This window comes from Methylobacterium sp. CM6241 (assembly GCF_054817845.1).
In genome coordinates this window covers 369,307-424,064 of the sequence record NZ_CM139246.1, presented here as the reverse complement: position 1 = coordinate 424,064, position 54,758 = coordinate 369,307, and the positions used below count along the sequence as shown (strand labels likewise).

General features: G+C 63.5%; 60 protein-coding genes and 1 tRNA gene (2 of these 61 only partly in view). 42 read left to right on the top strand and 19 right to left on the bottom strand.

Annotated elements, in window-relative coordinates; translation table 11 throughout:
- A protein-coding gene (locus ACYQR9_RS02015) for an SMP-30/gluconolactonase/LRE family protein (RefSeq protein ID WP_461228530.1) crosses the window boundary here: on the top strand, positions 1-147 show its end. 1,044 nt of this gene lie to the left of the window's left edge; the window shows 147 of its 1,191 coding nt (coding positions 1,045-1,191); its start codon lies off the left edge, out of view; it ends in the stop codon at positions 145-147.
- On the opposite strand, the gene ACYQR9_RS02010 is transcribed toward ACYQR9_RS02015, so the two are convergent.
- The 3 genes from ACYQR9_RS02010 to ACYQR9_RS02000 form a co-directional block, all read right to left on the bottom strand.
- Complete coding sequence (locus tag ACYQR9_RS02010; RefSeq protein ID WP_461228529.1) at positions 148-1,482, bottom strand: ATP-binding response regulator; 1,335 nt, start codon at positions 1,480-1,482, stop codon at positions 148-150.
- On the bottom strand, positions 1,479-2,630 hold the full coding sequence (locus tag ACYQR9_RS02005; protein ID WP_461228528.1) for an FIST N-terminal domain-containing protein: 1,152 nt from the start codon (positions 2,628-2,630) through the stop codon (positions 1,479-1,481). Before ACYQR9_RS02005 ends, ACYQR9_RS02010 begins: the two co-directional genes overlap by 4 nt.
- A 138-nt stretch (positions 2,631-2,768) precedes the next feature.
- Positions 2,769-3,071 (bottom strand): hypothetical protein, encoded by a 303-nt coding sequence (locus tag ACYQR9_RS02000; RefSeq protein WP_027171815.1) that lies wholly within the window; start codon positions 3,069-3,071, stop codon positions 2,769-2,771.
- A 239-nt stretch (positions 3,072-3,310) separates the two neighbouring features.
- Here ACYQR9_RS02000 and htpG point away from each other — a divergent pair, with 239 nt between their 5' ends.
- From htpG to ACYQR9_RS01985, 3 genes are all read left to right on the top strand, one after another.
- Positions 3,311-5,143 carry a molecular chaperone HtpG gene (htpG, locus tag ACYQR9_RS01995; protein ID WP_056454820.1) on the top strand — a complete coding sequence of 611 codons (1,833 nt, stop codon included), beginning with the start codon at positions 3,311-3,313 and terminating at the stop codon, positions 5,141-5,143.
- 144 nt (positions 5,144-5,287) lie between these two features.
- Positions 5,288-5,377: transfer RNA gene (locus ACYQR9_RS01990), tRNA-Ser, on the top strand.
- Between the two features lie 359 nt (positions 5,378-5,736).
- On the top strand, positions 5,737-6,630 hold the full coding sequence (locus tag ACYQR9_RS01985; protein ID WP_461228527.1) for a 3'-5' exonuclease: 894 nt from the start codon (positions 5,737-5,739) through the stop codon (positions 6,628-6,630).
- A gap of 50 nt (positions 6,631-6,680) precedes the next feature.
- Here the strand turns inward: ACYQR9_RS01985 and ACYQR9_RS01980 are convergent, their stop codons facing one another.
- On the bottom strand, positions 6,681-7,139 hold the full coding sequence (locus tag ACYQR9_RS01980) for a GNAT family N-acetyltransferase (protein WP_461228526.1): 459 nt from the start codon (positions 7,137-7,139) through the stop codon (positions 6,681-6,683).
- A 256-nt stretch (positions 7,140-7,395) separates the two neighbouring features.
- Between ACYQR9_RS01980 and ACYQR9_RS01975 the strand changes: the two genes are divergently transcribed.
- The 6 genes from ACYQR9_RS01975 (at position 7,396) to ACYQR9_RS01950 (ending at position 12,359) form a co-directional block, all read left to right on the top strand.
- The gene (locus ACYQR9_RS01975; protein ID WP_311274916.1) at positions 7,396-7,653 is read left to right on the top strand and encodes a DUF6489 family protein; all 258 of its coding nucleotides are present in this window, start codon (positions 7,396-7,398) and stop codon (positions 7,651-7,653) included.
- A gap of 313 nt (positions 7,654-7,966) precedes the next feature.
- Entirely contained in the window at positions 7,967-8,254 is a 288-nt protein-coding gene (gene groES / locus ACYQR9_RS01970) for a co-chaperone GroES (protein WP_461228525.1), read from the top strand.
- Between the two features lie 95 nt (positions 8,255-8,349).
- The gene (gene groL / locus ACYQR9_RS01965; RefSeq protein WP_461228524.1) at positions 8,350-9,987 is read left to right on the top strand and encodes a chaperonin GroEL; all 1,638 of its coding nucleotides are present in this window, start codon (positions 8,350-8,352) and stop codon (positions 9,985-9,987) included.
- Positions 9,988-10,176: 189 nt separating this feature from the next.
- The gene (locus ACYQR9_RS01960; protein WP_461228523.1) at positions 10,177-11,067 is read left to right on the top strand and encodes an ImmA/IrrE family metallo-endopeptidase; all 891 of its coding nucleotides are present in this window, start codon (positions 10,177-10,179) and stop codon (positions 11,065-11,067) included.
- Between the two features lie 735 nt (positions 11,068-11,802).
- The gene (locus tag ACYQR9_RS01955; RefSeq protein WP_461228522.1) at positions 11,803-12,045 is read left to right on the top strand and encodes a DUF6894 family protein; all 243 of its coding nucleotides are present in this window, start codon (positions 11,803-11,805) and stop codon (positions 12,043-12,045) included.
- A gap of 68 nt (positions 12,046-12,113) precedes the next feature.
- Positions 12,114-12,359: a hypothetical protein gene (locus ACYQR9_RS01950; RefSeq protein ID WP_461228521.1), complete on the top strand. Its 246-nt coding sequence runs from the start codon at positions 12,114-12,116 to the stop codon at positions 12,357-12,359.
- Here ACYQR9_RS01950 and ACYQR9_RS01945 read toward each other — a convergent pair.
- Positions 12,356-14,137, bottom strand: a complete 1,782-nt coding sequence (locus ACYQR9_RS01945) for an AAA family ATPase (protein ID WP_461229712.1) — start codon at positions 14,135-14,137, stop codon at positions 12,356-12,358. The genes ACYQR9_RS01950 and ACYQR9_RS01945 overlap by 4 nt on opposite strands.
- On the bottom strand, positions 14,052-14,300 hold the full coding sequence (locus ACYQR9_RS01940) for an AAA family ATPase (RefSeq protein ID WP_461228520.1): 249 nt from the start codon (positions 14,298-14,300) through the stop codon (positions 14,052-14,054). The genes ACYQR9_RS01945 and ACYQR9_RS01940 overlap by 86 nt, the downstream gene beginning before the upstream one ends.
- Before the next feature lie 776 nt (positions 14,301-15,076).
- Here ACYQR9_RS01940 and ACYQR9_RS01935 point away from each other — a divergent pair.
- Both ACYQR9_RS01935 and ACYQR9_RS01930 read left to right on the top strand, forming a co-directional pair.
- Positions 15,077-15,490 (top strand): PilZ domain-containing protein, encoded by a 414-nt coding sequence (locus ACYQR9_RS01935; RefSeq protein ID WP_461228519.1) that lies wholly within the window; start codon positions 15,077-15,079, stop codon positions 15,488-15,490.
- 69 nt (positions 15,491-15,559) lie between these two features.
- On the top strand, positions 15,560-15,748 hold the full coding sequence (locus ACYQR9_RS01930; RefSeq protein WP_461228518.1) for a hypothetical protein: 189 nt from the start codon (positions 15,560-15,562) through the stop codon (positions 15,746-15,748).
- Positions 15,749-15,755: 7 nt separating this feature from the next.
- On the opposite strand, the gene ACYQR9_RS01925 is transcribed toward ACYQR9_RS01930, so the two are convergent.
- Entirely contained in the window at positions 15,756-16,001 is a 246-nt protein-coding gene (locus ACYQR9_RS01925; protein WP_461228517.1) for a hypothetical protein, read from the bottom strand.
- Positions 16,002-16,300: 299 nt separating this feature from the next.
- On the bottom strand, positions 16,301-17,314 hold the full coding sequence (locus tag ACYQR9_RS01920; RefSeq protein WP_461228516.1) for a hypothetical protein: 1,014 nt from the start codon (positions 17,312-17,314) through the stop codon (positions 16,301-16,303).
- Between the two features lie 421 nt (positions 17,315-17,735).
- Between ACYQR9_RS01920 and ACYQR9_RS01915 the strand changes: the two genes are divergently transcribed.
- The 8 genes from ACYQR9_RS01915 to phnE (ACYQR9_RS01880) all read left to right on the top strand — a co-directional run bounded on the left by ACYQR9_RS01915 (position 17,736) and on the right by phnE (ACYQR9_RS01880) (position 24,326).
- Positions 17,736-18,281 (top strand): recombinase family protein, encoded by a 546-nt coding sequence (locus ACYQR9_RS01915; RefSeq protein WP_461228515.1) that lies wholly within the window; start codon positions 17,736-17,738, stop codon positions 18,279-18,281.
- 149 nt (positions 18,282-18,430) lie between these two features.
- Complete coding sequence (locus ACYQR9_RS01910) at positions 18,431-18,805, top strand: VOC family protein (RefSeq protein ID WP_461228514.1); 375 nt, start codon at positions 18,431-18,433, stop codon at positions 18,803-18,805.
- Positions 18,806-19,394: 589 nt separating this feature from the next.
- Complete coding sequence (locus ACYQR9_RS01905) at positions 19,395-20,060, top strand: DUF1045 domain-containing protein (protein ID WP_461228513.1); 666 nt, start codon at positions 19,395-19,397, stop codon at positions 20,058-20,060.
- A gap of 12 nt (positions 20,061-20,072) precedes the next feature.
- A complete protein-coding gene (locus tag ACYQR9_RS01900) occupies positions 20,073-20,705 on the top strand; it encodes a DapH/DapD/GlmU-related protein (protein ID WP_461228512.1) in 633 nt (210 codons plus the stop codon).
- A gap of 89 nt (positions 20,706-20,794) precedes the next feature.
- Positions 20,795-21,598: a phosphonate ABC transporter ATP-binding protein gene (phnC, locus tag ACYQR9_RS01895; protein ID WP_461228511.1), complete on the top strand. Its 804-nt coding sequence runs from the start codon at positions 20,795-20,797 to the stop codon at positions 21,596-21,598.
- 42 nt (positions 21,599-21,640) lie between these two features.
- Positions 21,641-22,567, top strand: a complete 927-nt coding sequence (phnD, locus tag ACYQR9_RS01890; RefSeq protein ID WP_461228510.1) for a phosphonate ABC transporter substrate-binding protein — start codon at positions 21,641-21,643, stop codon at positions 22,565-22,567.
- Between the two features lie 32 nt (positions 22,568-22,599).
- A complete protein-coding gene (gene phnE / locus ACYQR9_RS01885) occupies positions 22,600-23,478 on the top strand; it encodes a phosphonate ABC transporter, permease protein PhnE (protein ID WP_461228509.1) in 879 nt (292 codons plus the stop codon).
- Complete coding sequence (gene phnE, locus ACYQR9_RS01880) at positions 23,475-24,326, top strand: phosphonate ABC transporter, permease protein PhnE (RefSeq protein WP_461228508.1); 852 nt, start codon at positions 23,475-23,477, stop codon at positions 24,324-24,326. Before phnE (ACYQR9_RS01885) ends, phnE (ACYQR9_RS01880) begins: the two co-directional genes overlap by 4 nt.
- 2 nt (positions 24,327-24,328) lie before the next feature.
- On the opposite strand, the gene phnF is transcribed toward phnE (ACYQR9_RS01880), so the two are convergent.
- Positions 24,329-25,075: a phosphonate metabolism transcriptional regulator PhnF gene (gene phnF / locus ACYQR9_RS01875; protein ID WP_461228507.1), complete on the bottom strand. Its 747-nt coding sequence runs from the start codon at positions 25,073-25,075 to the stop codon at positions 24,329-24,331.
- Positions 25,076-25,238: 163 nt separating this feature from the next.
- Here phnF and phnG point away from each other — a divergent pair, with 163 nt between their 5' ends.
- The 9 genes from phnG (at position 25,239) to ACYQR9_RS01830 (ending at position 32,332) form a co-directional block, all read left to right on the top strand.
- Positions 25,239-25,652, top strand: coding sequence for a phosphonate C-P lyase system protein PhnG (gene phnG / locus ACYQR9_RS01870; RefSeq protein ID WP_461229711.1), 414 nt, complete (start codon positions 25,239-25,241; stop codon positions 25,650-25,652).
- A complete protein-coding gene (gene phnH, locus ACYQR9_RS01865) occupies positions 25,652-26,266 on the top strand; it encodes a phosphonate C-P lyase system protein PhnH (protein WP_461228506.1) in 615 nt (204 codons plus the stop codon). Before phnG ends, phnH begins: the two co-directional genes overlap by 1 nt.
- On the top strand, positions 26,257-27,378 hold the full coding sequence (locus ACYQR9_RS01860) for a carbon-phosphorus lyase complex subunit (protein WP_461228505.1): 1,122 nt from the start codon (positions 26,257-26,259) through the stop codon (positions 27,376-27,378). The genes phnH and ACYQR9_RS01860 overlap by 10 nt, the downstream gene beginning before the upstream one ends.
- Complete coding sequence (locus ACYQR9_RS01855) at positions 27,375-28,256, top strand: alpha-D-ribose 1-methylphosphonate 5-phosphate C-P-lyase PhnJ (protein WP_461228504.1); 882 nt, start codon at positions 27,375-27,377, stop codon at positions 28,254-28,256. Before ACYQR9_RS01860 ends, ACYQR9_RS01855 begins: the two co-directional genes overlap by 4 nt.
- Before the next feature lie 23 nt (positions 28,257-28,279).
- Positions 28,280-29,056, top strand: coding sequence for a phosphonate C-P lyase system protein PhnK (gene phnK / locus ACYQR9_RS01850; RefSeq protein ID WP_461229710.1), 777 nt, complete (start codon positions 28,280-28,282; stop codon positions 29,054-29,056).
- On the top strand, positions 29,053-29,772 hold the full coding sequence (gene phnL / locus ACYQR9_RS01845) for a phosphonate C-P lyase system protein PhnL (protein ID WP_461228503.1): 720 nt from the start codon (positions 29,053-29,055) through the stop codon (positions 29,770-29,772). Before phnK ends, phnL begins: the two co-directional genes overlap by 4 nt.
- Before the next feature lie 32 nt (positions 29,773-29,804).
- On the top strand, positions 29,805-30,947 hold the full coding sequence (locus tag ACYQR9_RS01840; protein ID WP_461229709.1) for an alpha-D-ribose 1-methylphosphonate 5-triphosphate diphosphatase: 1,143 nt from the start codon (positions 29,805-29,807) through the stop codon (positions 30,945-30,947).
- Positions 30,947-31,483, top strand: coding sequence for a phosphonate metabolism protein/1,5-bisphosphokinase (PRPP-forming) PhnN (gene phnN / locus ACYQR9_RS01835; RefSeq protein ID WP_461228502.1), 537 nt, complete (start codon positions 30,947-30,949; stop codon positions 31,481-31,483). The genes ACYQR9_RS01840 and phnN overlap by 1 nt, the downstream gene beginning before the upstream one ends.
- A gap of 228 nt (positions 31,484-31,711) precedes the next feature.
- Positions 31,712-32,332, top strand: a complete 621-nt coding sequence (locus tag ACYQR9_RS01830; protein WP_461228501.1) for a pyridoxamine 5'-phosphate oxidase family protein — start codon at positions 31,712-31,714, stop codon at positions 32,330-32,332.
- Positions 32,333-32,445: 113 nt separating this feature from the next.
- Here the strand turns inward: ACYQR9_RS01830 and arsH are convergent, their stop codons facing one another.
- Entirely contained in the window at positions 32,446-33,192 is a 747-nt protein-coding gene (gene arsH / locus ACYQR9_RS01825) for an arsenical resistance protein ArsH (protein WP_461228500.1), read from the bottom strand.
- 47 nt (positions 33,193-33,239) lie between these two features.
- On the opposite strand from arsH, the gene ACYQR9_RS01820 reads away from it, so the two are divergent.
- The 5 genes from ACYQR9_RS01820 (at position 33,240) to ACYQR9_RS01800 (ending at position 37,686) form a co-directional block, all read left to right on the top strand.
- Complete coding sequence (locus ACYQR9_RS01820) at positions 33,240-33,587, top strand: ArsR/SmtB family transcription factor (protein WP_461228499.1); 348 nt, start codon at positions 33,240-33,242, stop codon at positions 33,585-33,587.
- Positions 33,587-34,012 (top strand): arsenate reductase (glutaredoxin), encoded by a 426-nt coding sequence (gene arsC / locus ACYQR9_RS01815; protein ID WP_461228498.1) that lies wholly within the window; start codon positions 33,587-33,589, stop codon positions 34,010-34,012. The genes ACYQR9_RS01820 and arsC overlap by 1 nt, the downstream gene beginning before the upstream one ends.
- A gap of 36 nt (positions 34,013-34,048) precedes the next feature.
- Positions 34,049-35,344, top strand: a complete 1,296-nt coding sequence (locus tag ACYQR9_RS01810) for an arsenic transporter (protein ID WP_461228497.1) — start codon at positions 34,049-34,051, stop codon at positions 35,342-35,344.
- Positions 35,345-35,351: 7 nt separating this feature from the next.
- Complete coding sequence (locus tag ACYQR9_RS01805) at positions 35,352-36,524, top strand: MFS transporter (RefSeq protein ID WP_461228496.1); 1,173 nt, start codon at positions 35,352-35,354, stop codon at positions 36,522-36,524.
- Between the two features lie 535 nt (positions 36,525-37,059).
- Positions 37,060-37,686 carry a class I SAM-dependent methyltransferase gene (locus ACYQR9_RS01800; RefSeq protein WP_461228495.1) on the top strand — a complete coding sequence of 209 codons (627 nt, stop codon included), beginning with the start codon at positions 37,060-37,062 and terminating at the stop codon, positions 37,684-37,686.
- Positions 37,687-38,228: 542 nt separating this feature from the next.
- Here ACYQR9_RS01800 and ACYQR9_RS01795 read toward each other — a convergent pair.
- Positions 38,229-38,795 carry a fasciclin domain-containing protein gene (locus tag ACYQR9_RS01795; protein WP_056431732.1) on the bottom strand — a complete coding sequence of 189 codons (567 nt, stop codon included), beginning with the start codon at positions 38,793-38,795 and terminating at the stop codon, positions 38,229-38,231.
- Here ACYQR9_RS01795 and ACYQR9_RS01790 point away from each other — a divergent pair.
- Positions 38,794-39,243, top strand: a complete 450-nt coding sequence (locus ACYQR9_RS01790) for a response regulator (RefSeq protein WP_461228494.1) — start codon at positions 38,794-38,796, stop codon at positions 39,241-39,243. The genes ACYQR9_RS01795 and ACYQR9_RS01790 overlap by 2 nt on opposite strands.
- Before the next feature lie 2 nt (positions 39,244-39,245).
- On the opposite strand, the gene ACYQR9_RS01785 is transcribed toward ACYQR9_RS01790, so the two are convergent.
- The 4 genes from ACYQR9_RS01785 to ACYQR9_RS01770 form a co-directional block, all read right to left on the bottom strand.
- Entirely contained in the window at positions 39,246-39,512 is a 267-nt protein-coding gene (locus ACYQR9_RS01785) for a hypothetical protein (protein ID WP_461228493.1), read from the bottom strand.
- Positions 39,509-40,132 (bottom strand): hypothetical protein, encoded by a 624-nt coding sequence (locus tag ACYQR9_RS01780; RefSeq protein ID WP_461228492.1) that lies wholly within the window; start codon positions 40,130-40,132, stop codon positions 39,509-39,511. The genes ACYQR9_RS01785 and ACYQR9_RS01780 overlap by 4 nt, the downstream gene beginning before the upstream one ends.
- Before the next feature lie 310 nt (positions 40,133-40,442).
- The gene (locus ACYQR9_RS01775; protein ID WP_056455035.1) at positions 40,443-41,102 is read right to left on the bottom strand and encodes a response regulator; all 660 of its coding nucleotides are present in this window, start codon (positions 41,100-41,102) and stop codon (positions 40,443-40,445) included.
- Positions 41,099-42,523, bottom strand: a complete 1,425-nt coding sequence (locus ACYQR9_RS01770; protein WP_461228491.1) for a HAMP domain-containing sensor histidine kinase — start codon at positions 42,521-42,523, stop codon at positions 41,099-41,101. Before ACYQR9_RS01770 ends, ACYQR9_RS01775 begins: the two co-directional genes overlap by 4 nt.
- A gap of 203 nt (positions 42,524-42,726) precedes the next feature.
- Here ACYQR9_RS01770 and ACYQR9_RS01765 point away from each other — a divergent pair, with 203 nt between their 5' ends.
- Positions 42,727-44,529 (top strand): methanol/ethanol family PQQ-dependent dehydrogenase, encoded by a 1,803-nt coding sequence (locus ACYQR9_RS01765; protein WP_056455041.1) that lies wholly within the window; start codon positions 42,727-42,729, stop codon positions 44,527-44,529.
- 325 nt (positions 44,530-44,854) lie between these two features.
- Positions 44,855-45,037 (top strand): DUF4113 domain-containing protein, encoded by a 183-nt coding sequence (locus tag ACYQR9_RS01760; RefSeq protein ID WP_461228490.1) that lies wholly within the window; start codon positions 44,855-44,857, stop codon positions 45,035-45,037.
- A 142-nt stretch (positions 45,038-45,179) separates the two neighbouring features.
- On the opposite strand, the gene ACYQR9_RS01755 is transcribed toward ACYQR9_RS01760, so the two are convergent.
- The 3 genes from ACYQR9_RS01755 to ACYQR9_RS01745 all read right to left on the bottom strand — a co-directional run bounded on the left by ACYQR9_RS01755 (position 45,180) and on the right by ACYQR9_RS01745 (position 47,804).
- A complete protein-coding gene (locus ACYQR9_RS01755; protein WP_461228489.1) occupies positions 45,180-46,208 on the bottom strand; it encodes a formamidase in 1,029 nt (342 codons plus the stop codon).
- A 412-nt stretch (positions 46,209-46,620) separates the two neighbouring features.
- Positions 46,621-47,556, bottom strand: coding sequence for an SMP-30/gluconolactonase/LRE family protein (locus ACYQR9_RS01750; protein WP_461228488.1), 936 nt, complete (start codon positions 47,554-47,556; stop codon positions 46,621-46,623).
- A gap of 41 nt (positions 47,557-47,597) precedes the next feature.
- Positions 47,598-47,804 (bottom strand): hypothetical protein, encoded by a 207-nt coding sequence (locus ACYQR9_RS01745; RefSeq protein ID WP_461228487.1) that lies wholly within the window; start codon positions 47,802-47,804, stop codon positions 47,598-47,600.
- A gap of 425 nt (positions 47,805-48,229) precedes the next feature.
- Between ACYQR9_RS01745 and ACYQR9_RS01740 the strand changes: the two genes are divergently transcribed.
- The 5 genes from ACYQR9_RS01740 (at position 48,230) to ACYQR9_RS01720 (ending at position 53,392) form a co-directional block, all read left to right on the top strand.
- On the top strand, positions 48,230-49,222 hold the full coding sequence (locus ACYQR9_RS01740) for a DUF2778 domain-containing protein (RefSeq protein WP_461228486.1): 993 nt from the start codon (positions 48,230-48,232) through the stop codon (positions 49,220-49,222).
- 242 nt (positions 49,223-49,464) lie between these two features.
- Positions 49,465-50,442 carry a TIGR03885 family FMN-dependent LLM class oxidoreductase gene (locus ACYQR9_RS01735; protein ID WP_461228485.1) on the top strand — a complete coding sequence of 326 codons (978 nt, stop codon included), beginning with the start codon at positions 49,465-49,467 and terminating at the stop codon, positions 50,440-50,442.
- A 258-nt stretch (positions 50,443-50,700) separates the two neighbouring features.
- Positions 50,701-51,656, top strand: a protein-coding gene (locus tag ACYQR9_RS01730) for an IS630 family transposase (protein ID WP_461227386.1) whose coding sequence is annotated in 2 segments (ribosomal slippage) — positions 50,701-51,040 and positions 51,040-51,656 — 957 coding nt in all. Because the reading frame shifts where the segments join, the coding sequence is not laid out codon by codon here.
- A gap of 210 nt (positions 51,657-51,866) precedes the next feature.
- A complete protein-coding gene (locus ACYQR9_RS01725; RefSeq protein WP_461226959.1) occupies positions 51,867-52,817 on the top strand; it encodes an IS481 family transposase in 951 nt (316 codons plus the stop codon).
- A 23-nt stretch (positions 52,818-52,840) separates the two neighbouring features.
- A complete protein-coding gene (locus ACYQR9_RS01720; RefSeq protein WP_461228484.1) occupies positions 52,841-53,392 on the top strand; it encodes an inorganic diphosphatase in 552 nt (183 codons plus the stop codon).
- 176 nt (positions 53,393-53,568) lie between these two features.
- Here ACYQR9_RS01720 and ACYQR9_RS01715 read toward each other — a convergent pair whose 3' ends face one another.
- On the bottom strand, positions 53,569-54,758 hold the 3' portion of the coding sequence (locus tag ACYQR9_RS01715; protein WP_461229708.1) for a sensor domain-containing diguanylate cyclase. The gene runs 331 nt beyond the window's last position; the window shows 1,190 of its 1,521 coding nt (coding positions 332-1,521); its start codon lies off the right edge, out of view — the gene reads right to left on this strand; it ends in the stop codon at positions 53,569-53,571.

Below are 54,758 nucleotides of genomic sequence, written 5' to 3'. Positions count from 1 at the left end.
GCCGACACGTTCTGGATCACCCCCGACCGCTGGCTCTACATCACGGCCGCGCAGGTCAATCGCAGCCCCGACTACAATAACGGGCGCGACCTCAGGCAGCCGCCCTATGCGATTTTGAGGATGCGCATCGACGCCGACCCGGCCTGATCAGCCGAGCAGATGTGTGAGCAGGGCGCGTAGTTGCGCCGGCTTGATCGGCTTGTGCATCAGCTCCGCCCCGAGCCTCGCCACGTCGGCTTCGATCGCGGCGGAATGGTCGGCGGTGGTGACGATCGCTGGCAGGTCCGCGCGGGTCACGCCCCGCAGGTAGGTGGCTACGTCGAGGCCGCAGGCGCCGTTGTCGAGGTGGTAATCCAGGATCAGCACGTCCGGTGGTGGACGTCCGGCGGAGACGTACTCTCCGACGCTGGCGAGATCGCGATGAGCACTCACATCGGCATCCCAGTTCCGCAGCAGGCGCGTCAGTGCATCTGCGGTGGCCGGATCGTTCTCCACGATGAGCACGCGCGCGCCCGTCAGCCGCGTCGCGATCGGCGTGGGGCCGGCCACCGGCTCGACCGGAGAGGTGCCGATGGGGACGGTCAGGCTCATCCGCGTTCCGTGGCCGGGCCGGGAATGCAGGGTGAGCGCGTGATCGAGGGCTGTTGCCATGCGCTGGACGATGGAGAGCCCGAGACCGAGACCGGGCTCACCCTCGTCACCCTCCTCCCTGCCGCCCCGGTAGAATTCCTCGAAGACGAGATGCCGCTCGCTCTCCTCGATGCCGCAACCGGTATCGATGATCTCGATGCGGCACGCCTGGTCCCGCCGCCGCGCGGCGATCAGCACACCTCCGCGGCTGGTGTAGCGGACGGCATTGGAGACGAGGTTCTGCAGGATGCGACGAAGCAGGATCGGGTCGCTGTCGACCCGGAGCTCCGGGCAGCGGACCGCGAGGCGCAGGCCCTTGCGCTCGGCCATCGGCATGAAGCTCGCAGCGATGCCCCCGAGCAGATCGGCGAGGGCGATCGGCCGGATACCAGGGCGGACGATTCCGGCATCGAGCTTGGAAATGTCGAGCAAAGTCTTGATCAGATCTTCGATGGTCTGCAGGCCGCGCTCCACCTGCCCGGACATCGCCAGGGCTTCCGGGCTGAGCGGCATGTCGGAGAGGGCCGAGGCCGAGAGGCGCGCGGCATTCAGCGGCTGAAGCAGATCATGGCCGGCGGCGGCGAGGAAGCGGGTCTTCGAACGGTTGGCGGTCTCGGCTTCCTCCTTCGCCGCGACGAGGGCGGCGTTGGAGCGCTCCAGGCTGTGCATCAGCCCGGTCAGCTCCTCGGTGCGCGAGCGGACCCGACCTTCGAGGATGATCGCGGTCTGGAACAGCGAATAGGCCCCGCCCTGCTGGTCCATGTTGCGTTCCACATGCGCCATGAGGGCGGCGTTGATGCGCTCGAGCTTGGCGATGCGGCGGGCGGCATCGTCAGGATGATCGGCCTTCATCGGGCGCGCGGCCGGCCGATGGCGATGCCGGTGAAGGTCTGGTTGAGATGCATCGCCTTGTATTGCTCGCCGTAGGTCTCGAACCCGACCACGTCGTAGCGGCGGTAGAGATCGCAGATACCCTGGCGGACCTGTCGGCTTTCCGCGTCGAGGCGGCGCAAGACGCAATCAAAGCCGATGATCAGGTCGATCCCACCCAACGCCGCATCGAGGCGGGCGAGGTCGTTGCGGGTGGTCTCCACGATGTCGCGTGGCTGGGCCAGGGTCAGCACGACGCCTTCGTCGATGGCGCAGAAGAAGGTCAGCGAGCCGTCGGCGTTCATGCGTCGGATCGAGCGGCAGAAATACTCGCCGCCGACCTTCACGGCGAGCGGATAGGCGGCAAAGCTCATCGGTGTCAGCGCTTCCGGATCGAGCCCCACCGCCATGGCGTATTCGCGGGCGGCGGGCTCGGCGTTCAACTCATGGACGATGCGCTGCTCGTCGTCGGAGGCCGTCACCACGAACTTCGTCGATGTCGGCTCGAAATGATCGCTCTTGAAGGTCTGGAACGGGTGATCCGTCTCCACCAGCACCACCACGGCCGCCCTGCGATGGATCGTGCCGCCGTGGAGCAGGACCGTTTCGCGGAAATGCAGATCGTCGCCGGCCGATCCCCCGACCAGCGGAATGCCGTCGAGGGCCCAGGCGATGGTCGACACCACCGTCTCCTCCGCATTGGCGAGCCCGTCGATGAAGGACAGGGCGAAGAGCCGGTTCGTCGCGTGGTCGGTGGGGTCCGTCGCCAGCGCCCGGCGCAGCGTGCGGACCGACGAGGCCGTGCGGGCCACGTCGAGATGGTCGATGGCATCGAGGATCGCCGAGACGACGCGAAATCCCTTGGCCGGAAACGCCACGACGACGAGGCCGCCCTCCAGGCCCCCCGCAGGACAGATCCCGCCCGACATCGTACACCCGGTGATGGGGGTGCCGGGGAAGGCCTCCCCCAGGGCGGCGTTCAGGGCGCCGACATCGTAATCGGGGGAGAAGAAGGCCAGCATGTGCGAGAGGCCGGCCGGGCCGATATGGGCGGCGATGTCCGCCACGGCGTCGGCCTCCGCCGTCGCCATCGTCCAGGAGGTCTTGATCCCGCACAGATGCCCACGCATCCGCGTGTCCTCCTCCACCGTCGCGCTCCCTCCGGCGTCGTGGACTGGCTTTGCGCCTTTGTCGTCACGCCGCCGACGAGTATGTCGGCGCGCCGAGCGGGGTGCAATGGCGGCGCTCTCCCGCGCCGCCCTTACCTGTCAGTCCACCGTCTTGAGGTCCTTGACCGAGACGTCGCCCTGCCGCGACGAGAAGGTCGGCGCGGAACCGTTGCTCTGCGAGACGCCGCTGATCTGGTGATCGCCGGTATCGTAGGTGGTGCGCTTGCCGTCGGTATCGATCACGAGGCGGCGGGCATCGGGGAAGAACGCATACCGCATTCCGTTCTGGCCGCCGCTGGTGGAGGGCTGGCCCAGCTCCTGCGGCCACCAGGCCTCGCCGCCGGACATCGGTTTCATCGGCTCCATAGGCTTCATCGGTTCCATGGGCTTCATCGGTTCCATCGTCATCCTCCATACAGGGTCGCGCGTCTGGCACGGCTACGCCTGAAAGCCGACATGGTTGCATCCCGGGGGAGCCGCCGACCCATCGATTGCACCACCTGCCGGTTTTTCGCTCCGTTCCGAGTCGGCACACCGGTTCGCTTCTCGCAGCATCCGTTTGCCCGCACTCGGTTGCACGCATTGAATTTCCCCATTGTAGGGATCATATCGCGCACCGTTCGATCCCCGGAGGCAAACCCTTGAGCGATACCCTGGAACGGCACGAATTCGGTGCCGAGGTCGGCCGGCTGTTGGACCTCGTGGTCCATGCCCTTTACTCCGACCGTGAAATCTTCCTACGGGAACTGGTGGCCAACGCCGCCGATGCCCTGGACCGGCGCCGTTTCGAGGCGCTGACGCAATCGGTCTCGGCGCCGCCTGCCGACGCAAAGGTCACGATCACCCCCGAGAAGACCGCGCGCACGCTGACGATCTCCGATCCCGGCATCGGCATGACCAAGGCGGAGCTGGCGCAGAATCTCGGCACCATCGCCCGTTCCGGCACCCGCGCCTTCAGCCAGTCGCTCGGAGACGCGAAGGCCGAGGACAAACCCAGCCTGATCGGCCAGTTCGGCGTCGGCTTCTACTCCGCCTTCATGGTGGCCGACCGCGTGACCGTGACCTCTCGGCGCGCCGGCTCCGACGAAGCCTGGACCTGGGCCTCGGAGGGCCAGGGCAGCTATACCCTGGAACAGGCGACACGCGACGAGCCCGGCACCGACATCGTCCTTCATCTTAAGGAGGATGCCGACGAGTATCTGGAGAGCTACCGGCTCGACCACGTCGTGCGCAAATGGGCCGACCACATCACCGTGCCGGTCGCCATCGTCGCCGAGGGCAAGACCGAGACCGCGAACCAGGGCACGGCCCTGTGGCGCAAGTCGAAATCTGAGGTCACCCCGGAGCAGTACACCGAGTTCTACCGCCATGTCGGCATGAACTTCGACGAGCCCTGGGCGACCCTGCATTGGCGGGCGGAAGGGGCCCTCGAATTCTCGGCGCTGCTGTTCATCCCCGGCATGAAGCCGTTCCAGGCGGTGGAGGGCGAGCGCGCGAGCAAGGTCCGGCTTCACGTCCGGCGCATGTTCATCACCGATGAGGCCGAGTTGCTGCCGACCTGGCTGCGCTTCGTACAGGGCGTGGTCGACACCGAGGACCTGCCCCTCAACGTCTCCCGCGAGATGCTGCAGGCGACACCGGTCCTCACCAAAATCCGTCGCGCCGTCACCGGTCGCGTCCTTTCCGAACTCGGCACCCGAGCCAAGGATGCGGAGGGCTACCAGTCCTTCTGGGAGAATTTCGGGCCCGTCCTGAAGGAGGGCATCTACGAGGATTACGAGCGCCGAGGCGAGATCGCTCCGCTCCTGCGCTTCCGCTCCTCGGCGGTGGAGGGCTGGACCTCGCTGCCCGATTACGTCTCGCGCATGAAGGACGGCCAGGAGGCGATCTATTACCTCGTGGCCGACGATGCCGACGCCCTGGCCTCCTCGCCGCAGCTCGAGGGGTTCCGTGCCCGGGGCGTCGAGGTTCTGCTGCTCTCCGACCATGTGGACGCGTTCTGGCCGGAGCAGCTCGGCCGGTTCGAGGAGAAGCCCCTGCGTTCGGTGACCCAGGGCGGCCTCGACCTCTCGAAGATCGCCGCCACCGAGGAAGCCGGCGAGGCGCCCGCCTCCGTCGATGCCCTCGTCGCCGCCCTCAAGACGGCGCTCGCAAAGGACGTCGCCGACGTGCGAACCACCGACCGGCTGGTGGAGAGCGCCGTGGTGCTCTCGGCCTCAGGTAGCGGACCCGACCTGCAGATGCAGCGTCTTCTGCGCCGGGCCGGGCGTGGAGCCGGCGGATTACCGATCCTCGAGATCAACCCGCGCCACCCGCTGATCGCCTCCCTCGGCGCCAAGGCGGAAGCCGGGGAGGATGTGGCGGAGGCCGCCGGCACCCTCGTCGATCTCGCCCGCATTCAGGACGGCGACACCCCGCGCGACCCCGTGGCCTTCGCCCGCAAGGTCGCCGCTGCCCTGGCCCCCGGCGCCTGAACGCACGACCGGAGGCGCCTGCCGGGAGCAGGCGCCTCCGTTGGCCAGCCATGAGTACCGATGCGGTTCTCGACTCGCGCTTCTCGTCTTGCGATCTCCGCCGCACTCGTGCTAACGAGCCTTCGTCTCATCGAGGCGCCCCGCGGAGAGGTGGCAGAGCGGTTGATTGTACCGCACTCGAAATGCGGCATGGGTGCAAGCCCATCGGGGGTTCGAATCCCCCCCTCTCCGCCATTTACCATTGCTAAGTCATTGTTTTTGCTCGGAAACCCAGCTTAGCTTTGGGTAGTCGCCCTCAATTTACCCCACATTTTGTATCGGCTTGTGTCGGCTAAATCTGGATCTTGCTGTACTTCGCCTCGCGCACGCGAGGCCGAGCGCTTGAGGCGCGTGGCAGCGTTATTGCGGGTAAGCCGTAGGGCCGCATGACCGCTCTGCCTTTGGGGGCATAAACCCTAACACATGCTGATTCCCTCGGCACCGAGGCTCAGCACGTCGAGTTGAGCCAACGCAACCGTGTCTTTCCACGAGCGGGACGCAGCCCCTAGATGCCATGCGACGGTGAGTCTGAAGGCAAGGACACGGTAGCGGTGATGCACCCCCTCGACAGCATTGCTTCTGTGCTGGAGAGCACAGGCGAATACCGCGTGCTTAGGAGGGTCGGACCGTTCGTCGATTGCACCGATCAGCCGACCGAGCCTACGTTCATTGGCCTGATCCTCGATACCGAAACAACCGGGGTCGATCACACGCACGACGAGGTGATCGAGCTTGGCATGATCAAGTTCGAGTACGGCGCGAGCGGCCGCATCTACCGGGTGCTCCAGGTCTTCAACCAACTGCAAGAGCCGCAGAAGCCGATTCCGCCAGAGATCACGCGACTGACCGGCATCACGGACGCTGACGTGGCCGGTCAACGGATTAATGACGCGGCGGTACAGGCGATGGCTGGCGATGCCGTCGTGGTGATCGCCCATAACGCAAGCTTCGACCGCCAGTTTTGTGAGAGCCGCTGGCCGATCTTCGTTGAGAAGAACTGGGCTTGCTCTTGCCATCAAGTGCCATGGCGTGACGAAGGCCACGAGGGCATGAAGCTCGGCTACCTGCTGACCGATTACGGTTTCTTCCATAAGGGCCACCGTGCCATCGACGATTGCCATGCCCTTCTTGCACTGCTGGCAGTCCCCCTGAAGACGTCCGGTCGGCTTGCGCTGGCGTACCTGCTCGAAACCGCGCGCAAGCCCAGTCTTCGCATTTGGGCCGCTGGCTCACCCATCGCAACAAAGGACGTCCTGAAAGCTCGTAGCTATCGCTGGAGCAGTCGGAGGCGGTGCTGGTATATCGACATCGAAGAAGAGCGGTCCGACATTGAGCGCTGCTTCCTAAGCCAGGAAATATTTCAGGGGGAAGTGATCGACCTCCCCACCGAACGCATCACGGCGCGTGATCGGTTCTCCATAAGGGTAAACCCCGAAGCATCGGACTAACTGCCTGAGCTAAGCCAACGCAAACTAGAGCTTCATCGCGTGGCTCGCAGTCAACGATACGTGGCGAAACCGTTGGCGTTTTCCATTTCGAAGCGTCGGTGCCGGCGACCTGAGCTATCGATTTGCCTATCCTCATCCACTACGGCGAAGCCCCGAGCTTTGTAGAACTGAACGGCAGAAACATTCTGCGCGAAGACGTGAAGCCAAAGGATCTGGTGACGATCTTGTGCCGCCTGCAGGAGGGCCGATGCCACACCCCGGCTGACATGTGGGAGGTCTACGTACAATGCTGAAATGTAATCTCCGTCATCCACGGTAATGAAGGCAATCACGGAACTATCCACCTCTGCAATCAGGGTTTCCGGGCGGCTCAGCAGAAGTGCGAGATGCTGGCGAGCCTTTATTTGCTCGCTGCTATCTAAGAATGAATGGGAAGTGTGGAAGGTCCGTTCGAAGACCGCGATTACAGTAGCCTGGTCATCTCCGCACCTGTAGGGTCGTATGTGCATTTATTTCGTGCCCCCTATTAATTGTACAATCCTATAGACTGAACCGATGAGAAATCTTCAGCTGTACTAGAAACGTTTCTGGTGCTGGCAACTTGAGCCTGTGGCCCGCTTCAAATTCGGTGCCGCCGGGAAGGTCTGCCGCCCGGACCCATCGTTCCCATGGCTGGCCTCGCAAGCACCTTGAGCCTTACACAGGCACATGCTTCACCAATGGAACGCATTTCAACGGCGTTGAGGTTTTGGGGGGATTCACGAGATGAAAGTCACGGTTGAGGTGGATTGTACTCCGGAAGAGGCGAGGCAGTTTATGGGGCTTCCAGACGTCAAGCCGATGCAGGCGGCCGTTATGGCTGAGATGGAAAAACGGGTTCTAGACGAAATGAACCGCTTTTCACCTGAGGCGCTCCTGAAAAGCTGGATGACGCTGATTCCTCAAAGCTCGGAGCAAATGCAGGCTGCCTTCACGAAGTTGTTTCCGCAAGGCTCAGCAGGCAGCAAGCCACGTGCAAAGTAGGAGCATCAACGCAGGGCTTTTCACAGTTCGCGTTTCCGCGGGACGCGAGAAGCTGCAAAGGGCTCGCTATCGACGATGGGTTCAAGGGGCGCTTGTGTCGTATTATGGCCTGCCTGATTTCTCACCCATCGCAGATTCCGTTCAATGTGATTGGGTGCGGGCAAACATACTTGAACGGGGCTCGTTAGCACTCTCGCTCATTAAGTGCTAAGCCTCGGCCGCGGGGCAAGCTGTGGAATCTCGGACAGCTGCCTCCCCTGCGATACCGCGCCCTACCGGCGACGGTTGATCGCTAGGAAACCGGATCCAAAACATGAAGTTTCGCCCCCTACACGACCGTGTCGTCGTCCGCCGCATCGAAGGCGAAGAGAAGACCAAGGGTGGCATCATCATCCCGGATACCGTCAAGGAGAAGCCGCAAGAGGGCGAGGTCATCGCGGTCGGCCCTGGCGCTCGGGACGAAGCCGGCCGGATCAACCCGCCTGATGTGAAGGCTGGTGACCGGGTGTTGTTCGGTAAGTGGTCTGGCACCGAGGTCAAGATCGACGGTCAGGACCTTCTGATCATGAAGGAATCCGACATCATGGGCGTCGTCGCCTAGGTCGGTTGCGTCGCTCGCAAACCCGATGACCTGCTCTTTCGAGGCGCCCGCTGTGGCGTGCCTCAGGGCCTTACATCACTGAAGAGATCACCCCCATGGCTGCCAAAGACGTTCGTTTCTCCGTCGATGCCCGCGAGAAAATGTTGCGCGGTGTCGAGCTTCTTGCCAGCGCCGTGAAGGTCACGCTGGGGCCCAAGGGTCGCAACGTCGTCATCGAGAAGAGCTACGGCGCGCCCCGCATCACCAAGGACGGCGTCACCGTCGCCAAGGAGATCGAACTCGCCGATAAGTTCGAGAATATGGGCGCCCAGATGGTGCGCGAAGTGGCCTCGAAGTCGAGCGACATCGCCGGTGACGGCACTACAACAGCAACCGTGCTAGCTGCCTCCATCGTCCGCGAGGGGGTGAAGTACGTGGCCGCCGGCATGAACCCAATGGACCTGAAGCGTGGCATCGACCTCGCTGTTGCGGCGGTCGTGAAGGACATCGGCGAGCGTGCCCGCAAGGTGGCCTCCTCCGAGGAGATCGCCCAGGTAGGCACGATCTCTGCCAATGGCGACAAGGAAATCGGCGAGATGATTGCCCACGCCATGGAGAAGGTTGGCAAGGAAGGCGTCATCACTGTCGAAGAGGCCAAGACTGCCGAAACCGAGCTCGACGTCGTCGAGGGCATGCAGTTCGACCGTGGGTATCTCTCGCCGTACTTCGTCACGAACCCCGAGAAGATGATGGCGGATCTCGAGGATCCCTACATCCTCATTCACGAGAAGAAGCTCGGTTCGCTTCAGGCCTTACTGCCCATCCTCGAAGCCGTGGTGCAGACGGGTAAGCCGCTGCTCATCATCGCCGAGGACATCGAGGGCGAGGCGCTTGCCACCCTCGTGGTGAACAAGCTGCGCGGCGGCCTCAAGGTCGCCGCTGTGAAGGCTCCGGGCTTTGGTGACCGTCGCAAGGCCATGCTCGAAGACATTGCCCTGCTGACCAAGGGCCAGATGATCGCCGAGGATCTCGGAATCAAACTCGAGAACGTCACCCTTCAGATGCTGGGCCACGCCAAGCGGGTGCGCATCGACAAAGAGACCACCACGATCATCGACGGTGCCGGCGACAAGGCCGACATCGAAGCACGTGTGGCGCAGATCAAGGCGCAGATCGAGGACACCACCTCGGACTACGACCGTGAGAAGCTCCAGGAGCGGCAGGCCAAGCTCGCCGGCGGCGTCGCCGTCATTCGCGTCGGCGGCTCGACCGAGGTCGAGGTCAAGGAGAAGAAGGACCGCGTTGATGATGCGCTTCATGCGACCCGTGCGGCGGTCGAGGAAGGCATCGTGCCCGGCGGCGGCGTAGCGCTCCTTCGCGCCAAGGCCGCGGCTCAGGGTCTTACCAACGACAACCCTGACGTTCAGGCCGGCATCAAGATCGTGCTGAAGGCGCTCGAAGCCCCGATCCGTCAGATCGCCCAGAACTCGGGCGTCGAAGGCTCGATTGTGGTTGGGAAGATCCTTGCCAACTCCTCAGCGACTTATGGCTTCAACGCCCAGACCGAGGAGTACGTTGACATGCTCCAGGCCGGTATCGTTGATCCCGCAAAAGTCGTGCGTGCAGCACTACAAGGTGCTGCGTCAGTCGCAGGCCTGCTTGTCACTACTGAAGCCATGATTTCCGACGCTCCGAGGAATGAAGCGCCGGCGATGCCCGGTGGCGGCGGCGGTATGGGCGGCATGGATTTCTGATCCGCGTAAAAAGCCCAAGCTTCCGGTTTGATAGGGCCGCCTTTTGGGGCGGCCCGTTTAAATTTGACATGCCACTCAATCGGCTACGAAGCCTATTTCGGCTTATTGCCTGTACGAACTCCCCGCAGTCCGGTTTTGGGATCGCGGATGCGTGATGAATCGGCTCAGGGAGGGGAAGGGGCTGCGCGGATGGCGATTAGCAAGATAGACCTCGGGGGTGCGGGCTCGCCGGAGGTGCTCGTCAAACGCATTCTACAGGCCGAACCGAACCTGCCGGTGCCCGTGCCGATCCAGGAGATGTGTGCACGCCTCGGGATCCTCAGGATCGAGGACCTGGACAGCGACGAGTTCGAGGGCGGCCTCGTCACCAACGCGAAGCGGTCCGAAGGAACCATCCTCGTCAAGCGCGGGGGCGAACCGCGTCGCCGCTTCACCATCGCGCACGAACTCGGCCACTTCCTGATGGCGCACCACGTCCCGGACCAGCCTGGCCGGTTCCTGTGCACGAGCTCTGATCTACTGCGCGTGCAAGCGAAGGAGGGCGAGCAGCGGCAGCGCAGGGAGGTCGAGGCCAACCGCTTCGCCGCTCTCCTGCTCATGCCCCCGCACCTGCTGCGAGGGGCCATGGCGGCCTTTCCCGAACCCAATCTGCAGCACGTTCTCACGGTCGCGCGTGACTTCGCGGTCGGCAAGGAGACGGCGGCTCGGGCCTACGTGCAGTACCACCCCGAGCGGATCGCCATCGTCGTGGCCGGCAACGGTCGGGTGCAGCGTTCCTACCGCAGCCTCTCCTTCCCGGATATCACCTGCGCGGTCGGAAGCCCGATCCCAGTGCACTCGCTCTATCACAGCGGTCCGCATCGGCCGAACATCGCGAGCGACATCGCCGCGTGCAGTCCCGATTTCTGGATCGACGTGAAGCGCGACCTTCGCGCGCCGGCCCTCTTCGAGCAGGTGTACCGCCAGCAGAACGGCTTCACGATGATCCTGCTGAGGCTAGAACTACCCCCGGAGGAGAGCGCGGATGAGCGCAGGCTGGAGGAGGGCTGGCGCTACCGCTTCCACTCGGGGCGACGGTAGGCATCACCGATGCCGAATTGGATAGGGCAGTGAACTAATTTCTACCCATCCCGCGTAGCATCTGCGGCCTACGGTGCCGTTGCGCCTGCTCGACCCCGCAAATGACTTGGAATCCCGAAATCGCTCACAGCGGGCTTCCTCAACGGTGCTAGATATGAGGAACTATTTGCGAGTGTGGTTCGCCATTTCGATCTCGTTCGTGAGTCGTTGTATATTTCGCGCCGGATAGACGGCCCCCGAACCGTTATTCTTCACCCTCTTCCAGCCGGCTCCGCGTCCTGCCGCGTGGCCTCGTAGGAGCACCAGTTGCAGTAGCCCTTCGCCTCGATTTTCGGAGCGTTCCGTTGGGAGCACCTTGGGCAAATCAGTAAAGCAAGCTTTAAGCCCAACATGCGGCCCAGCCCACGTCCCTTGAAGGTGACGTCCATCGGGGCCTGAGGTGGCAGGATGGGGGCATCTGGCATCAGCACTCCTGGCATGCGGGTAAGAATGACCGCTGGGTCAACGGGCGTGGGCAACGCAGGTTCACCACCGCGTGATGGGACTATGTCACCAAGCACCGACGACCCTCACCGCCGTGTCATACCCAGCGGCCCCGCTTTAACCCGATCAAGCGTAGCGGCACGATAGCATCACCGAACGGTATCCCGCCTCCTGCGGCTACAGGGATCGTGCGAAGGCAGCCACCTAGGGAGTACAAACCGCTCCGGGGAGCCCATTCAAAGGCCACGGGCAATGCCACGGTACTTCATCGACATCCACGACGGAGCCACGCACGTCAGAGATACGGTTGGCTTCGATCTCCCAGACCCCGACGCCGCACGGGCAAGGCTTGTGCAGATCATGCGGAGAGTGGCCGAAGGGTTCGACCCGGCCAACGACCGCCACGACTACCTTGCGGTGGTGCGAGACGATGCTAGGAGGGTGGTCTTCCGTGCCCACCTCTCGCTCGACATCGAGGCCGTTGGCGCACCTTGACTGAACCCCCCTGGCCGTGGCGTGTTCACTTTCTGTTCTCATAGTGAGTCGGAAGGGGAAGGCACAGAGTGGCACCGAGAGACAGCACACGGCCACCACCACCATCAGCCCAAGGCTGCCCCGTAGAGGCCATCGCACAGGCGTACCTCAGAACCACCGAGGGCGATGCATCCCAGGCTCTTCGCTTCGCCATCATCGATGCAATGGCCGACCTCATGGCCGCCGACATGCGGACCCGGGGCCTCAGCCGTCTTATCTCCCGAGGGTATGTGCGGGGTGGTCTGGACGAGCACGATGGCTCCGAGACGGCCTAATGAGCTGTGCAGAACGCCAAGATCGAGTCGCACATCCGTTCCAAGCAGGCCGGCTGGCACCGGTCTTTAAGAAGCGCGTCGAGCCGTGCCGCTACGTGCAAAGAATTCTTCTTCAGACCACCAGCGTTGCCGTACATGCGGCTCGCGGCCTCTGCGGATTGAGACCACCGCTGCGCACCCACCTCTGTCTCTGTGACCTTCGCAAGGTCCGTGGGCCACATCACGAACCGGTCGTGCCAATGGGTATTGGATGGGAAAGGGTCCCAGCCTGCCGCGCCTAGCAGGTTTAGAAGCGCCTGATTATCTCGCTCATGCGCGGTTCGCCTAGACCGGGCCGTGTCTGCATTGGCGTGGGTGAGCTTATCTCCGTCACCATCGAAGACGACGAAAGCCGCAATGCCCAGTGCATCGGCCACAATAAGGGGCTGAATGATCTCGCTCTTTCCGTTCACGGGCACCAAGTGGCAGCTGTGCTTTCTCATGGTCTCCCAGCGGCCTGTCAGCACCATCCAGGCATTGATGTAGGCAACGTCCTCTAAGCCCTCGACAAGAACGATGCGTGGCGCAAAGAACATCTCATTGAGCATCGGCTGCATGACCTGGTGCAGCTTTGCGAGAACACCATCCCTCGCCAGCAATGGCTCTCCGGTAACTTCCGCCAAGCGTCGGCTTACATCCTCAAGTCTAGCGCTGCTCACCCGCGACATCCGTTGAGCCCTATCCTTGCGAACAAGGCGCACGCTATCGAACCCCCGGCCCTCGATAAAGAATGGGCTGTGCGTGGTGATGATGACCTGTGAGTTAGTATCGCTGAGCTTTTGCAGAACCGAAGCCAGGTGCCTAGCTTGCGGCGGGTGCTGGTACAGTTCCGGCTCCTCGCACCCGAGGATCAGCTTCGGACCCTGTTCATCGTCGTTAGACGCCAAGCCTTGCAGCAGCGCCATAATGTAGGAGCGCTGCAAGCCGTGCCCGAAGCGCGATATCTGGCCTTCGAATTCGCCATCTCCGGCAAGCAGTCTCGCAGAAGGTTCCTCAAGCCGGACGGAGGTCTTAGCGTCTTGATGCCAAAGCAGTTTCGCCGTTGCCTCCGGGTGAGACCACTCGGCCAAACGCCCTTGTAGGGATGCCGATATCTCATCAAGGGCGCCTTGTTCGGCGGCGACCATCTCGCGGTACTGCGCTTCGGCAGCGTCCCGAAGGCCCTTCATCTTGTCCGAAAAGTTGACGCGAGCCCGCACCGTTCGGCTTAGAAGCCGACTGAATGCTGTGTTCTTCGCTTCGGCTTGCTCATCAGCCGCATCTTTGACGGCCGGGATATAGACCCACTGCACATAGGCTCTGAGCCGGCCTACCGCTTGGCTCACCCCGTAGAATTGATCCTCACTCGGTAGAAGGGCGCATAGCTCAGGATGGCTGGTCTCGAACTCGCGTAGAGCGGCGGCCATATCCACCATCGAACTTGCGGTCTTCACGCCATCGTGGTCGCTTCGAAGGCGCAGGAAAATCTCTTTCAGTTCCGACGCCTTGGCGCCGTCTGAGGCCCGCTCGAAGTACGGCGCAAAGGCCTCCATACCCAGCCGGTTGCCGTACTGGACCACGACCGCATGGCCCGCCGCCGTGTCGTAGCTGGCGCGAGCCGTGATAACCAACTGCCCTTGCCTGTAGTAATCCCTGAAGTCAGCCTGAGCAGCTTCATTGAGGTCTTCGAAGGTTACCGTGATCTCTATAGGCCGAGAGGTATCCTTCTGATAAAAGTCCTCTGCGTCGAGATGGCTCAGACTTGTTGCACTGTTCTCTGTCTCTGAAGAATATATTCAGGGCACATAGGATGGTTGATTTGCCCGCACCATTGGCTCCGACCAAGCAGGTGTATTCGCTCATCTCAATAATTTGGTCTCTGAGCGACCGCAAATTTTGGATACGAACGGACTTTATTTTCATGGGCCTGCGGCACATCTTGAGAAGCGCCGGGAGCATATCCGAAGTCGCTCAGCCGAATAGAGCATATCTCTGGCCGCCTAGGTCTTTTGAACGGCCGATGCACAAACGCCACAGTTGCGTCGCGAGGCCTGAGACACCTTGTCGGGTAATTCGGCCAAGTCCGTTTCAGCAGATTAGCTTTGAAAGGAGCGAGAGGTCTACCGGCCCCTTATCAACTACTTAGCCCCATTTGACCTCGGTTGGCTTCGCGCCGGCCGGGGGCTTGTCGTTTGGCGTGGTGGCGGCGCGGAGCTGCCTGCCCCGGGCCGTCAAGTGACCCTGGATCAAGCAACAAACGGCCATGCGGTATGCCCTTCCTTGCGCGCAGCACCTATCGCGCCGTCCCACGGCCCCTGGAGCCCATCTTGGAGGAAATGCACCAAGCTCCAAGCGGTCTCGGCGTGGGTGGCGAAGGTGCCGGCCCCGTCCTCGCAGACCTCAATCCCCCTCGCCCGCGCCTCGAGACCTGCACACGACAATCCTCTCAGTCGCGCCGCATTAGGGGTGGGTGGCATCGCAGAGAGGGTGAGCGTTTTGAGGTGCCGGTCCTCAGTTCGTGAGGCGGAAGCCAGCCTAAGGGTCCGGGCGGGAGGGGCTTTAGGTTAGGCGATGAGGCGGCCGGGGGTGGGCATGAGGTGCTTGCTCCCCGCTGCCGCAAGGCCTGGCCCTCGGTATGTGACTTATTAAACACTTGAAAGTATGAAAGCATACAGAGTTGCGGCGAGCGGGAGCGGCAAATGTCGGAGGAAGGCTCCAGTCCAGTCCTAGGCCAAATGGTGCGCAGCGAGGAGCGCAGTCCTACAAGTTGGATCGCTACCCTTCGCCTTTCTGACGGCTCGGAAATCGCTTGTACTGTGAAGGATGTCTCGAAGTCCGGTGCGCGGTTGGGCATCCCGTCCCAGCAAGTTTTGCCCGACACCTTCCTGCTGCGCATCGTCGGTCGAGACTTCATCTGCATGGTTAGGCTTGCTTGGAGGCGGGGCGACTATGCAGGCGTCAAGATCGAACGCGTCGGCAAGGCAGCCAAAGTACCCAAACAGGAAGCTGCACCAGTGGCCCCGCAAGAGATGGCATCCGAGAAGCAAGCGGCTTCCGTCGAGGGTGGAGGCGTTGGAGTACGCTCTCGCAGAGCGGGACGCTCATCCTTCTGAATACGCCTATGGATCGTTTTGTGCAGTGCCGACGTTTCACATGGTGCGTGACAGCATGAGGATACCGCGATGCCGTCGTTGCTCGAAGCCGCCGAAGACGAGTTGGCCGCCATGGCTCAGGCCGCGCGTGAGGCCATCGACCTCCGCTTGCAGATGTCTTCAGGCGAAGACGGGGTCAGCTTCTGGGCGGCCGTCGCCAAGCTCTATGCTCGGGGTCTTGCAGAGCCCGTAGCGGTGCCTGAGGAATGCGCCGCGTAACCTCGGGCTAAGATAGCCCGTATTGAGCGAGAAATGCCGCCCTTTTGGCCCTCATCTGCATGGCTTTGATAGCGTGCTGACGGCTTGCTTGGAGCAGGGCCTCCTCCCCTTCGCTGTGACCATCGCCCATTGCGCGTGCTAGGCGGCCTAGCCCAGCCGCCGCATCTTGCTCAGCCTCAATCCCGCTGTCGAGCGTATCGAGAACGCCTTGAACCATCGGGATGAGCTGGGCGTAACCAACGTTCGTACTCAAGTGCTCCTCCTCTTCGGCCCACGGATCACAGGTAGAGAGGGCCGATCAGATGGCGTTCTGTCAGTCAGGTGATGATGCACCAGAAAGGAAGCGACAGGTAGGCCGACTGTCGAGGGGTTCAAGGCCACTGTACGGCCGGATACAGCGGGGCGGAGGAGCAAGGGGTTCGGCCGGGCGGGAGAAGCCGAGGTAGGCCAATAGGCAGCCGAGCGTGGGCATAGGGGCCGCTCCCAGCTTTTATTGCATACCGTTCTGCCAAAGCAACAGCTTTATCTCACTTGGGCTGATGATAGATATATCTATTTATTCGGAATTGGAGCGCTCAATCTACTGGATATTTCAAGCAGGGATTTCTGCCTTTCGATTAGGTGTAAGCAGGCATTGATGGTTGCAAGATAATGATAGAACATCCAGCTAAGCCATACGGCTCGGTCATAATCGACCCTTTGATCTTGCCTAAGATGTCTAATTCCAAAATTATTGGCAAGTTTAAATAATTCTTGCTCGTCGTTCTTAAGCAGTGTTGCCTTAATCTGAGGCCTCAACCATTCCAGCACATCGGCAAGATCGCGTACAGCATTTTGCCGCTCATCCATGCTGCTCCCATAGCGCCGAAAGCGCTCGACCGCCCGGCGCACCTTGTCGGTGACCGTACTATCTTTCGTTGGAAGCTGAGCATTCAAAAGGCTTGATACGCCATGAGGTGCAAGCGTCATGATCTCGCCGCGCTCATTTAGCTCGTAGGTATCACCATATCGCTGCAATAATTTGTTGATCCGTTCTCGATAATCAGCCTTCCCAAGCGCGGCGTCGAAGTCGCTATAATGATAGCCGCAATTGTCCCATGAGTGCCAGTCCTTTTGACGAGGGCGGCTGACGTGGTCGTGCAAAAATTCTACTACATCAAACAAGTCGCTCTCGTTGTAGGCTGATATGTGTTCTTTTATTGGCCAGATATCCTTCTTCATAAGGGTAAAAAGAACGTACGCATCTACTGCGCTCCCGATGGTGCCCTCCGTGAACCCAGCATCGACACAGTGTGAGCCAAAAGCTTCATCGAAGTAGCCATTAGAGGCTAAATGCTCGTATGAGCTGAGGAATAGCGTTTTGAGGGTATCTAGGTCGATACGAGGAACCTCCCGGTCGCTCGAAGCGCGGGCACTGTAATACAGCCGGGGCGGGCTTTGCATAGACATTCGCCCATCATACTTTAGGGATTGAGCATTCGCCAGCGCCCTTAACCCAAAGCCGCCCTCGTGGCCGCGCTCGATACTGTCGCCGTGTCCGTGCCCGGAGAGTGCATCGGGGACCACCGTTTAATGCCTTGAGCCCACCGCCAAGCCCGTGCTACTGAACCGTGCCACAAAGGCGTTTCGTTAATCTCGCGAACCTTTTAAAATCAACAACTTAGCGGTTTGCCAGTCCAGTCCTTTCCTGGGCACCATCAACCGGCTAGTAAGCTGATCCGTTGAAGTAAACAGCAAAATCAGCGCCTTAGGGTAGCGCGTGCAATACAATCGGGTGGTACAAGTGACCCTGAAAATGGCGCAGCCCTGGCCCCACCAAAAGAGCAGTTGTCTTTGGTTCAGGCGCGCGGTGCCAGTGTAGTCGGGTGACATCAGGGTATACCCTGGCGTGACGTAACATAGCTGGCGCCGGTCGTCGTAACATCTGGGTTGACACCGGCTATTTGTGACAAGGTAGCCTCGGGCCTAAAGCTTGAGGTTACAAACCATGGCCCGCATCGGTTACGCCCGCGTAAGCACCCACGATCAGGATCTCGAAGGGCAGGTCGCCCGGCTGAAGGCCGAAGGCTGCGGGGTCATTCGGTCGGAGAAGGTTTCGGGCGGCAGCCGTGACGGCCGGGCCGAGTTGGCGACGGTGCTGGAGTTTCTGCGGCCCGGCGACGAACTGATGGTCACGCGCCTTGACCGACTGGGCCGCGATACCCGAGACGTCCTGAACCTCATTCACGAGGCCGAGCAACGCGGTGCACATGTCACGGTGCTCGACCCGCACGTTTCGACCCGAGGTGAGATGGGGCACGTCGTTTTAACGGTGCTCGGCATGGTCGCGCAGATGGAGCGACGGTTCATCAAGGAGCGCCAGCGCGAAGGCATTGAGCGCGCGATAGGCAGTGGCGTGTATGCCGGCGGCAAGCGCCGCCTCGACCGCGAGCGGATCAAGGCGATGGCTTCGGCAGGTGATGGGGTCGCGACGATTGCCGCCGCTTTGGCCTGCTCCCGTATGCAGGTGTATCGGGTAATCAGAGAGCCCTGACGGGCCGACTGTATCGGGCCATGCCGGTTTCTTGGTTTGGCGACAAGTGGTCGTTGAGCCGCCCGATACATGTGGGTATGCCATCGGCAACGTTTCGTTGCCACGCTCTACCACGGCTATCCCGTGCTGCCCTCCTATGGAGAGAAGTTATGTTCACCCACGTCATGATCGGCAGCAACGATCTGGACCGGGCTCGGAGCTTCTACGATGCCACATTCGTCGCGTTGGGAGGGAAGCCCGGCGTGATGGACCCCAGAGACAGGCTGATCTACGACCACGAGGGCGGGCGGCTGATGATCACGAAGCCCATCGATGGCAAGCCGGCGACAGTGGCCAACGGCGGAACCATCGGTATCGCCGCATCAAGCCGCGAGCATGTTCTGGCGTGGCATCAGGCCGGCACCGAGCACGGTGGCGCCGCCATCGAAAGCCCTTCCGCAGAGCGCCCGAACGGGTCCTTTGTTGCTTACCTTCGCGATCCAGACGGAAGCAAGCTCACCGTACGGACCCAGGCCACGGACTGACAAAATCCATGGTCGCCATCGCTCTGCTCGGCGTCGAAACCGAGGGCGAGGGCTGATGCTGTGCGTCCTAGAAGGACGGGGAGCGGACCCTGGCCTTTCGCCCAGAAGCGGACGTTCCGCCTGCGACCCTACTTGGTCGTTCAGCGCTCCGGCGTAAGTGCCCGGAAACGGACGTTCGGGACACTCGCAAACGCAAGCGCAGTGGCAACTCCAAAAAACTAGGCTTAGATGATCGAGCGTCCTGAAAGCTTTTGTATCGTGCGCTGATAAGACAAATACATTTCTTGAATTTTACTGTTTATTAAAATATAAAGATTTGACCGAAGTTGTATTAAATAGGTCAATATTATAAATTTTTATAGGATAATTATATACTACCTGATCGTCTGTCGATGGATGCGATCATTATTGCGCTCGTCATCAGCCCAGGCTTTGCTGGCCGTTCCAGCGATCAGGATGAGGAAAGACTGCCTCTGGGCCTACATACCGGCAACGTTTCCATTCAAAACGCGAAGAGTGTCACATTAGCGTTTGAGCGAGTTATTACGGATCGCTTTGACCTGCACGGCGCAGACAAGGAGAAGCTGATTTGGATCGAGTTGCCCGATACGCGCTGTATTTCACCCCCGCCCCTGGCTCGGCCCTTGCCGCCTTCGGCGATGCGGTTCTCGGCCTAGACCCAGCGCCCGGTCCCGATGCGCTCCAGGCAATCCTCGCCGCCAACACCGCGGAGCAGCGCGTCTACGGGTTCCACGCCACCCTGAAGGCGCCAATGCGCCTTGCCAAGGGCGCCACCGAAGCGGAACTCCTCGCCGCGGCCGCGGCGCTGGCGGCACACCGGCTCCCACTGCCCGTCGGCCCTCTGCGGGTTGCCGCTTTGGGGAATTTCGTCGCCCTGGTGCCGACGGCGCCGCCCTCCGCCCTCGGCCTCCTCGCGGCCGAATACGTCGCCGCGCTCGATCCGCTGCGCGCGCCCCTCACCGAGACCGAGCGCGCCCACCGCCGCCCCGAGCGCCTCGACCCCCGCGGCCGGGCACTGCTGGAGCGCTGGGGCTACCCGCACGTGTTCGAGGCGTTCCGCTTTCACATGACGCTCACCGGCCCCCTCGGGCCGAAGGACTTGGCGACGGCCTTACCCCTGCTCGCCGAGGCCGCCGCTGGTCTGCCCGACCTCGTGATCGATGCCGTAAGCGTGGTCGTTCGGGACGGCGCGGCGCCGTTCCGTCTCTTGCGCCGCCTGCCCTTCGCCGACTGACAGGACCCCGCCATGGCCTCCGACCGCCTCGGCCTCGAACCGGCCGTCCACCCTACGGCCCATCTCTCGGATTGCCGCCTCGGCCGCTACACCGAGGTCGGCGCGCGCACTCGCCTCAGCGACACGCAGCTCGACGACTATTCCTACATCGTCGAGGACGGGCAGGCCAACTATACCACCATCGGCAAGTTCTGTTCCATCGCCTCACACGTGCGGATCAACCCTGGCAACCACCCGATGGAGCGGGCCTCGCAGTCGCACTTCACCTATCGGGCCAGCGCCTACTGGCCTGGGCAGGCGGGGGACGAGCCGGCCTTCTTCGCCCGGCGCCGGGCCCTGCCCGTCACCATCGGCCACGACGTCTGGATCGGGCATGGGGCCGTGATCCTGCCCGGGCGTACTATCGGCACCGGGGCGGTGGTGGGCGCGGGCACGATCCTGACCCGGGACGTGGCGCCCTACACCATCGTGGTCGGCAATCCGGGCCGCGTCGTGCGGCGCCGTTTCCCAGAGACGGTGGCCGGGCGCCTGCTGGCCCTCGCCTGGTGGGACTGGGACCACGACCGCCTGCGCCTGGCCCTGCCGGACTTCCGCACCCTGACAATCGAAGCATTCCTTGAGCGCTACGAAGCCGAAGCACAATAATGCCGGCTATCGATTAGCCGGACAACTGTCATTTTACTGTCGCGTGTGACGGGTCTACCGGCGTTCAACATGAATCGCCAGGAAACAGCATGCTGATCCTCGAAGATCTGAGCCGTCGATACGGCGACCGTCGAGCGGTAGACGGGATCTCTCTCGCCATCCCGCGCGGCCGCTTCGTCGGCGTGATCGGGCGCTCGGGCGCCGGCAAGTCGACCCTGCTGCGGATGGTCAACCGCCTCGCCGAGCCGACGAGCGGGCGCATCCTGTTCGATGGCCTCGACGTCACCGCCCTCAAGGGCCGCGACCTGCGGCGCTGGCGCACCCGCTGTGCCATGATCTTCCAGCAGTTCCACCTCGTCGGCCGCCTCGACGTGCTGAGTAACGTCTTGATGGGCCGGCTCTCCGAGGTGCCCCGGCACCGTTCCCTCCTTAAGCTCTGGTCGGAGCGCGAGCGCGCCCTGGCGCTGGCCGCCCTCGACGAATTCGGCATGGGGGACTTCGCCGCCCACCGGGCCGACCAGCTCTCAGGCGGCCAGCAGCAGCGCGTCGCCATCGCCCGGGCGATGATGCAGGCCCCCGACCTGATCCTGGCCGACGAGCCAGTGGCCTCCCTCGATCCGCGCAACACCCGCATCGTCATGGATGCCCTCGCGGAGGCGAACCGGCGCCACGGCATCACCGTGCTGTGCAACCTGCACTCCCTCGATCTCGCTCGCAGCTATTGCGACCGCCTCGTCGGCCTCGCGGACGGCCGCCTCGTGTTCGACGGCGCCCCCACCGACCTCACTGAGGACGTCGCCCGCCAACTCTACGGGCTGGAGGCGGGCGAGGTGCTCGACGCCCCCGCCGCGCCCGCACGCCTTCAGGCCTATCCCGCCGCCCTTGTCGCCTAATCCTTCGGCCTGATTCCTCACGCACCCATCCGAGAGATTCCCATGCTGACCCGTCGCACCCTCGCCGGAGCCCTGGCGCTCGCCCTCCTCGCCGTCCCGGCCGTCGCGCAGGACTGGAAGACGACCTATCCCGAGCTGACCCTGGCGGTGATTCCGGCCGAGAACGCCTCCGGTACCACCGATCGCTACGCCCCGATGACCGCCTACCTGTCGAAGGCCCTCGGCGTGCCGGTGAAGCTGCGCATCGCCAACGACTACGCCGCCGTCATCGAGAGCCAGCGCGCCGGCAACGCCCAGCTTGCCTTCTACGGCCCCGCCTCCTTCGCCCGCGCGGTAATGACTGGCGTCAAGATCGAGCCTATCGTTAACCAGCGCCACGACACCGGCGCCTCGGGATACTACTCGGTGATCTACGTGCGCGCCGACAGCCCTTACAAGTCGATCGAGGACCTGAAGGGCAAGAACCTCGCCTTGGTCGACCCCAACTCCACCTCCGGCAACCAGGCTCCGCGCTTCTTCTTGCACAAGGCCGGCCACCCGGTCGACGCGTTCTTCGGCAAGACCGTCTATGCCGGTAGCCACGAGAACGCCGTCCTCGCCCTCGTCCAGGGCACGGTGGATGCGGCGGCGAACCTCTACAACACCGACACCGACACCATGGTCACCCGCATGGCCACCAAGGGCATGCTCAAGAAGCCCGACGGCTCGCCCATGAGCCAGGGCGATTTCCGGGTAGTGTTCAAGTCCGACTTCCTGCCCGAGGGGCCCTTCGCCATGCTGGCGAGCCTGCCCGACGATTTGAAGGCGCGGATCCGGGACGCCCTCGTGGCGCTGCCGACGGCCGACAAGGCGGCCTTCGACCGGCTCTCGGACGGCAAGGACCAGGGGCTCACTGCCGTGACCCTGAAGGACTACCAGCCGATTATCGAGATGCTGAAGTTTAACGACGACCAGCGCCGCAAGTCTTGACCCGAGTCCGTGCGAGCCGCCTGTGACGAACGATGCCTGAGCGGATCACGTCCCTGCCCCCCGACCGGGCTGCCGCCCTCACGGGGGCCTACGATACCGCCGTCGCCGCGACCCGGCGCCGGACCTGGGCCGGTATTGCGGTCCTCGTTCTCGTCACTGGGCTCGCCGCCCAGGCCGCGGAGGTGCGCCCCTGGGTGCTCGCGGCCAATATTGGCCGATTCACCGACTACATCGCCCAGATACTGCCGCCGCTAACCTTGGCGAACCTGCCGGGGGACCTCGCCGAATGGTACTGGGGCTGGCCGAAATGGCTCGGGCTCCTCGGTGAGACCCTGCTGATGGCCTATCTCGGCACCCTGCTGGGGGGCATCGGCGGCGTCCTCCTGTGCTTTTCCGCCGCCGCCAACGTGACCGGCAGCCGGACGGCCTGTTTCCTGGTGCGGCGCGGGCTCGAATTCTGCCGCACGGTGCCCGAGATCGTGTTCGCGCTGCTCTTCGTCATCGCCTTCGGCCTTGGGCCGATGGTGGGCGTGCTGGCGCTGGCGATCCACACCACGGGGGCATTGGGCAAGCTGTTCTCGGAGGTCGTCGAGAACATCGACATGAAGCCGGTGGAGAGCCTCACCGCCGCCGGGGCGGGCCGGATCGAGACCCTGCGCTTCGCTGTGCTGCCGCAGGTGCTGTCGAACTTTGTCTCCTACGGACTGCTGCGCTTCGAGATCAACGTGCGGGGCGCGGGCGTCATGGGCTTCGTCGGCGCCGGCGGTATCGGGCAGGAGCTCCTCGTGGCGATCCGCAACTTCTATTACGCCGACGTCAGTGCGATCCTGGTCCTGATCATCCTCACCGTGATGGCGATCGACCTCGGCACCGAGCGCCTGCGCCACCACCTCCTCGGGAGCCTGCGATGACCGGACCCGAGATCGATACGGCCGAGATCGCCGCCCTGCGCCGGCGCTTCCCCGAAAGTTTCCGCCCGGCCTGGCGCGCCCGCCTCCTCACGGGCCTTGCCCTCGTCGCCCTCGTGGCGCTGTCGGGCTATGCGCTGGTGCGGCTCGATTTCTCCGCCGCCCGCCTTCTCAATGGCTTGGGCCGCCTCGGCGAGTTCAGCCTACTGATGTTGCCCCCCGAAGCCGGCGGCCGGGCCTGGACCTTCCTGCAAGCGCTTGCCGAGACCCTCGGCATCGCCTTCATCGGTACGCTGACGGCGGCGCTCCTGGCGTTCCCGGTGGCCTTCCTGGCCGCCCGCAACGTGGTGCCGAACCCATTTGTGCATTTCACTGTGCGGCGCGGCCTTGACGTGGTGCGCTCCGTCGACGTGCTGATCTGGGCGCTTATCTGGATCAACGTCGTCGGGCTCGGCCCCTTCGCGGGTGCGCTCGCCATCGCCTGCGCGGATTTCGGGGCGCTGGGCAAGCTGTTCTCGGAAGCCGTCGAGACCGTCGACGGCAAGGCCGGTGAGGGTGTTTCCGCCTCCGGCGGGGCCGAGCTTCACCGTATCCGCTTCGGCATCATTCCGGCAGTGCTCCCGGTGCTCGGCAGCCAGGTGCTGTATTTCTTCGAGTCGAACACTCGGTCGGCCACCATCATCGGCATCGTCGGCGCGGGCGGCATCGGCCAATACCTTACCGAACTGATCCGCGTCCTCGAACTGCGCCAAGTCGCCTTTTTGATCCTGATGATCCTCGTGACTGTGGCGATCATCGACGCCGTTTCCGGGCGCCTACGCCGGGCCCTAATCGGCGGCGCGGCGCTGTAGCCTCACTCCACCACCAACTCGACGCGGTCGGCGGCGAACAGGCTGCGGGTGGCCTGGATGCGCTGGCCGTTGCCGTCCACGTTGACGCTCGACAGGACGATCAGACTGCGGCCGGTGGCGATATCAAGGCGCAAGGCTTCCTCGGCCTCGGCGGCACGAGCGCTGATCCGGGTCGAAAGACGGGTGTAGTCAGCGACCCCGAAGCCCGCATAGGCGCGGGTTATCGAGCCGCTGGCAGCATAGGCCGCGTCGAAGCCAGAGAAGCGTGGCAGGGGCAGGCAGGTCCTGGCCGTCGAGATCGGAGCGCCGTCGGCCCGGTGCATGGTGTGAAGTTCGAGGATCGGTGTGCCGGGGGCGATCCCCAAGGCCTCAGCCCAGTCCGGTCCGGCGGGCATGGTTGTAGCCGCGATCAGGTCGCCCCAGGCCTCGCGGCCGGTGCGGGAGACGATCTCGGAGAACCGGGTCCGGGGACCAATCGGATAGGGGATCGGGCCCTGCTCGACGAAGCTGCCCTTGCCCTGCGTGGTGCGCACGAGCCCATCCTCAGCGAGCACGCCGAGCGCGCGCCGTACCGTGTGCCGGTTCACTCCGAAGCGAGCGGCCAGGGCCGATTCGGCCGGCAGCTGCGCCCCGGCTGCGACCGCTCCACTGCGGATTTCCCCCGCCAACGCATCCGCAATCTGCCGCCACGCGGCCAAGCCGCCCCCGCGCTGGAGTGCCGTCACGCCCTTGTCGCCTGCTTCATTCATGGGTTGCTCGCGCGGATTGCCTGCATGTTGTCATCGAAAGCACTTGCTTCCTCCCATCCACTTGTCTATACATATATACAAGTCTGGAGACGGAATGATGTTTGGTGGCAGCAAAACACCACCTGAGCCGGCGATGCCAGATCTCGCCGCGCGCAGATGCGCAATGGCGCGGACCGGCCAAGCGACCTCCGGCGAATTACGGGTCGCGATGGCACAGGCCGGCATCGCCGCCGAGGCGGAGGACCTGCGCCCGATCGAGACCGGTCTCGTGATGGTCCGCGGGCGGATCGGTGGCGATGGACGGGCCTTCAACGCCGGTGAGGCCACGGTGACGCGCGCGGCAGTGCGCCTGCCCAGCGGCGAGACGGGGTTCGCCTACCATCTCGGCCGCGACCGGGTCCGCGCTCGACTTGCTGCCATCCTGGACGCGCACTGGCAGCGCCCCGAAGCACGGCCCGCCTTGGAGGCGGCGCTGGAGGCCATCGCCGGGCGCCGGGCCGAAGCGGTGCGGCAGGCCGCCCGCAAGACCGCGGCGACGCGGGTGAACTTCTTCACCCTGGCGCGGGGAGAAGATTGATGGCGCACACCCTCGCTCACGGCTTCGCGGATCCCGTCCACGAGGGTCAGGCTGTATTCCGCGCCGCGATGGAGGCCCTGAGCCGGCCGGGCCGGATCCGGCCCCTGGCTACGAAGCTGGTGCCACCTGCTCCCCTCATTCCCGAGCTCGCGGCGCTGGCCCTGGCGCTGACCGATGCCGACACGCCAGTCTGGCTGGACGCGCCGCTGCGGGCCGAGCCGGCGGTCGCCGACTTCCTGCGCTTCCATACCGGAGCACCGATCGTCGACGCGCCGGGACAGGCAGCCTTCGCGCTGATCGCCGATCCTGTCTGCTGCCCGGACCTCATGGAATTTGCGCAGGGCACCCTCGCATATCCCGATGCCTCCACCACCATGATCCTCGCCGTCGAGACCCTATCCGACGCGGCCGGGCCGGCCTTCGCGGGGCCGGGTATCCGCGGCACCGTGCGCCTCGATGCCGGCCCCCTGCCCGCCGACTGGGCTTCACGCTGGGCCACGAACCATGCGGGCTTCCCGCAAGGGATCGACCTCTTGTTCGTCGCTTCCGCGCGCCTCGCTGGGCTCCCGCGTTCGGCGCGTCCCGTCGCTCCGGAGGCTCTGCCATGTACGTAGCGGTGAAGGGCGGCGAGGCCGCCATCGACAACGCTCACCGGCTGTTAGCCGAGGTCCGGCGCGGCGACCTAGCCGTGCCCGAACTCACGGTGGCGCAGATCCGCGAGCAGATGCGCCTCCTCGTCGATCGGGTGATGACCGAGGGCTCCCTTTACGACCCGGATCTGGCCGCCCTCGCACTGAAGCAGGCGCGAGGCGACGTGGTCGAGGCGGTATTTCTGGTGCGGGCCTACCGGACCACGCTGCCGCGCTTCGGCACCACCGAACCCATCGACACCGGGGCGATGACGCTCGCGCGACGCATCTCCGCCACCTTCAAGGACCTGCCAGGCGGCCAGGTGCTCGGCCCGACCTTCGACTACACCCACCGCCTCGTCGATTTCGCCCTAGCCGACGGCGCCGTCCCCGAATCTGCCAACGAGGCCGAGCCGGAGCCGGATGCCGCGGCCTGCCCGCGAGTCACCGATCTCCTCGGCCAGGCCGGCCTGCTCGAGCCCTCGCCCCCGGACGCGGGTGCCCCGGTCGGCGACCTCACCCGCGAGCCGGTGGATTATCCCGCCGACCGGGCGGTCCGGCTCCAGGGGCTGGCGCGAGGCGATGAAGGCTTCATCCTGGCGCTCGGCTACTCGACGCAGCGCGGCTATGGCCGCACCCATCCCTTCGTCGGCGAGATCCGGGTCGGGGCGGTGGAGCTCGAATTCACGCCGGAGGAGCTCGGCTTCCCGGTCAGCCTCGGCACGGTCGACCTGACCGAGTGTCAGATGATCAACCAATTCCACGGCCACGGGGCGGTGCCGCCGCAATTCACGCGGGGCTACGGCTTGGTCTTCGGCCAGGGCGAGCGCAAGGCCATGGCGATGGCCCTGGTCGACCGCTCGCTCCGGGCCGCCGAACTCGGCGAGGCCGTGGTGGTCCCGGCCCAGGACCAGGAATTCGTGCTGGCTCATTGCGACAGCCTGCAGGCGACGGGGTTCGTCGAGCACATGAAGCTGCCGCACTACGTCGACTTCCAAGCCGAACTCGAACTCGTCCGGCGACTGCGCGCCGAGCATGCTGCACGGGTGGCCGAGCCGGTCCCGGATGATTCCACCCTACGGGAGGCCGCCGAATGAACCCGCAAGGTACCGTCACGGTCTCGGCCGGCACCGGCTACAACTTTGCCTATCTCGATGAGGGCACGAAGCGGATGATCCGCCGCGCCATCCTCAAGGCCATCGCGATCCCTGGCTACCAGGTGCCCTTCGCCGCTCGCGAGATGCCGATGCCCTATGGCTGGGGCACCGGCGGCGTACAGGTCACCGCCGCGATCCTCGGCGCGGCGGACGTCCTCAAGGTCATCGACCAGGGCGCCGACGACACCACCAACGCGGTCTCGATCCGCCGCTTCTTTACCGCCACCGCCGGGGTCGCGACGACAACACGGACGGGAGAGGCCACGGTGATCCAGACCCGCCACCGCATTCCGGAGGCGCCGCTGACCGAGGGGCAGGTTCTCGTCTACCAAGTGCCGATCCCTGAGCCTCTGCGCTTCCTCGAGCCCCGCGAGACCGAGACGCGCCAGCTTCACGCGCTGGCCGAATACGGCTTGATGCACGTCAAGCTCTACGAGGACATCGCCCGACACGGCCACATCGCCACCACCTACGCCTACCCGGTGGAAGTCGCCGGCCGCTACGTGATGGACCCCTCTCCGACCCCGAAATTCGACAACCCGAAGATGGACGACTGCCCCGCGCTCCAGCTCTTTGGGGCGGGCCGCGAGAAGCGCATCTACGCGATCCCGCCATACACCCGGGTGCGCAGCCTCGACTTCGAGGACCACCCCTTCCGGGTCCAGAGCTTTGACCGCCCCTGTGCAATCTGCGGGGCCGAGGGCGTCTACCTCGACGAGGTCGTCCTCGACGATGCCGGCGGGCGGATGTTCGTCTGCTCGGACACCGATCATTGCGAGACCCGCCGCGCCGACGGCCACACCGGAGAGGTCGCGTGATCGAGCCCTTGCTTTCCGATCCTTTGCTTCCCGAGCCCCTGCTTACGGTCGAAGGCCTGACCAAGCACTACGGCCACCGCCTCGCCTGCGATGGCATCGGCTTCACCCTCGATCCCGGCGAGGTTCTGGCGGTGGTCGGCGAATCCGGCTCCGGCAAGTCGACCCTGCTGTCGCTCATCGCCGGCGAGGTCACAGCCGATGACGGCTCCGTCTCCTACCGCATGCGCGATGGCGCCACTCGCGACCTCGCGACCCTGAGCGAAGCCGAGCGGCGGGCTCTGATGCGAACCGACTGGGGCTTCGTGCGCCAGGACGCGGCGCAGGGCCTGCGCATGGCAGTCTCGGCTGGAGGCAATGTCGGCGAGCGCCTTATGGGGGTGGGCGATCGCCATTACGGTCGCATCCGCGCCACCGCCCTCGATTGGCTCGCCCGCGTCGAGATCGCCGCCGACCGGGTCGATGACCCGCCAACGCGCTTCTCCGGCGGCATGCGCCAGCGGCTGCAGATCGCCCGCAATCTCGTCACAGCCCCCCGCCTCGTGCTCATGGACGAGCCGACGTCGGGCCTCGACGTCTCGGTCCAGGCCCGCCTCCTCGACATGATCCGGGGGCTTGTGGCCGAGCTCGGCCTCGCGGTGATCATCGTTACCCACGACTTGGCCGTGGCACGCCTGCTTTCGCATCGCGTCCTCGTCATGCGGGCTGGCCGGGTCATCGAGACCGGTCTGACCGACCAAGTCCTCGACGACCCTCAGGCCGCCTACACCCAACTCCTCGTCTCCTCGGTGCTTGCCGCATGACGCCCTCTCCGACGACGCCCCTCCTGGTTTTCGACAACGTCGCCAAGAGCTTCACTCTGCACCTGCGCGGCGGCGCCGTGCTCCCCGTCATCTCCGGGGCCACCCTGGCGGTCTATCCGGGCGAGTGCGTCGTGCTCGGCGGCGCCTCGGGCGCGGGTAAATCCTCGCTCCTTAAGATGGCCTACGGCAACTATCGCTGCGCCACCGGCGCGATCCAGGTCCGCGACGGAGCTCGCGAGATTAACCTTGCCACGGCCGCGCCGCGCGAAATCCTGGCCCTCCGCCGCACCACCCTGTCCTACGTCTCGCAGTTCCTGCGGGTGATCCCCCGGGTCGGCGCCCGCGCCGTGGTGGAGGCGGCCGGGATCGAGGGGGGGCTTACCCCGGAGGCGGCCCGCACCCGGGCCGGCGACCTCCTGACCCGCCTCAACCTGCCCGAGCGCCTGTGGGCGCTTCCCCCTTCCACCTTTTCGGGGGGCGAGCAGCAGCGGGTGAACATCGCCCGGGGCCTCATCGCGGAGCGGCCGATTCTGCTCATGGATGAACCTACCGCATCCCTGGACGCCGCGAACCGGGCTGTGGTGGTGGACCTCATCGCCGAGAAGCGCGCGGCCGGCACCGCCATCCTCGGCATCTTCCACAATGCGGACGTGCGCCAGGCGGTGGCGACGCGCATCGTTGACGTCTCGGCCTTCCGTGGAGCTTTGGCGGCATGAGCAAGACATCGATCGACCGGGAGAACACCAGCATGACGGACCGGGTCGAGATCCTCGAGAACGCGCGCCTGGTTCGGCCCGACCGGGTCGAGATCGGCTGGCTCGCCATGGTCGATGGGCGCATCGCCGAGATCGGGACCGGCTCGGCACCCGAGCGCGGCCTCGATTGCGAAGGCGACACCCTCATCCCGGGCCTCGTCGAACTCCACACTGACCACCTGGAGAGCCACTACGCCCCGCGGCCCGGCGTGCGCTGGCACCCCCTTGGGGCGGTCCTGGCCTACGACGCGCAGATCGCGGCGTCGGGCATCACCACGGTGTTCGATTCGCTGCGCGCTGGCACCGACCCGGACGGCAGCGGCCTCGGCACCGAACTCGAGTTCCTCGCCGCCGCGCTGGCGGAGGCGCAAGACGCGAACCTGTTCCGGGCCGAGCACCGCACGCACCTGCGCTGCGAGATCCCCTCCGCGGACGTGGTCGAGACCGTGCGCGCCTTCGCCGGGCGCTACGCCATTGGCCTGCTCTCGCTGATGGACCACACGCCGGGCCAGCGCCAGTTCCGGGATGTGGCCAAGTACTACGTCTATGCGGGGCGCGGCGGCCGCTCCCTGGAGGAGATCAAGCTCAGCACCGAGCGCAAGATGCGCGACGGTCACACCCTCAATGCCGTCAACCGCCCGGCCCTCGTCGCCCTGGCCCGGGAGCTCGGCATTCCGCTCGCCAGCCACGACGACACCACTTTGGCCGACGTGACCCTCTCCAGGGATGAATCGGTGGCGATCGCCGAGTTCCCCACCACCCTCGAGGCGGCGGAAGCTTCGCACGTGGCCGGCATCACCGTGATGATGGGGGCGCCGAACCTCATCCGGGGCGGCTCGCATTCGGGCAACGTCGCGGCCCAGACCCTGGCAGAGGCTGGCTATCTCAGCATCCTCTCCTCGGACTACGTGCCGGCAAGCCTGCTGATGGGGGCCTTCGGATTGCCCGACCGCGTGCCCGGCATCTCCCTTCCGGACGCCATCGCCACGGTGACGGCCAATCCCGCTCGGGCGACCGGGCTGACCGATCGCGGCCGTCTGGAGTCCGGTCTGCGGGCCGATCTCGTTCGTGTCCACCTCGCCCGGGGCGTACCGGTGGTTCGCCATGTTTGGCGCGCCGGCGAGCGGGTGGTGTGATGCCCGGCGGCTTCGTTCTCGTCGTCGGTCCGAGCGGGGCCGGCAAGGACACGCTGCTGCGGCTGGCACGGGAGGCTCTCGCCCGCGATTCCCGGTTCGTGTTCCCGCGCCGCCTCGTGACCCGGGCTCCTTCCGTGCACGAAGATAACATCGAGATTTCGGAGGATGCGTTCACGGTCGGAGCAGCCTCCGGCACCTTCGCCCTGCATTGGCGAGCGCACGGCCTTGGCTACGCGATCCCCGGCGAGACCCTGGACCAAGTACACGCCGGGCGAGTGGTGATTTGCAACGTCTCACGCCACATCGTCCAAACAGCCCGTTGCGTCCAGCGGTGCGTCAGCGTCGTGTCCATTACCGCCTCGCCTGATATCCTCGCTCGCCGCCTCGCCGCGCGGGGCCGGCCGGAGGATGGCGATCTGCGCGCCCGCCTTGACCGCGTCGCACCGATCGAGGCGGAGTGCACGATTCGGAACGATGCCGACCCGGTCAATGCGGCTGCCGAGTTGATCGCCTATCTGCGCGAGCGGGCGGCCTGAGGTCCTTTTCAGGCGCTTGGTTCACACTCTATGGAGGCCGCAGGCCCAAGTTGAGCTCCGATCTTATTCAGTCTCGGTTCGTGCTCCGCCTCTTGGTGCCCGATAAACCTGGCGATTTTTGCCTATTCGGAAGGTGTATCGCTGGCGTAATTCTGTCGTATTTATTTCAATCACCCCGTTTCCTGCGACGGGGCGAAGCCTTTCCATCCGGCAAGAGGTGAACGAGCGATGGCAGTGGTAGAAACGGTGGCGGGACTTGAGCGCATCTACGGTGAGTGGGGCGCCATCGGTGAAGCCTCCACCGCCAAGGTCGCAGATCACATCACCCCGCATTATCGGCGCTTCATCGAGGTTGCGCCTTTCGCAACCCTCGCCACCGCTGGTCCCGACGGACTGGACTGCTCTCCCCGTGGTGATCGTCCAGGGTTCACGCGCGTTGCAGATCCGCGCACGCTTCTCTTGCCCGATCGCCGAGGGAACAACCGGATCGACAGCCTACGCAACGTCGTGCGTGATCCAAGGGTCGGCCTCATGTATTTGATCCCCGGCATCGGCAACGCCCTTCGCGTGAATGGCCAAGCGGTCATCGACGATGATCGAAAACTCTGCGCGTCCTTCGCCGTAGATGGAAAAGCGCCTCGCACCGTGATGGTCATTACCGTCAAGGAAGTTTACTTCCAGTGCGCCCGTGCCTTGATCCGATCTGGCCTGTGGCTGCAGGCCAATCACGTAGATCCAAAGACGCTACCTTCTCCTGGGCAGATTTTGGCCGACCTTAGCAATGGTCGGGTCGGAGGGGAAATCTATGATTTAACTTGGGGCGAAAAGGCTAAGAAAACTATGTGGTGATTTAGGAGAGGCATCTATACGATTTCGATAATGACTGCCTCTGATCAGAGTCAGCCTCTAGCGCTCTGTGCTGGCGAGGTATGCAACCCGCTCCGCCATCACAGGGCGATGTCTCAGCGCTTGGCAAACCCGACGTCGGCGGCGACGGCCTTCAATCGCTCCGGCTCACGCTCCTTGCGCTCGCTGTAGCGATTTACAAAGTCGTCGGCGCGTTCGCGGGTCAGTATCGTGAACTTCATCAACTCCTCGCACACGTCGACGACGCGGTCGTAGAGGGGCCCCGGCTTCATGCGCCCGGCCTCGTCGAACTCCTTGTAGGCCATCGGCACCGACGACTGGTTGGGGATGGTGATCATCCGCATCCAACGCCCGAGGACACGAAGGCTGTTGACAGCGTTGAACGATTGCGAGCCGCCCGACACTTGCATCACGGCCAAAGTCCTCCCTTGCGTCGGGCGCACCGAGCCCTCCGACAGGGGTAGCCAATCGATCTGGCTCTTGATGACGCCGGTCATGTTTCCGTGGCGTTCCGGACTGACCCAGACATGCCCCTCCGACCAGATCGAGAGGTCGCGCAGTTGCTGAACCTTGGGGTGGTCGGCGGTCGCGTCGTCCGGCAACGGCAAGCCGTGCGCGTCGTAGATCCGCACCTCGCCGCCCATCGCTTCCAGAAGGCGCGCGGCCTCGTAGGCCAGGAAGCGGCTGAACGAGCGTTCCCGCAGCGAGCCGTACAGAATCAGGAAGCGTGGGGCGTGGGTGAACGGAGTTCGAACCTGAAGATCGGCCGCCGTCGGGACCTTGAAGTGCCCCTCGCTCAGGTTGGGCAATCCGTCGGCGAAAGGCTGTTGGGGCTTGTCCAAGACGCTTTGGTCCTCTACGTTTCAATGATGGTTGAGATATTGATATCATGATGGACGAACGGCAAGCCGTCGCGGCCTTCGCGGCCCTCGGGCAGGAACATCGCCTAAGCATCGTGCGCCAGCTCGTGACAGCCGGGCCCGAAGGCATGGCGGCGGGCGTACTGGCCGAGGCGGTCGGGGTCTCGGGCACCAACCTGTCGTTCCACCTGAAGGAGTTGAGCCGCTCTGGGCTGGTCACCTCGCGACGGGAGGGACGCTCGATCATCTACAGCGCCGCCTACCCGGATCTGTCGGACCTGATCCAATTCCTGATGCGCGATTGCTGCCAGGGGCGCCCGGAGGTCTGCGCCCCTGTCGTCGCAGTCCTGTCCGCCTGCTGCAAGGAGAACGCCTGATGGACGTCGTGATCTACCACAACCCGGATTGCGGCACGTCCCGCAATACCCTGGCCCTCATCCGCAACGCCGGCATCGAGCCGCACGTGGTGGAGTATCTCAAGACGCCTCCGAACCGGCTCCTGGTTCGTCAGCTAGCCGACCGCGCCGGCCTCACGGTCCGCGACCTCCTCCGCGAGAAGGGGACGCCCTATGCTGAGCTCGGGCTATCGGACCCGAGCCTGATGGATGACCAAATACTCGATGCCATCGCCCAGCACCCGATCCTGTTGAACCGCCCCCTGGTGGTGAGCCCGAAGGGTGTCGCCCTGTGCCGCCCCTCCGAGGCGGTCCTCGACCTTCTTCCGGCCCAGCAGGGCGAGTTCGTGAAGGAAGACGGCGAGCGCGTCGTCGACGAGCACGGGCGCCGCGTCGCCACCGCCTGATCCGCTCCACGTACCTAAGAACAAGAAACGGTCCCGATGCTCGCGGTCGCCATCTTCGTGGTCACCCTCGTCTTCGTCATCTGGCAGCCGAAGGGGTTCGGCATCGGGTGGAGCGCTCTCATCGGGGCCGCCGTGGCGCTGGCCGCCGGGGTCATCAGCCCCGGTGACATCCCGGTGGTCTGGCACATCGTCGGGGACGCCACCTTCACCTTCGTCGCCCTCATCATCATCTCGCTGCTCCTCGACGAAGCCGGCTTCTTTCACTGGGCGGCGCTCCACATAGCCCGCTGGGACGGCGGCCAGGGACGCCTGCTGTTCCCGATGGTGATCCTGCTCGGGGCGGCCATCGCGGCGGTGTTCGCCAATGACGGGGCGGCCCTCCTGCTCACCCCCATCGTGCTCGCGATCCTGCTCCGGCTGAACTTCAAGCCGGCGGCGGCGCTGGCCTTCATCGTAGCCTGCGGGTTCGTGGCAGACTCGACGAGCCTGCCGTTGGTCATTTCGAACCTCGTCAACATCGTCTCGGCGAACTTCTTCGACATCTCCTTTAGCCGCTACGCGGCCGTGATGGTGCCGGTGAACCTGGTCTCGTTGGCCGCGACCCTGGTGGTGCTGTGGCTGTTCTACCGGCGCGACCTTCCGGCCACGTACCCGGTGGCCGAGCTCGAAGCGCCGCGCCACGCGATCAAGGACCCGCTGGTCTTCCGGGCGGCCTTCCCGCTCCTCGGTCTGCTTCTAGTCGCCTACTTCGTGACCGCACCGTTCGGCGTGCCGGTCTCGGTGGTCACCTGCGCCGGCGCACTGATCCTCCTGGCGCTGGCCAACCGCAGCCGCGTCATCCCCATTCGCAAGGTCCTGACCGGCGCCCCCTGGCAGATCGTGCTGTTCAGCCTCGGCATGTACCTCGTGGTCTACGGCCTGAAGAATGCCGGGTTGACCGACTACCTGGCGCAGGGGCTCGTATGGCTCTCGGGCTTTGGCCCGTTCGTCGCCACCATCGGGACCGGGTTCGCCGCCGCCATCCTGTCCTCGGTCATGAACAACATGCCGAGCGTGCTAGTGGGTGCACTCTCAATCCAGCAGGCCCCGGATCTCTCGCCCCTGACGCGCGAGCTCATGGTCTACGCCAACGTCATCGGCTGCGACCTCGGCCCGAAATTCACCCCCATCGGGAGTCTGGCGACCCTGCTTTGGTTGCACGTCCTCGACACCAAGGGCCAGCACATCACGTGGGGCCAGTACATGCGGGTGGGTCTGGTCATCACGCCGCCGGTGCTGCTCATCACACTGGCTGCCCTGGCGCTCTGGCTTCCCATGCTCGGGGCTCGGTAGCGCGCCGATGGCCCCGACGCGCCGCTGGCCGGTGATCTCGGCACTGGGCGTCGTCCAGATCCTGACCTGGGGCTCCTCGTTCTACCTGCTGTCGGTGCTGGCCGCTCCGATGACGCAGGACACGGGATGGCCCCTCGGCTGGGTCATCGGCGGCCTGTCCCTTGGCCTCCTCGTCGCGGGTTTGGTCTCGCCACGGGTCGGAGCGTTCATTGGCGAGCACGGCGGCCGGCCGGTGCTGGCCTTTGCCGCCATTGCCCTGGCGCTGGGCCTGACGGGCCTTGCACTGGCCCCGAACGTTACGGCTTACCTGGGGGCCTGGCTCCTCGTCGGCCTCGGAATGGGCACCGGCCTATACGATCCCGCCTTCGCCACCCTCGGGCGTCTCTACGGTGCCGAGGCCAGGCCAGCCATCACCACGCTAACCCTGTGGGGCGGCTTTGCCAGCACGGTATGCTGGCCGCTCTCGGCGTTCCTGATCGAGCAGGTGGGCTGGCGGGGGACCTGTCTCGCCTATGCAGGCCTGCACCTCTCGGTCACGTTGCCCCTCGTCCTGCTTGTGATCCCCAAGCCGCCCATACGTATCGTCACACGATTGGAAGGCGCGATCCCTACCATCCGGCTTGAGGGACGAGAGTGTCGTGCATTCCTCCTCATGGCAGGGGTGCTGACCCTCGGGGGCACGGTGATGGCCATGGTCTCGGTGCACCTCATCACCCTGCTTCAAGCCCGTGGCGTGGCTCTCACCTCGGCCGTTGCATACGGGGCAATGATCGGACCGGCACAGGTGGGGGCCCGCATCGTCGAGATGGTCGGAAAGGGTCGGCACCATCCCCTCTGGACCCTCACCGCGGCCATGGTCCTGGTGGCCCTGGGGGTCGCGATGCTAACCACCGGCCTACCCTTGGTTGGGCTGGCGCTAATCCTCTACGGGGCTGGAAACGGGATCTATTCGATTGCACGGGGTACGGTCCCCCTGGCCTTGTTCGGTCCCGAGCGCTACGCCGCGCTCGTCGGCCGGCTCGCCCGTCCGGGGCTGGTGGCGCAGGCGTTTGCCCCCTCCGTCGGGGCCGTGGTCCTCGCCCACGGTGGCGCGAACGCCACCTACGCCCTACTCAGCGTACTCGCCGTAGCGAACGTCACACTTGCCCTATCCCTCTGGCATGTCCGGCCGCGAAGCTAAGATGGTGCCCTGAAACGGAAAGGCCATCCGGCTTTCCCCGGATGCCCTCTTTACTCTAGGCTGAATGATCGCAGGACTTAGGTGCCCAAAAGCGGATCATTGGTTCCGCTATTAATGTAGGCCTATCGGCTCAACCGTGGCGCACGAGCGCGATGATATTGGTGATGCTAATATTTGGGTTCGTAGTAAGTGCTAGAGCACCTCTCTATGCCATCTTCGATGGTGGCGGCTTCGTAGTATTCTTGGATTTGCCGATGAGATCAGTTGAGCCGGTTTTCTGGCACCCGACGCCTAGACCGTTGTCTGCTTAAGGACAGCACGCCACCGAAAGCAGCCAGACTGCTCCCCACCCTTCTCAGACGTTCAGGGTGGGTGCCGAGCGTCAGTTTTTCACCATTGCATACCAGCAGGGCGCGACGATCACCCCCAGGGCAATGTCGAGGATCGTCACCAAAATAAGGGAAGTGCGGCTGAGCGGGCTTCGCCTGAGGCGCGGAGTCTTGTCGGATGGTAAGAAAGGCAAACGGGGACCATCATGACCAGCCTTCCCGGATTGCCCCCCGAAGCGTTTGCTAAGCAGGATCCTACGCCGGATACCCTGTTCTACGCGCAGCCCCGCTTCGTCACCCATATCGACGACGCAGCCATCGAAGCCGTCACCGACTTCTATCGCTCGCATTTGCCGCCCGGCGGTCGCATCCTCGACTTAATGTCGAGCTGGGTCAGCCACCTGCCCGGGAAGGCCGCTTACGCCACTGTGATCGGGCATGGATTGAACGAACGCGAGCTTGCCGCCAACCCGCGCCTGACGCAGCATTTCGTGCAGGATCTCAACGCCGATCCGATCCTGCCACTCGAAACCGCAAGCATCGACGCCGCGCTCATCTGCGTCGGGGTTCAGTACCTCCAAGACCCTGTGGCGGTCCTCAGCGAGGTCGCGCGGGTGTTGGTGCCGGACGTCCCCGTGATCATCACCTTCTCGAATCGGTGTTTCGCATCCAAGGCGGTGGCAATCTGGCGCGCGCTGGGCGGGGACGATCAAGCACGGCTCATTGACCTCTATTTGCGACATGCCGGGTTCCCCACCGTAGAGGCCTATGCCGTAGTGCCGGAGGGCGACCTCAGCGATCCACTATGGGCAGTGGTCGGTCGAACGCCATGACCAAAGGACGACCGATAGTGCCACTGGGATGATGAGAAATCACACGGCCGTGTTAGATGGCGCAGCTCGACGACCTAGAACAGCGCGATCTGCCCATAAATTTGACTATAGCAAATCAGCCCTTGCTACCTCCATCAAACGTCCGTGATGGGTGGTTTTCAGTCTTCCCGCTTATTGACAGACGCTTAGCGAAGCGGACGTGCCTTTCCGCCTTGGGTGCTACAATTGGCGACGTGCATGGCCTCCAGCGCTTGGAACCCGCGTCCTCCAGAATGCTGGTCGTCACCCATCATGATGACGGGTTTCATCGTCGATAATGAGTGCATGAGGCGTATCGCCCGAAATAAGATGGTTTACCGAACTCAAGCTCTCATTGAGCGCAAGGATGCGATCAATCTCACATTACATCCAAAATAACCGCCGGGCGTACCTGTGAGCGGGCCCAAGGGCCCCCATTATAACTTCCACCGAGGTACGATCAGGATAACAAAAAGCTGCCCGGACCGTGCCCGGACAGCCTTGCTTCGCTCTAAATTCGGAACTTACTTTGGCATCAGGACCGTGTCGACGACGTGGATCACGCCGTTCGACTGCATCACGTCGGCGATAGTGACGGTCGACTTGCCGCCCTTGCCGTCGACGAGCTCAATCTTACCGCCCTTCTCCTCGGCAGTCAGGCTACCGCCCTCGACCGTCTTCAGCATGGCCTTGCCACCACCGGCCTTAATCGCCTTCTGGAGATCGGCCGCCGTCATGGTGCCGGACACCACATGGTAGGTCAGGATCTTGGTCAGCGTCGCCTTGCTCTCAGGCTTCACCAAGGTGTCGACGGTGCCGGCTGGAAGCTTGGCGAAGGCGGCGTTGGTCGGCGCGAACACCGTGAACGGGCCCTTCCCGGAGAGCGTCTCGACGAGGCCGGCGGCCTTCACGGCGGCAACCAGGGTAGTGTGGTCTTTCGAGTTGACCGCGTTCTCGACGATGGTCTTGGACGGGTACATCGGCGCCCCGCCGACCATCACCGTCTTCTCTTCCGCCGCCTGGACCGCCGTGCCAAACGCGCCTGCGCCGGTAAGCGCCATGGCGAGGGTGAAGCTGGCGACCTTAAACATGCTGGTCATACGTATCTCCAAGTTCCGAACCCGTAATGTGGGATCATCGCTCGGTACGGCCCTGCGAGAGGTGAAGTTTCAAAAAAATCATAGCCGCAAGAGAAAATTCCTGAATTCCCATTGCAATAATTTCAAGCGGTTCGAGGAGGCTGCGGCAAGGGGAGACGGGTTCAAGCTTGTCTTCACGGACGTGATCATGCCCGGCGGGGCGAACGGCATCACGCTAGCCAACCAGATTCGGGAGCGTGCGCCAGATGTCCCCGTATTGCTGACCACCGGCTATAACGACGAGATGTCCATCAAGGGCCCGCAGATCCACGCGATGGATGTCTTGGGCAAACCGTACCGTCGGAGCGAGATGATCGACCGGGTTCAATCCAGCTTACGCCGAGGTGCACGCACTGGCCCCGCGCGGCAAACGTCGGACTTCGGGCACGCAAAAGCATGAAGTTACGAGGCATGGGGTTCGCGAAAGGCTGAATGCGGAACGTCCGCTTCGGGGCGAAAGGCCATGGTCCGGTTGCCACCCCGAGCCGAAGTTGCGGAACTGCCGAGGAATGACCGTTGATGGGAAGCGCCGATAGCGATCCCGCGCGACAGCATCACATGGCCGCCGGCAAAGCTCCGGCGGAAGGCATCGTTCAGGGCACGCACACGGTCGGTGCGGGTGGTCGAGGCGGGATCCGCCTCGACGCCGATGGGTGCCGAGCGGCTCATGCCCGTGGCTTCGCACCCTGAACCGCGCCGGGCGGCAGCAAACCGAGTTCACTGCGGTGCCGGGTGATCAGCGGATCGTCGGGCCAGTCGCGCCATTGAAGCTCGAACGCGTCGTCGGCCTTGGTGTACATGATAATCGCCTCGAACCAGCCCTCCTGCGGGCCGGCGCAAGCGAGCACGAGGCAGCCCCGTTCGATGCCGGGCCAATCGGCGGGTGCCTTGAAACGGCCGCCAGGGCCTCCGGCACCTGCGTCGCCACTTGCCCCGCCCCCCGAGGCTGGAGGGGCGCCAGCGGCTTTGGCTGAGGCCATGACGGGTGCGGCAATGTCAGGCAGGCCCGCCGCCGCCACGAGCCGGTCGAACACCTCGGCTTTGACGAACGGCACAAAGGCCTTGCCACTCTCAAACAGGCGTCCCTGCGGCAGGCCGACGGCAAGGCTGTGATGGGTGTCATTGCTGATTTCAAGCACGTGCATGCCCATCAGGCCGGCGGCGCGCTCGGCCTCGGCCTTTTCACCGGCGGCAAAGCGCGAAGCGTGGGGGCGGTGTCGTTCGTCGCGGCCGAACAGGATCAGGCCCGGCGGCACGGTGGTTGTAGTGGTTGCGGTGTTCAGGGTCATGAGCAGGCTCCAGAAACGACGAAGGCGGCCCGGAGGCCGCCTTGCGTTGAGTGTGAGGGGAAGGATGCACCCGCCTGCTGCCGGTGAGGCTCGGGTGGTGGCAGGCGTCGCAACAGCAGCGGCACTGGGGGCATCCGGTTAGCTGCGAAACAGCCCGCAGCGAACCTCACATTATAAGATTATAATCCTAATGTCAAGCTTAGGTTGGCTTTCAGCTGGCGCAGCTACCTATGAGTTATGCCGCCAGGTCTCTTTAATAATAGCGGAGCAGTCATAGCAATGAGCAAACTCTTGTCGTTTTGCTTTTGCATCAGGCGTTGTCAGGTAATCCACTTGGTCGGATGAGGCCCGCGGCAATTGCCAGCCAGACGAGGTGCGCGTCATTGCGGGCACCCAGCTTCGCCTTGATGCCATAGTGGTAGTTCTGAATGGTTTTGGGGCTTAGGTTGAGCGCCTTGGCGATGGCCTCCGTGGCCATGCCGGATGCCACGAGTTGAAGTACCTCGACTTCCCGGGGGCCGAGCTCGTCGAGCGGCGAGCGCTTGCCGCTGAGACGTTCCGCTGCAAGCTCCTGTGCGATGTCGGCGCTGACTGCCTGTCCGCCACGTGCCACGATGGCCACCGATCTAACCAGTTCCTCGGGGGCGCTGCTTTTGGTGACGTAACCCGAGGCTCCCGCCTCAAAGGCTTTCAGGGCGTAGGCCGCCCCCTGATGCATGGTGAACACTAGGATGCGGGCGCGCGAGTCCCATTGCCTGATGTGACGGACTCCCTCGAGGCCGCTAGGACCCGGCAGCGACAGATCCATGATCACCAATGTCGGTTTCATGGCCTTATACGCCCGGTAGGCATCGGATGCCGTCTCTGCCTCGGCCACAACGCGGTATCCAGGTTGACGCTCCAGTAGCCGACGATACCCTTCCCGAACGACAGGATGGTCATCGACGAGGAGGATGCCAATCTCGCTCACGCGGCAAGCCCCTCTAGCTTCATTTCGGGACGGATCTTCCTATCGTTCCTTGGGCTAGAATGATCGGCCTCCGACGGACATGGAATCGTCGCTTCGATCCGTACGCCGCCTTGGGCGGGGACGATGGCCAAAGTCCCGCCGAGAGCCCCGATCCGCTCACGAATGCCGAGAACGCCGTGGCCGCTGCCGGTCTCCACCAGCGCCGCGTCGCCACCGCCGTCATCCACGATGCCGAGCGTTACCATGTCCGGCGTCCGAACAAGGCTGACATTCACCTGAGTCGGCTTTCCGTGACGAACTGCATTGGTGAGGCATTCCTGCACGATCCGGTAGATGCTGAGCGCAACCGGTGCGCTCAATGTCGAGAAGTCACCGGCGAAGCTCAGGCTGAAAGCGGCGGGCTTCACACTTCGTCCCTCCCATGTAGAGACGAGGCGGCGGAGGCTATGTTCCAACCCGAACTCTTCGAGGTCGGGAGGCCGCAGGCGTGCCAGCGCCCCTTTCAGCGTACCCATCATATGACGGGTGATCCGGCTGATCGAGCGAGCGTCGTCACGCAACTCCGAACGTTCGCCGGCCTCGGCTTCGATTGCGCTCGCCAGGGCTCCCGTGGCGGTCAGACATTGTCCGAACTCATCATGAAGCTCACGTGCGAGTGCACGGCGCTCTTCTTCCTGAACGGCAAAAAGGCGCCGGGTCAGCGCCGTCCGCTCGGCCGTAGTGTGCTGGAGACGCTCGCTCAGCGCGTTCACGGCACGCGCTATGCGGTCGAATTCCCCGGCTCGGAACGGGGGTAGGCGGGTGGAATGATCGCCCCTCTCCATCTTGCCGAGGCCACGGGTGATCACCCGCGCCGGCTGTAGTGCGATACCGATCACGAAGGTGGCCAGGATGGCGATACCGCCAGCCATGGCGGCGGCGGCGGCCATCAGCACCCGCACCTGTCGCCAGACCTGGCGCACGGCCGCGCCCCGGTCGGGCGTAGTAACCACGATCCCCGCTTCCCTGCGATTCAGGATCACCGCGCGGCGGATCGGCGGGATCACTCCGAAAGCCTCGCGATACAACGTTTCGAACCACGCCGGAGCTGGCCTACCCGCGGTCTCCAGGCCACTGCATTGCTGAAGCGTGGCCTCGCCTTCCCATGTCAGGGCAACGCAGTTCCCGGGGCTGATGAATCGCAGGGTGTGCGAGCTGCGCCAATCCGGGAAGGCATATTTGGCGGAGCGACCGGCGCTGCCGCGCCAGGTCAGTTCCCGCCAAGCGAGTTCCTGCGCTTCACGGACCACCCTGTCGGCGGAGGCCGCGGTCTCCTCACGGATGCCTTGGTGCACCTCGGCGACGACCCAGGCTGTGGCACAGGCCAGGCAAAGCAGCACTACGCCCAGGACGCGCAGGATCAATCCGATGAGCAGACCCATGCCGTGGTGTTCCCCGCATCCAGCGAGGGAGTGGGACGCAACTGCCGGATGCTGGCAAGTGGTCAAGGCTACGATCAGGCAAAATGCCCGACTGCCGACGGGGATCCTGCCCTACCAGGAGACCGGGTGGGCCAATAGCGTTTCCGTCGTCGGGCTGCTCCGCGAAATAGTCGAAGAAGGCAGCCGGCGACGGGAGGAATTCCATGAAACATGCTTGCCTTCTCGGCTTGGGCCTCGCGGTTGCGGGTGCCACCGCCGGGCTCGCCAATGACGACGTGCTCAAGCGCAGCCAAGACCCCAACCAGCAGGTGCTGCAGACGCTCGACTACGCCAACACCCGCTACTCGAAGCTCGACCAGATCAACGCCGGGAACGTGAAGAACCTACAGGTCGCATGGAATTTCTCAACCGGCGTCCTGCGCGGCCACGAGGGTTCACCGCTCGTCGTCGGTGAAATGATGTTCGTCCACACTCCCTTCCCCAATATCGTCTATGCCCTCGACCTCAACAACGAGGGCAAGATCCTCTGGAAGTACGAGCCGAGGCAGGATTCGTCCGTGATCCCGGTCATGTGCTGCGACACGGTCTATCGCGGCCTGGCCTATGCGGATGGCGCCATCATCCTGCATCAGGCCGACACCACCCTGGTCTCGTTGGACGCCAAGTCCGGCAAGGTGAACTGGTCGGTCAAAAACGGGGATTCGAAAATCGGCGAGACCAACACCGCCACGGTGCTGCCGGTGAAGGACAAGATCATCGTTGGCATCTCCGGTGCCGAGTACGGCATTCGCGGCCATATCACCGCCTACGATGCGAAGACCGGTAATCGCGTCTGGCGCGGCTACAGCGTCGGATCCGATGACGACATGATCGTCGATCCGGCGAAGACGACGTCGCTCGGCAAACCGATTGGTCGGGATTCCTCCCTGAAGTCCTGGGAGGGCGATCAGTGGAAGACCGGCGGTGGCGCGACCTGGGGCTGGTATTCTTACGATCCGAAGCTCGACCTCGTCTATTACGGCACCGCCAACCCCTCGACTTGGAACCCCAAGCAGCGTCCCGGCGACAACAAGTGGACCATGGCGATCTTCGCTCGCAATCCCGATACGGGCATGACCAAGTGGGTCTACCAGATGACCCCGCACGACGAGTGGGACTACGACGGCATCAACGAGATGATCCTCACGGATCAGAAGATCGACGGCAAGGAGCGCCCTCTCCTAACCCACTTCGACCGTAATGGCTTCGCTTACACCCTGGACCGCGCCACGGGTGAGGTATTAGTGGCTGAGAAGTTCGATCCGGTGGTGAACTGGGCCTCCAAAATCGACCTGGACAAAGCGTCGCCTACCTATGGCCGCCCCCTCGTCCAGGCCAAGTTCTCCACCGACCAGAATGGTGAGGACACCAATACGAAAGGCGTTTGCCCAGCCGCCCTCGGCACCAAGGATCAGCAGCCCGCTGCATTCTCGCCGAAGACCCAGCTGTTCTACGTGCCTACCAACCATGTCTGCATGGACTACGAGCCATTCCGGGTGAGCTACACGCCGGGCCAGCCCTATGTCGGTGCGACCGTCTCGATGTACCCGGCTCCCAACAGCCACGGCGGCATGGGCAACTTCATTGCCTGGGACAACCTGAAGGGCCAGATCAAGTGGTCAAACCAGGAGCAGTTCTCGGTATGGTCGGGTGCTCTCGCCACCGCCGGTGACGTGGTGTTCTATGGGACCCTCGAAGGCTATCTGAAGGCCGTCGATTCGAAGACCGGCAAGGAACTCTACAAGTTCAAGACGGCCTCCGGCATCATCGGCAACGTGATGACCTACACCCACAAGGGCAAGCAGCACCTCGCCATCCTGTCAGGTGTCGGTGGCTGGGCCGGCATCGGCCTCGCAGCCGGTCTCACGGACCCCAATGCCGGGCTCGGCGCGGTGGGTGGCTACGCTGCCCTGTCGAGCTACACCAACCTCGGCGGTCAGCTGACGGTCTTCACGCTGCCGAACTGACCGACCTCAACTCGATGCATCCGCTCTGTCGGGGCGGATGCAAGCACTGTTCTCCCGCGCAGTGACCGCTGTCCGGAGGAATGGCGTGTCGCCCTTGCGCCAACGACGAAGAGGGCTGTTTGCGACAGTAACTGATCCGAACCTGCGTGGGGCGTATGTCCTTTACTTTGTCGTCGTACGGTAATGGATCGGCGGGCTTTCGGGCCCGCCATTTTTTTGGCTGAAGCTAGAAGCCCATACGCGAAACAGCTCGCTAACGTAGGCGCCGACAGCCTCACAGCGGGTACTATCCGACGGTCTCGACAGCGAGCGAAGCGAGGCGCTGATGGACGCTTTCAACTCCTGCAACCGCCGCTGGGGGCGCGGGACGGTGGTGCCCGGCACGGCGGGCTTCGGGCCGCAGCGAAACTGGTCCACGCGGTTCGGAATGCGCTCGCCACGCTACACGACCCGGATCGCCGACATCCCGGTCGTGGGGGCGGTGTTTGCTCCTGTCCATCCAAACTGAAGTAAAGCAAGCGTAGTTGTGGAAACGATGTGGAACGAGCAGAATCCTGCCGGTGAGTTCATAGTAAGACGACTGGCACGGTACCTAAAAACCGGGGCTGAGGGCCCCCGATGGCGCCACCTTCAACGCACGGAGCCACCACTTACTCCACCAACTTCTTTGCTCCTGGAATTTGTGCGTCACCGTACGAACGGGTCGGTTCGGGAAATCCGCAGGACGTGCCATCCACGACCTTCACATCGTCTTCCCACGGTAGGCGGTAACGACCGGCGGCGAGATCGTGCATGTAAGTGTAGGGGCAGTCCTGCGCGCCACCCTTCACCGCCGTGTATCCACGGTGGCCGAACTGATAGATGTTGTTTTCGACGCCCCAGTGAAGGCGCGCCTCCCGCACCAGATCGGGCCGGACCTCCGCGGTGATGATCTCGTCGGCGCGCCCCGTGGTGCCGTGGGCAATAACCGCCCCGTCGAAATTAACGATCATGCCCTCGCCCATGGAATCGAACGAGCCGTCCGTTCCGCACATGCAGACATTGGCCGTGACCATCAGATTGCAGAACGCGTTCGACTGATTGGTGAAGCGCCAGGACTCGCGGATCGGCGCGGTATAGCCCGCCGTGCGAATCATGATCTCGGCGCCTTTGTAAGCGCATTCGCGCGCCATCTCCGGAAACATGCCGTCATGGCAGATGATGAGCGAGATCTTCGCGCCGCGCGGTCCATCGATCACCGGGATGCCGACATCGCCTGGCTCCCAGGGCTCCACCGGCACCCACGGGTGCATCTTGCGATAGTAGAGCGCCACGACACCCTGGTCGTCGATGATGAGGCCGGTGTTCCAGGGGTTTCCGCCCGGGTTCAGCTCCATGATCGAGAAGCAGCCCCAGATCCGGTTGTCGATGCAGGCCTGTCGGAAGGCGGCCACCTCCGGCCCATCCATTCGACATAGGATGTCAGGGGTCGTGTCCATCGATAGGCCGTGCAGGGCGTATTCGGGAAAAATCACCAGATCCATTGTCGCGAGGTTGCGCCGAGCCTTGCCAACCATGGCGACGATGCGCTCGGTTTGGGCCGTGAGGTCGGCTTTGGTGACGACAGTTGGTAGTTGAAGTTGGACGAGGCCAAGCACTACGCCGTTGGGGGATTTGTTGAGTCCACCGAGTCCGTTCATGGGCGTTTCCCCTCATCTCGTTATTGGTACCGAGCCACCGCAACCGAGGGATGACTCGCCAAGCTGGGCCTCCGGCCGATGCGAGCAAGGAGAATGCCGCTCGGGAACGTCGGTTGCTTTGGACCGCTTCATCGAGACCGGCCGACGACCTCATTCAGGGGGAATATCGATTTCAAATACCCGCTAACGGTCGTATCGGCCGGCCACCGTTCCGATCTGGGTCGCGGGTGGACACCTTGCACCCGATGCACCGGAAAATGCGGCGCCAGCCGCCCTTTGGGTACACGCGCGGAGGGTAGCTATAACGCGATGGGTGCTGCAGGCAAGAGCAGTATACTCGTCGTTATGCCCGCATCAGAAATTCCGTTTCCTGGCGGTATCGCCTGCAAGCTAATGATCCGCTGATCTTACCTCAGTCTGCCGGGCACGCGAGATCGAGTGCGTAAAGATGCTGCTTCGAGGTGATGAACAGACGCCGCTGGTCTGGGGAGAAGCAAAGGTTGGTACAAGCCTGCGGCGTCGGTATCAGCCCGAGCCGGTGCCCATCGGCGGAGAACACTTGGACCCCAGCCTCAGAGCTTGTCCAAATCCAGCCACGGTGGTCTGCGCGAAAACCGTCTGGTACGCCGGGCTCGACCTCAGCGAAGACCCGGCGTTCTCCTAGACTGGCATCATCGCGGACGGGGAAGGCGTAGATCGTGTGCCCCTTGTCGCCCTCTGTTCGGGAGGTGTCGCTGACGTAGAGGGTGCGACCGTCCGGCGCGAATGCAAGGCCGTTTGGTTGGCCAAGGTCAGCCATGCGTCCCACCTCACCAGTTGCTGGGTCGAAACGGTAGACGCTGTGATGGTCGAGGTCGGACTCGGCCAATACCCCTTGTTTAGGCTGCCGCAAGCCGTAGGCGGGATCGGTGAACCATAGGGCACCATCGGCAGCGCAGATTACGTCGTTCGGCGAGTTGAAGCGGTGCCCCTCGTAGGTCTCGACCACCACCTCGTAGTGACCGTCCGGTGTTGTCTTGGATAGGCAACGGTTGCCATGCTCGCAGTGAACCAGGTTGCCGTCACGGTCGATAGTATTACCGTTGATGAACGGCGTGGCGTCGATCACAACCCGAACGGAGCCATCAGGATGCCAGCCAAGGACGCGACGTCCTTCGATATCCGACCACACCAGGATGTCCCGGGCAGGCCACCATGTCGGCCCCTCGCTGAAACTCGCTTGATCGTAGAGCGAAACCAAGAGGGCGTGGTGAGGCACCACCTCGGTGAAGACTCGGTCGTACGCGCGCGGCGGATCGACATGCGGAACAGGCTCGGGCGGGCCGGCGCGTCGCAAAAGATCGGGCATGAGATTTCGTGGTCAATCTGGAACGGGTGACGGTATGGGGATCAGTCTCTGCCGAGCACCTCGTCGGCTTTGGCATCGACCTTCGCCTTGTCGGATTTGGATAAGTTGCCGGCCTTCTCGGATTGCGCGGCTCGAGCCTTAACGTTCCGGGCATGCGCCTTGTCTTCGATTGGGAAGCGCTTCTCGTCGGGGAGGGCAAAATCCTTTTTTGGAAGGGACTTGCGGTCTTCGGTGGTCAGCTTTGACATCGCTTGCTCCTCTGGCCAAACAACGCCTTTCCCCCGGGTCGGTTCAGCATCCGTCTACGCGTCAACGAATGCCAGCGACCTGACGACACAATATGGCCGCCGAACGACGCGCCCACGTTCGCCTTGCAGCCAGATTTGCTCTGAAGCAGCTATGCCGCTTTGGGCCCTATCAAGCCGTGCGAGGCTCATGAGACTGCCAGTAAGCAGACGTTCCAAGTGCTCATGAGGAGTCGAGACCGGTTTCGCCCCAACACGCCAATCTGCTGCTGCATTGGGCCGCAATCTTGCCGCAGAAATGCCGATTCGCCCGACTGAGATGAAGATCGTGGCGGCTCAATAATTTTCGGTCCGTCGCCTGCGCATCTGACAGCGTGGGACGAAGGACTGGCATCTCAGCCAGTCCAGGGTAGCGGATGTGCCTGACCATGGCGGAAGAGACAAAGCGTTTCACGAGGATGCAGAAGGGTTTTGCCCTCATGGGCGTCCTGCCGATGGTAGGTCTCCTTGGTGGAGGCCTGATCAAAGCTGGATACTGGCTTCCCTTTCCATCTTCCTCACAGCTTGACGTGATGGTGACATTGCCGGCTGTGCCAAAAGCGTCCGGCACCGAGGATGAGGCGGCAATCGTCACAGCAGCACCTAGAGAGCCTCCGACAGTCGAGGAAGGCGCGGTGCCTCCTCAGTCCCAGCAACCCAATACCTACGCGGCCGCGATCATTCCTTCGACGCCGGGCGACCTTCCCGCCCCTTCGATCACCGTGCCAGCTACGGCACCTCGTGCGTCGCGACTTGTACCGCTTCCTGTGCCACGTCCGCCCGAGTTTCGGCCGAATAGGGCACAATCTTCGGCGCCGCGTGTCTCAGTGCGCCGCGATCTCGCCGTTGCATCAGCTCCAAAGGAGGACACAAGGTCCTTCATCGACAAACTATTCGGCATCGAGAGCCCTGAGCCACCGCGGCTCGCCTATGCCGCACTGGAGACGAAGCCCATCGACAACGTCTTTCGCAGAGCGCTGAATGCAGTACCGGATGGCAGCACGGGTGGAGTCGCGATTTACGATATCCGCGCCAGGGTTGTCACACTTCCGAATGGGGAGAAGCTCGAGGCGCATTCGGGGTTAGGCGAGAGCATGGACGATCCGGGTCACGTGCATGTCCGAATGAAGGGACCTACTCCGGTGGGGACCTACGACATCAGCGAGCGGGAGAAGCCGTTCCATGGGGTTCGCGCTCTTCGCCTCAATCCCCTTGGTGGACCTGAGGCCGTGCACGGTCGGGTTGGACTCTTGGCTCATACCTACATGCTCGGGGCGAGCGGTGCCTCGAATGGCTGCGTTTCGTTCAAGGATTACGACAAGTTCCTGCAGGCGTACCTGCGAGGCGAAGTCCAGCGCCTCGTTGTGATCGCAGGCGGTTAGATTTGCGCCTCCTAGCCCGCCCGGGCCATGTCGGGCTCGCCCGAGCTGCTCGTAGCTGGTCGCGACCGACCCTCGAGGTATTGCAAGAGCAACCTCGAGAGGCGTCCTCTATCAACCGGGCATGTGTGACCGGTCGGGCTGATGCGCTGTGAATGAACATACTTCGAGCGAAGACGGTTTGGCTAAAGCCGCCGCGGACTTTTGGCCGCGATCAGCTTGACTGGTTCAACGCGCCTTAGGCGATGGAGGTCAGAACCTTGACGCTATTCGGCTATCACGCTTCACATGAGCAATATGCTCCCTCTACGCTCCTCACCTACGTGCAGGCAGCCGAGCGCGCTGGGTTTGCATGCGCAATGTCGTCTGAGCATTTCAAGCCTTGGAGCAATGCACAGGGCCATGCCGGGCATGCATGGTCGTGGCTTGGTGCAGCGCTCGCAACGACGAACATACCGTTCGGCATCATAACCGCGCCCGGCTACCGTCATCATCCAGCCGTTCTCGCGCAATCTGCGGCAACCCTTTTCGAGATGTTTCCAGAGCGCCTATGGCTTGCTCTGGGCAGTGGCCAACGATTGAACGAGGACATCACTGGTATGGCGTGGCCGGAGAAGGCTGAGCGGACAGCCCGTCTCGCCGAATGCGCCGCAGTGATCAGAGCCTTATTCGAGGGCGAGACCGTGTCGCATCGCGGACGGGTCACGGTTGTCGATGCCAAGCTATACTCGCGGCCGGCAAAGGCACCGCTCCTGTTGGCTGGCGCAGTCACGGCCGAAACTGCACGCAAGGTGGCGTGCTGGGCAGATGGCCTCGTGACCGTTGGCATTGAGCCGGACAAGCTCCGTCCCGTGGTTGAGGCTTTTCGCGATGGCGGAGGCGCCGGTAAGCCGGTTTTACTCCAAACGAAGGTAGGCTGGGATACCGATTCAAAACGTGCCCTGGCTGAGGCTCACGGGCAGTGGTCGAGCAACATGCTAGAAGGCGACGTCAACTGGGACCTGCGGACGCCCGAGGACTTTGAGACGGCTTCGCGATTCGTGCGCCCTGAAGATGTCCATTTCTCCGTACGGGTTTCCGAGGATCTTGGACGTCAAGCGGCATGGCTGGCCGAGCTTGCGGAGATTGGCTTCGCTGAGATCATCGTCCATCAAGTCGGCCGAAACCAGGAGGCCTTTATCGATGCGTTCGGCGGCCACGTGCTGCCGCAGCTTCGCGTTTAGACGCTCCGCCTCCTTGCATCCCGATCCTCCAGAGACAACTCGTCCTGGTAGAGCTTATCCTCCGCACCGTCGGATCCGTTGAATCTGGCCATGATGGAGGAGCGCTTTCCGGTCGGGGCCTGCAACGCGGTGGGACGGTCTCGCTGTCGGTGACTGAGCGCCCAGGCTAGAGCGGTGTCCGATCGGCTTGAATCGACCGGGGTTTCGGGGGCGGCGCAGATGTGATTCGATGCGCGGCTTTCCGAGGAGGAGAGCCGGATGCCCTCAGCCCTGTCAGTCGATCTGCGTGAACGGGTCGTGATGGCGATCGAGGCAGGAGCCTCGCGCCGGGAAGCCGCCAGACGGTTCGAGGTTAGTCCGGCTAGCGCCGTGCGCTGGCACGAGGCCTTCATGCGGGAAGGACGCACATGGGCCAAGCCGATGGGCGGCGATCAGCGCTCGCACGCCATCGAGGCCCAGGCTGGCCTGATCCGGCGGACCTATGAGGCCAAACCGGAACTGTTCCTGCGGGAGCTACGCACCCATCTGGCCGAACGCGGCCTGCGGGTCGGGGTCAGCAGCCTGTCCCGCTTCTTCAAGCGCCACGGCATCACGCGTAAAAAAACACCGGCCACGCCGCAGAGCAGGATCGAGAGGACGTGAAGGCCGCGCGCCTGGCCTGGTTCGAGGGCCAGCTCGACCTCGATCCAGACCGGCTCGTGTTCCTGGACGAGACCGCAACCAACACGAAAATGACGCGTCGCTACGGATGGGCGCTGCGTGGCAAGCGCTGCCGGGTGGCCGTGCCGTTCGGTCACTGGAAAACCATCACGGTCACAGCGGGACTGCGGGCCAGCGGCCTGACGGCGACCGCGCTCTTCGACGGCCCCATGACCGGGGTCCGCTTCCGCCGCTATGTCGATGAGACCCTGGCGCCGACTCTGAAGCAGGGTGACACAGTCGTGCTCGACAACCTGCCCGCCCACAAAGTCAGCGGCATCCGCGAACGCATCGAGGCGGCCGGTGCCCGCCTGCTCTACCTGCCGGCCTACTCGCCCGACTTCAATCCGATCGAACTGGCCTTTGCCAAGCTCAAGGCCTGTTTGCGAGCCCAGGGCGCCCGCACGGTTGTGGAACTCTGCGACACCATCAAGCAGGCCTTCAGGCGCTTCACACCGAATGAGTGCCGCAACTACCTCGTGGCCGCAGGCTACGATGCTTTCGATCCAACCTGATCGGATGCCGCTCTAGGATGCATAGCCGTGTGAACGTACTGCACAGCCTCATGGCTGCCTGCGGGATTCAGTGACACAAGGGTGTGTAGGTTTCCGTGCTTGGACGCGGACCCCTTCGGCCCCTCCAGGGTTCACCCATTGCGGCCGCACTAGGTGTTTGATCCCGCGGTGTGGTGATACGGTTGCGCATCATGCTGCGAGGGAAGCGCTATGGGCCAAGTTCTCCATGGAAGCGCCACCACGACGGAGGCAGTCCGTCGCGCGATCCAGCTACGTGAAGAGAGCGTAAGGGCGCTGGCCCGGCGCTACAGCGTCAGTCCGACGACGGTGCAGAAGTGGCGCAAACGGGCGACGACGGCGGATGCCCGGATGGGACCCAAGGAGCCGCGCTCCACCGTGCTCACGGTCGAGGAGGAGGCGATCATCGTCGCTTTCCGACGGCACACGCTGCTCCCGCTCGACGATTGCCTCTATGGCCTGCAACCGACGATCCCGCACCTGACCCGGTCCTCGCTGCATCGCTGTCTGGAACGGCACGGCATCAGCCGACTGCCCGAGATCGACGGCGACAAACCCAAAAAGCAGCGCTTTGCGAGTTACGCCATCGGCTACGTCCATATCGACATCGCCGAGGTCAGCACCGCTGAGGGCAAGCTCAGGCTGTTCGTGGCCATCGACCGAACCAGCAAATTCGTCTTCGTGCGGCTGGTCGAGAGCGCCGGCAAGATGGAGGCCGCTCAGTTCCTCCGCGACTTCATCGAAGCGGTGCCTTACCGCATCCACACTGTGCTCACGGACAATGGCATTCAGTTCACATCACGCCAGCGGGATATCTACGACAGTCAGCACATCTTCGATCGTGTCTGCGACGAGCATGGCATCGAGCACCGTCTGACCAAGGTGAACCACCCTTGGACCAACGGGCAAGTCGAGCGAATGAACCGTACGATCAAGGACGCGACGGTCAAACGCTACCACTACGACAGCCATGCTCAGCTGAGAGCGCATCTGCATCTGTTCGTCGATGCCTACAATCATGCCCGCAGGCTCAAGACGCTGCGCGGCCTGACGCCCACCGAGTTCATCCTGAATGCCTGGACGAAAGAGCCCGATCGCTTCAGGATCGATCCGTCACACCTCATCCCGGGACCGTACACCTAGGTCGCGACCCGGAGCCCCCGACAATGTCGCAAGCCCCACCGTACCTAACCCGCTTGCCCACCTTCGGTGAAGCAGGGAGCGTCCACGTCCTCATTGAGACGCCAAAGGGCAGCCCAAATAAGTACGCCTACTCCGAAGTGTTCGGGACCTTCGAATTCAAGATGGTCCTGCCTGAAGGCATGAGCTTCCCTTACGACTTTGGGATGATCCCATCCACTAAGGGTGCTGACGGCGATCCGCTGGATATCCTTCTCCTCTTGGACGCATCAGTTTTTCCTGGATGCTTGTTAGAGGCGCGTTTGCTCGGCGTCATTGAGGCTGAACAGCAAGAGCACGACGGGACGTGGGAGCGCAACGACCGGTTGGTTGGCGTGGCGGTGAAGGCTCGGACGCACGCGCATATCAACTCGCTTGCTGATTTGCGCCCTGGCATGCTGGACGAGGTTGAGGCCTTCTTCGCCCAGTACAACCAAATCGCCGGTAGGGCTTTTAAGGTAATCCAGCGTGGTGACGCCGAGGCGGCGCATGCTATTGTACTCCAAGGCACAAAAGCCTTCGAGCGGTCGCAGGAATGACCACTGCGATCACTTCAGTCGGTCAACCGGAGCTTGCCCATCGCATGACCGGCAAAGAAAGTCGGAAGGATGCCCTTCCTAATCCGAGAATAGTAGTAGGCGTGCAAATGCCCATGGGCTGTAGCCATTGTGATGCCTTCATCATATCCCTCTGCACCTTGCGGGGCTTGGTCTGATCAGCGTCCCACAAGGCGCAAGGATGGCTTCTCGACGGACTGGATGGTGATAGATGGTGCGCAGCGGGTTTGATTGCGTCCGCCTGCTTTGGCTTCATACAACGCGGCATCCGCGCGGGCGTACAGGCTGCGCGCATCGGCAGTGCCGGTAGCACTGCCGATGCTGACTGTTATGCCGCCAGGGCCGATCCCTGCAGCCTCGACCGCCAAGGTCGCTATCTGGGTATGCACCGCCTCGGCAACGCGTAGGGCGCCGGCCGTGTCGGTGTCAGGTAGTAGGAGGACGAACTCCTCTCCGCCGACCCGGCAGACCAAGTCGGAGGGACGGTGCACACTTGCCGCAAGGCAGCGGGCCAAACCCTTCAGCACCTCGTCCCCGACCGTGTGGCCGTAGCGGTCGTTGAAACGCTTAAAATGGTCGGCATCAATCATAAGCAGTGAGAGCGGTTTGCCAGAACGGGCAACCTGTGCGCATGCACGGCTGAATGCCTCATCGAAGCGCCGCCGATTGGCTAAGCCTGTCAGGGTATCGGTCTCCGATAGCCGAGCGAGTTCCGCCTGCATCTGGGTACGGCTACGCAGCTCTCTCCCAAACAGCAGCGATAACGCGACGGTCAGGCCGCAAAGGATCAGTACGACCGTGCCGATGCCGAGGGCTTTGGCCCGCCATTCTGCCTCCACCTCGCGCGTCGAAAGGGCGACGTTGAGGATCAGGGGCAAGTCGCCGACCTGAGTGAAGGTGTAATAGCGTTCGACGCCGTCTCGGACCGAAATGTCTACGAATGAACCGTTGCGCGCACTTGCGAACCGCATGAAGGTTGGCGCACCGGCAATATTCACACCGATGTCCGCCGCCTCGTAGGGATAGCGCATCACCCGCGTGCCGTCGCGCAGATAGAGATTGATCGCACCTTCGCGGCCGAGACCGATCTGATCGAATAGGCGGGTGAAGTAAGTGAGCTTCAGGCTCCCGAGCACGACCCCTCCGAATGAGCCGTCGGGCTTGGAAACGCGCCGACTGAACGGCAGCATGGGTTCGCCGGTCAGCCGCGAGACAATGGGCTTGCCGATGTAGAGCCCTCGGTCAGCCCGGAGCCGTTGGGCTTGGAAGTACTCCCGATCAGCGTAGCTGCCTTTGCGCGGCGGTACAGCGCCTGCGTCTTCGACAACGTCGCCGCGTTCATTGATCA

Coding starts and splice junctions, on each gene's coding strand:
- ACYQR9_RS01860 (WP_461228505.1), top strand. CDS start 26,257: ATGTACGTAGCGGTGAAGGGCGGCGAGGCCGCCATCGACAACGCTCAC.
- ACYQR9_RS01790 (WP_461228494.1), top strand. CDS start 38,794: ATGCTGGTCATACGTATCTCCAAGTTCCGAACCCGTAATGTGGGATCA.
- ACYQR9_RS01820 (WP_461228499.1), top strand. CDS start 33,240: ATGATGGACGAACGGCAAGCCGTCGCGGCCTTCGCGGCCCTCGGGCAG.
- ACYQR9_RS01840 (WP_461229709.1), top strand. CDS start 29,805: ATGACGGACCGGGTCGAGATCCTCGAGAACGCGCGCCTGGTTCGGCCC.
- ACYQR9_RS01755 (WP_461228489.1), bottom strand. CDS start 46,208: ATGAACGGACTCGGTGGACTCAACAAATCCCCCAACGGCGTAGTGCTT.
- ACYQR9_RS01735 (WP_461228485.1), top strand. CDS start 49,465: ATGGAGGTCAGAACCTTGACGCTATTCGGCTATCACGCTTCACATGAG.
- phnL (WP_461228503.1), top strand. CDS start 29,053: ATGACGCCCTCTCCGACGACGCCCCTCCTGGTTTTCGACAACGTCGCC.
- phnF (WP_461228507.1), bottom strand. CDS start 25,075: ATGAATGAAGCAGGCGACAAGGGCGTGACGGCACTCCAGCGCGGGGGC.
- ACYQR9_RS01780 (WP_461228492.1), bottom strand. CDS start 40,132: ATGACCCTGAACACCGCAACCACTACAACCACCGTGCCGCCGGGCCTG.
- ACYQR9_RS01740 (WP_461228486.1), top strand. CDS start 48,230: ATGGCGGAAGAGACAAAGCGTTTCACGAGGATGCAGAAGGGTTTTGCC.
- groL (WP_461228524.1), top strand. CDS start 8,350: ATGGCTGCCAAAGACGTTCGTTTCTCCGTCGATGCCCGCGAGAAAATG.
- ACYQR9_RS01900 (WP_461228512.1), top strand. CDS start 20,073: ATGGCCTCCGACCGCCTCGGCCTCGAACCGGCCGTCCACCCTACGGCC.
- ACYQR9_RS01765 (WP_056455041.1), top strand. CDS start 42,727: ATGAAACATGCTTGCCTTCTCGGCTTGGGCCTCGCGGTTGCGGGTGCC.
- ACYQR9_RS01805 (WP_461228496.1), top strand. CDS start 35,352: ATGGCCCCGACGCGCCGCTGGCCGGTGATCTCGGCACTGGGCGTCGTC.
- ACYQR9_RS01910 (WP_461228514.1), top strand. CDS start 18,431: ATGTTCACCCACGTCATGATCGGCAGCAACGATCTGGACCGGGCTCGG.
- ACYQR9_RS01800 (WP_461228495.1), top strand. CDS start 37,060: ATGACCAGCCTTCCCGGATTGCCCCCCGAAGCGTTTGCTAAGCAGGAT.
- ACYQR9_RS01935 (WP_461228519.1), top strand. CDS start 15,077: ATGTCGGAGGAAGGCTCCAGTCCAGTCCTAGGCCAAATGGTGCGCAGC.
- groES (WP_461228525.1), top strand. CDS start 7,967: ATGAAGTTTCGCCCCCTACACGACCGTGTCGTCGTCCGCCGCATCGAA.
- ACYQR9_RS01985 (WP_461228527.1), top strand. CDS start 5,737: ATGCACCCCCTCGACAGCATTGCTTCTGTGCTGGAGAGCACAGGCGAA.
- ACYQR9_RS01980 (WP_461228526.1), bottom strand. CDS start 7,139: ATGCACATACGACCCTACAGGTGCGGAGATGACCAGGCTACTGTAATC.
- phnE (WP_461228508.1), top strand. CDS start 23,475: ATGACCGGACCCGAGATCGATACGGCCGAGATCGCCGCCCTGCGCCGG.
- ACYQR9_RS01915 (WP_461228515.1), top strand. CDS start 17,736: ATGGCCCGCATCGGTTACGCCCGCGTAAGCACCCACGATCAGGATCTC.
- ACYQR9_RS01830 (WP_461228501.1), top strand. CDS start 31,712: ATGGCAGTGGTAGAAACGGTGGCGGGACTTGAGCGCATCTACGGTGAG.
- ACYQR9_RS01855 (WP_461228504.1), top strand. CDS start 27,375: ATGAACCCGCAAGGTACCGTCACGGTCTCGGCCGGCACCGGCTACAAC.
- phnE (WP_461228509.1), top strand. CDS start 22,600: ATGCCTGAGCGGATCACGTCCCTGCCCCCCGACCGGGCTGCCGCCCTC.
- arsC (WP_461228498.1), top strand. CDS start 33,587: ATGGACGTCGTGATCTACCACAACCCGGATTGCGGCACGTCCCGCAAT.
- ACYQR9_RS01750 (WP_461228488.1), bottom strand. CDS start 47,556: ATGCCCGATCTTTTGCGACGCGCCGGCCCGCCCGAGCCTGTTCCGCAT.
- ACYQR9_RS01960 (WP_461228523.1), top strand. CDS start 10,177: ATGGCGATTAGCAAGATAGACCTCGGGGGTGCGGGCTCGCCGGAGGTG.
- phnC (WP_461228511.1), top strand. CDS start 20,795: ATGCTGATCCTCGAAGATCTGAGCCGTCGATACGGCGACCGTCGAGCG.
- ACYQR9_RS01770 (WP_461228491.1), bottom strand. CDS start 42,523: ATGGGTCTGCTCATCGGATTGATCCTGCGCGTCCTGGGCGTAGTGCTG.
- phnN (WP_461228502.1), top strand. CDS start 30,947: ATGCCCGGCGGCTTCGTTCTCGTCGTCGGTCCGAGCGGGGCCGGCAAG.
- ACYQR9_RS01930 (WP_461228518.1), top strand. CDS start 15,560: ATGCCGTCGTTGCTCGAAGCCGCCGAAGACGAGTTGGCCGCCATGGCT.
- ACYQR9_RS01940 (WP_461228520.1), bottom strand. CDS start 14,300: ATGAAAATAAAGTCCGTTCGTATCCAAAATTTGCGGTCGCTCAGAGAC.
- ACYQR9_RS02000 (WP_027171815.1), bottom strand. CDS start 3,071: ATGGAACCGATGAAGCCCATGGAACCGATGAAGCCTATGGAGCCGATG.
- ACYQR9_RS01975 (WP_311274916.1), top strand. CDS start 7,396: ATGAAAGTCACGGTTGAGGTGGATTGTACTCCGGAAGAGGCGAGGCAG.
- ACYQR9_RS01810 (WP_461228497.1), top strand. CDS start 34,049: ATGCTCGCGGTCGCCATCTTCGTGGTCACCCTCGTCTTCGTCATCTGG.
- phnD (WP_461228510.1), top strand. CDS start 21,641: ATGCTGACCCGTCGCACCCTCGCCGGAGCCCTGGCGCTCGCCCTCCTC.
- phnG (WP_461229711.1), top strand. CDS start 25,239: ATGGCGCGGACCGGCCAAGCGACCTCCGGCGAATTACGGGTCGCGATG.
- ACYQR9_RS01745 (WP_461228487.1), bottom strand. CDS start 47,804: ATGTCAAAGCTGACCACCGAAGACCGCAAGTCCCTTCCAAAAAAGGAT.
- ACYQR9_RS01785 (WP_461228493.1), bottom strand. CDS start 39,512: ATGAGCCGCTCGGCACCCATCGGCGTCGAGGCGGATCCCGCCTCGACC.
- ACYQR9_RS01955 (WP_461228522.1), top strand. CDS start 11,803: ATGCCACGGTACTTCATCGACATCCACGACGGAGCCACGCACGTCAGA.
- ACYQR9_RS01725 (WP_461226959.1), top strand. CDS start 51,867: ATGGGCCAAGTTCTCCATGGAAGCGCCACCACGACGGAGGCAGTCCGT.
- ACYQR9_RS01795 (WP_056431732.1), bottom strand. CDS start 38,795: ATGTTTAAGGTCGCCAGCTTCACCCTCGCCATGGCGCTTACCGGCGCA.
- phnH (WP_461228506.1), top strand. CDS start 25,652: ATGGCGCACACCCTCGCTCACGGCTTCGCGGATCCCGTCCACGAGGGT.
- ACYQR9_RS01760 (WP_461228490.1), top strand. CDS start 44,855: ATGGACGCTTTCAACTCCTGCAACCGCCGCTGGGGGCGCGGGACGGTG.
- ACYQR9_RS02005 (WP_461228528.1), bottom strand. CDS start 2,630: ATGCGTGGGCATCTGTGCGGGATCAAGACCTCCTGGACGATGGCGACG.
- ACYQR9_RS01720 (WP_461228484.1), top strand. CDS start 52,841: ATGTCGCAAGCCCCACCGTACCTAACCCGCTTGCCCACCTTCGGTGAA.
- ACYQR9_RS02010 (WP_461228529.1), bottom strand. CDS start 1,482: ATGAAGGCCGATCATCCTGACGATGCCGCCCGCCGCATCGCCAAGCTC.